Origin of the sequence: Iodobacter sp., assembly GCF_025352645.1 — a bacterium.
Lineage (GTDB): Bacteria > Pseudomonadota > Gammaproteobacteria > Burkholderiales > Chitinibacteraceae > Iodobacter.
The window spans coordinates 1-40,969 of record NZ_JANXSO010000141.1; the positions used below are offsets into that span (position 1 = coordinate 1).

Here is a 40,969-nt window from a genome sequence, read left to right on the forward strand (position 1 = left end):
ACGGTTTCTGGGGAGATTTCAACCAGAGTGTCATCAACGGTTGGCAAGGTGACTGCAAAGCTGGTCACTCCGGCTGGCACGGTGATTTTGCCGGTAGCAGCATCATAGGTCACACCATTGCTAAAGGTGGCTGTGCCGTAATCGGCAGTGCTGGCCGTACCACCACCGAGGCTGAAGGCATAGCTTTCAACCTTAGTCGTAGCGGTGCTGAGGGTAACGTTGAAGACAAGGTTGTTACCTTCCACCACATTGTCATCCGCAATACCTGGATTGCCGACTTCGATCTTGCTAATCACGGGATCATCAACGGGTGTAATAGTCAGTGTCAACGTGCTACTGCCCGTGCCGCCTAGTGGGTCAGTTACGTTGTAAGTGATAACGGGAACCGGCCCGTCGTAGTTGCTTTCTGGGGTAAAGGTGTAATCCCCGTTGGGTGCAATCACCAAAGTGCCTACGCCGGGGATGATGGCTGGCTGGCCTGTGGTAAACGTGCCAGTTAGGCCTGCAATGGTAAAGCCCGTAACCTTTAAAGCGCCATCTGGATCGCTATCGTTGGTTAATACATTGCCTGTTGCTTGGGTGTCTTCCAATAGGGTTGCGGTATCTGCTTGTAACTTTGCCGGATCATCAACAGGTGTAATGGTGATAGTTAAAGTGCTGCTGCCTGTCCCACCCTGTGGATCGACCACATTGTATGTAATTACTGGTACGGAGCCGTTGTAATTACCAAGGGGAGTAAAGGTGTAATCACCATTAGCCGCAATCAACAAGGTACCCACATTCGGAATGCTAGCAGGCTGCCCAGTTGTAAACGTGCCAGTCAGGCCAGCGACAGTAAAGCCTGTTACCGTTAATGCGCCATCCGGATCGCTATCATTGCTTAATACATTACCCGTTGCCGGAGTATCTTCGGCTGCCGTGGCCACATCGGCTTGTAAATTTGCGGGGTCATCAACGGGGGTAACGGTGAGCGTTAAGGTGCTGCTGCCGGTTCCGCCAACAGGATCAATCACGCTATAAGTCACTACCGGCACTGGCCCGTTGTAATTGGCGACAGGTGTAAAGGTGAAATCACCATTGGGCGCAATGACCAAGGTGCCTACATTAGGAATTGTTGCCTGCTGGTTTGGAGCAAAGGTGTCAGGTAAGCCCGCAACCGTAAAGCCTGTAACAGTGAGCGGGCCATCAGCATCACTATCATTACTGAGTACATTGCCAGACGCGGGGGTATCTTCTGCGACGCTCACTGCATCTGCGCCCAAAATGGATGGATTTGGGCTGGGCTGAATAGGTAATGCGCCTACAAGAGGCAGATCTGTTGTGCCTAAATCAGAACCCGCAAAATTAAACGCCAGCGGATTTACACCTTCAGCAATTCGCCCCAACTCAACAAAGGAGTGGCCCTCTCCAGCGCCCCCAGCGCCCCCCAAACCCGCAGCGGTTGCTTCTAATTCAGTGGTCAAATCTTTGCCGCTGGCAATTGCCGCAGCAATTTTATCTGTTGAAGCATTTAGATCGGCAATGGCCGCTGATGCGGTATCAACGGGGGTTGTGCCCAGCATCTGAGCATCTACCTGTACCGTGCGATCCCCACCAATTTCTAGCAGCTCGCCATTGGGCATCAACAGCTGCACTCGCCCATCTGCTGAGGTAACAAAAATTTCATTCTCATTCAACTGCTGGCCTTCTTTTAAAGGCACAGACTTCCCAGTTGCATCTCGCAAAAAAACGCTACCATCAATATGAACAACGGTAACGTTGGGTTTGCTTGTACTAATTTGCTCGGCCATGATAGGTCAACCAGTGAATAAGTTAGGCTTCAGGCTAAGCTTATTCATGCGGCATTCCTACTGTACCTGAGTACAGCAGCAAGGGCCGCTGGTCAGAAAAAAACCCCGTATAAACGGGGCTACTCTGACACACAGCTGCAATGTAAATATTGCTAGCGTATTCCCTTAGCCAGCAGCGTAAGTTGTAAGCGATCATTAACATGCAGCTTTTCAAATATCAAGCTGAGGTGAAATTTAACTGTACGCTCAGTAATACCCAACTCACGGGCAATTTCTTTATTTGCACTGCCACTAGCAGCTAAGGTGGCCACTTCACGCTCCCGCTCTGTCAGTGGCCCCATCCAAGCCTGAGTATCTTTGGGTACAAATAATTTATGCATCGAGCGAATCAGCGCCTGCAAAATAGCCGGCCCTGCCCAAACCCCACCTGCAGCCACCACATTAAGAATAGCCTGCAAAGACTCACTGGCAGCATAGGCATGGCAATAGCCCCGCGCGCCCGCCGTTAATGCGGCTAGGTGCTCTGCATCGCTGGGTGTTGAGCTTAAAAAAAGCACCTGATTAGACGCTGTATATGTAAGCCAACTGGCATCGCTCAATGCTGGCAAGGTAGGCAAGGCTAAATCGATCAGCACCACACTACCGCTAAGCTGGCTTAATGCAGGCAAAGAATCCAGCCTTAGGAACTCTTGCTGAGTACCCTGCTGGATGTGTGCAAACAAAGAGATATCGGCAGTTAAAATGGAGAAGTTCATCGCTCAGTCAACGCATTAGATTTTGCACGGAGTACCGGTTTTAACAGATAGGAAAGCACTGTTTTTTTACCAGTTAAGATATCAACCTCAGCGACCATGCCAGGGATAATAGGTAGTTTTTTCTCTCCTGCTTTCAAGAAGCTGGCATTAGTCCTTACTTTAACAATATAAAAAGCGTTACCTTTTTCATCCACAACGGTATCTGCGCTGATGTGCTCTAGCTTGGCATCCAAGCCACCGTAGATAGAAAAATCATAGGCTGTAAATTTCACAATTGCTGTGGCGCCAGGGCGTAAAAAGGCAATATCTTTCGGCAAGATCCTAGCTTCTAATAGCAGCGCGTCATCCCCAGGTACCACTTCAATAATATCTTTACCAGGCTGCACCACGCCACCCACGGTATTAACTTGCAATTGCTTTACAGTACCATTCACTGGCGAGCGTATTTCTGATTGCTTTACTCGATCCGCGAGGGCAACGCTGCCTTCCGTTAAGCTATTGAGCTTGCCCACTGTTTCGCCCAGCTCCGAACGCGCGACGTTTCTGAAACTAAGCTCAACCTCACGAATCTTACTGCCAGCCTCAGACATGGCCGATTGAATACGTGGAATTTGCGAGCCTGCAGAATCACGCTCGCCCAAATAACGCGAAACATCACGCTCTAGACGTAAAATTTCTACATCAGAAACGGCACCACTCTTCAGCAAAGGCTTAGTGGCTTCCAGCTCACGCAAAGTCAGCGCATAGCCTTGGCCTGCTTGTTCGCGGCGAGTACGTGCTTCGTTTAGCTCCTGCCCACGTTGCACCAGTTGCTGCTGTGCGCCACTAATCAAAGCATTCATTTCAGCACGGCGCGATTCATACAAGCCACGCTCTTGAATCACGATTTCTGGCGCTTCGGCCTGTACTTCGGCAGGCACTACAAAATCTTTACCCGAAGCCAGAGCTTCCAGCCGCGCCGCTTTGGCTTTCAACGACAAATACTGCGCCCGATTTTCTTTTAATGACGACACAAAGCGAGTTGGGTCAATCGTAATCAGTAATTGTCCTACCTTAACCTGCTGACCTTCTCTAACTAAGATAGCCTTTACAATCCCGCCATCTAAGCTTTGTATCACCTGAATCTGCCGTGAAGGAATCACCTTGCCTTCACCGCGTGTGACTTCATCAATTTTTGCCAAACTAGCCCAAAGCAGCACCACCAGCACGGTTAAAGCGGATACCCAGACCAAGATCCTTGCACCACGCGAGCTTTGCTCAACAATCACCCAATCGGCATCGGCAATAAAATCGTTATGATCAACGACATCCGCAGCTTCGCCTCTGAATAAATAGCGATCAAACCAGTGCGAACTTTTGCTCACTACGGTCTGCCATTTTTTGCGCCAAAATGTAGGCTTAACGGTTTGCATCTCCATCATCAGCTCGTCCTACCTATTCTGCCCTGCTGCAAGGCTTCAATCACCTGCGCTTTCGCGCCGTCCGCAACCACTTGCCCTTGATCCAACACAATCAAACGATCGACCAAATCCAGCAAAGACGTGCGGTGCGTCACCAGCAATAAGGTTTTTTGCGTGACATAAGCCTTCAGGCGCGCTTTTAGTTTTTCTTCAGAAAGGTGATCCATGGCACTGGTTGGCTCATCCAGCAACAGCATTGGTGGGTCATTCAATAAAGCGCGAGCGATCGAAACCGCTTGCCGCTGGCCGCCGGATAAGGACTCACCCCGCTCCGCAATTAGCATATCAAAACCACGTGGGTGCAGATCTGAGAACTCCTTCACCCCTGCTAAATCCGCCGCAGCCAAGATACTGCTGTCGTCTGCAAATGGCGCGCCCATCGCTATGTTCTGGCGCAAGGTGCCATAAAACAAGATGGGTTCTTGTGGCACATGACCAATTGCACGGCGCAATTCGGCAGGATCGATTTGCCGAGTATCTACGCCATCAATTAATACAGCCCCTTCGGTTGGGTAGTAGAGGCCAAGGATCAGTTTTTCGATCGTGGTTTTGCCTGAGCCAATCCGGCCAATAATGGCCATTTTTTCACCGGATTTAAGCTTAAATGAAACATTATTAAGTACTTTTTCATCACTACCGGCATAGGCAAAACTAACGTTTTTAAATTCAATATCACCCCTGAACGATTCGCGATGTAAGAAATTACTATCTTGCGGGCGCTCAACCGGCAACTTCATATGAGATTCAATTCCCGCCAACGAGGTGCGCGCATTTTGGTATTGCATCAACAAGCCAGCCACCTGCCCAAGCGGGGCTAAAGCACGGCCAGATAACATAGAGGCGGCAATAATCCCCCCCATGGTGACCATGTTTTCGGTAAGTAAATACACCCCCACAATAATCACAACCACACTCACCAATTGGCTAATAAACGACGCAAAATTCACCGTTGTTGATGAAAGTAATTTAAGTTTTGAGCCCACTTGGGCCAAGAAGTGCGTTGACCGCTCCCAGCGACGTTGAAACTCGCTCTCTGCGCCCATCACCTTGATGGTTTCTATCCCAACCAAGCCCTCAACCAAAGTGGCATTGCGCTGTGCGGATGCCCGCTGAGTTAACTCAACCATTTCGCGCATTTTATCTTGGGCCAGCAAGGTAAACCCCACCACCAGCACAATGCCAACCATGGCAGGCACCGCCAACCACGGTGAAATCCACATCATCACCAGCAAGAAAATCAGCACAAAGGGCAAATCAACCAAGGTGGTAATCGATGCGGAGGCGATGAAATCTCGTACCGATTCAAAAGCGCGCAAATTAGCCACAAAAGAGCCCACCGAAGCGGGTCGCGCCTCCATGCGGATTCCGAGCACTCGTTCCATAATCAATGCAGATAAGGTCACATCAATACGCTTAGACGCCACATCAATAATATGGCCACGGATCGTTCGCAATAAGAAATCAAACGTTAACACGGCCAAAGCGCCAATCGCCAACACCCACAGTGTTTCTAAAGCATGGTTGGGCACGACCCTATCGTAAACATTCATCGAAAACAGCGGCATGGCCAGCGCCAGCGTATTAATCAGTAGCGCAGCCAATAGAGCGTCGCGGTATAAACGCCAATTATCTTTAACTACGCTCCAAAACCAATGGCGGCCTCGCACCGAGCCATGCTCTGGTGCGCGGGCTTCAAATCTAAATTTAGGGCGAACAAAAATAACGATGCCGGTGTGAACAGCCTGTAATGCCTCAGCACTGATCAGCTCGGAGGATTCACCCGTTTCAGGAAAGCATACCCGTGCCATGCCGTCATCCAGCCACTCCAGCAGTAAGCAAGCGCCTCGATCTTTAAGCAGTAAAATAACGGGGAATAAGCTGGTGGGTAATTCATTCAAGGCACGGCGCACCACTCGAGCAGATAAGCCTGCTCTAGCTGCAGCCCGTGGCACGAGGGATGGCGATAAGAGGTTATCGCTCAGGGGTAAGCCAGCAGATAAAGCCTCACACGTCCAAGGGGAGCCATGAATGCGTGTAAGCTCGGCCAAACAATCTAAAAGGGGATCAAAGCGGCTTTGATGCTCACCCACACGCCAATCAGGGCGGTCAGAAGCTTTCGAATGGCTGGGATTGGACTCGCTCATACCTGAATTTCGTTTTAGTAGTTATGAAAATATATTCTACGCAGATTGTAAGCTAAAACATATACATTACTTAATTAACACTAATATATAAGTAAATGATTACATTTGCTTTAATCAAGTAATACTTTTCCAGGATTCATAATTCCTGCCGAATCAAACGATTGTTTAATGCTTTTCATTAATGCCAATTCCAACGGATTTCTGTATTTAGCCAAATGCTGGCGCTTTAATTGGCCAATCCCGTGTTCTGCACTGATACTACCGTTATGCTTTGCAACGCAAGCGTAAACAATATCATTCACCATAGGCTCATCTGAGTAAATCGCTGCAGTTTTATCCGATCTAAATACGTTGTAATGCAAATTACCATCACCCAAATGACCAAAAGCAATAATAGCTGCATCACTTAAAACCGCCACCAACTCTTGGCCACATTCTGTTAAGAAGTCAGGAATACTGCCTACTGGTACGCTAATGTCATGCTTAATACTTACGCCTTCTCTACGTTGAGCCTCAGGGATATGCTCTCTTAACTGCCAAAAATCTCTGGCTTGCTTACTGTTTTGTGCCAATAAAGCATTTTCACAGCCCAAAGAGACCAGTACCCCCGCTAATTGATCACTCAACACCTCGCTGCTACCCCCATCAGATAGCTCTAACAACACCGCCCATTCAGGCAAAGGTTTAAAAGGGTGAGGCAAGCTAGGACATTGCTTAGCCAGCAGCTCAAAACAAGGTTTGGAAATCAGCTCAAACGAAGTCACTCGGTCCCCCACCGCGGCCTGTATACCACGGAGTAACTCCACCGCTGCGGCAGGATGATCCAAGCCCACCAAGGCCGTTGCATGCGCCGTGGGCAAAGGATAAAGCCGCAGTACCGCACGGGTAATTACGCCTAAAGTGCCTTCAGAGCCAATAAACAGCTGCTTTAAATCATAACCAGTATTGTCTTTTCTGAGCCCGCGTAAACCATCCAACACTTCACCATTGGGCAGCACCACTTCCAAGCCCAAGGTCAGCTCACGCATATTGCCGTAACGCAGCACATTCACCCCACCCGCATTGGTCGCCAAAGCGCCGCCCATGCGGCAAGAACCAGCTGCGGCCCAATCAGCAGGAAACAAGCGATTTGCCGCACGCGCAGCCGCCTGCACATCGGCCAAGATGGCCCCTGCTTCCACAATAATGGTGTTGTTATCACTATCTACCTTGAGCACTCGGTTCATGCGCTCTGTGGATAAAACCAGCGCCTTCCCTGATGCATCAGGCGTAGCAGCACCACAAAGGCTGGTGTTTCCCCCTTGCGGAACAATTGCCACGCCGTGCTGAGCGCAAAGCTTAATCACGGCCGCCACTTCTGCTGTGTTGCGTGGCCTCGCCACCGCCAACGCTGCGCCTTGATAACGACGGCGCTGATCTAGGCAATAAGCCGCCGTATCCTTGCCACTTAACACGCCTGCCGTATCAAGCAATAGGCGTAATTCATCTAAAAAAATATTCACAAACAAAAATCCTGCCGTTTTGCATGCGCACTGATCACCCGCTGAAAATGCCCAGGATCTTTGGCATAGGTCATTTCACCGGCCGCAGGCTTATAAAAATCATATAAACGCGATACCCAAAAACGCAGCGCTGCAGCGCGCAATACCAAGGGCCACGCGGCAATTTCATCTAAGCTTAAGGGCCGAATCGCCTGATAACCTTGCAGCAATGACCTTGCCCGCGCCTGATCGATATCGCCTGATTCCGTTACGCACCAATCATTCAGCGTAATGGCTAAGTCATAGACCAAGGCATCATTACAGGCATAGTAGAAATCAATAAAACCGCCCACACGATCGCCATTAAGTAAGACGTTATCGCGGAATAAATCTGCGTGAATCACGCCTTGGGGCAAGTGATCGAAACGATGCTCGACCTGTAAAGCCAACTCGGCGCGCAATTGCTCAGCCTCATCCGCCTGCATCAAGTCAAATAACTGTGGTGCGGTGGCATTCCACCACATTGGCCCACGTGGATTGGGCATCTGCTGCTTATAACTACGCGCAGCCAAATGCATTTGCGCCAACATTTCACCCACTTCAGCGCATTGGTTTGCGCTAGGCTCATCCACCACCGTGCCAGGTACGCACTGCACCAGCAGCGTTGGCCTGCCATTTAACTCATCAACGTATTGATCTTCCAGATTAGCAATCGGTGCAGCAACCGCAATGCCATGATGGGCCAGATGCGCCATCAAATTGACATAAAACGGCAATTCATCCGCCGCCAAGGTTTCAAACAAAGTCAGTACATAGCGGCCATGCGTGGTGGTCACAAAGTAATTGGTGTTTGTGATCCCAGCGGCAATGCCTTTAAGCTCAAGCAAGCTGCCAATGGAGTAACGCTTTAGGAAGGGACCGAGGTCTTCCATTGTCACGGTGGTAAAAACTGACATAGATTTGGCTCAAATGGGCATTCTTAAACTAGTTTTTCATCCACGAAAAATCAAACAATAGGCAGACCACTCAATGCACAAACAATGGCTTGATTTAATAAGCCGCACCGCAAATCAAACTTGGGTGCAGCCCGTGGATCAGCTCATTTAGCTCAAGAATTTGCATTAATATTTTTCGTGGATTTTATGTTGTTCGTGGACTCAAAATGAAATGACTTACACCATCAAAATTCAAAAATAACCCAGCGGGGTACAGATAAATTGCTGCCACCCAAATCGTCACTGCGATCAAAACGCCCTTGCCCTTCTTTATCGATCAAGAAATAAGGCTTACCCACTTTAGGCGTTACTTTCATCATGTAAAGTTTACCTTTTAAGCGATACTCAGCAATGGTTGCGTCAGATTTTTCGATCACCTTGATTTCTGGCTCATCGAGCACTTTTGCCTCGCTTCCCTTGGCGGGCAAAGGCGGTGGCGCATCACTTGGTGACGCAGCAAAAGCATAACTACTCAGTAATAGACTAAGCAAAATCAGGCGCATGGTGGTTTCCTTGTTAAAGTCGATACTGGAGTCTGAATTATTCTTTACACAGGCAAGCGCTAATTAGACGTCTTTTATCATGGGATACATCGTACAAAGCTGACATATAAACACAGCGGCTTAAGCCTTATAATACGCTGGATTCAAAGCATTCTAATATCAACCCGAACACTGGAAAGGGGTAAGCCCCCCAGTGTTTTCGTTTTTCTTACACTTAGTATAGAGAGTTTCATCGCATGGCGACCCTGCTTTTAATTGACGGCTCTTCCTACCTCTACCGAGCCTTCCATGCGATCCGCGATTTGGCGGCTCCCGATGGCACACCCACTAATGCCCTCTATGGCTTTGTGAATATGCTGAAAAAGCTACGTCAGCAAACTCCTGCCGATTATATAGCCTGCGTGTTTGATGCCAAGGGTAAAACCTTTCGCGACGATTTATACGCCGAATACAAGGCGCAACGCCCATCTATGCCTGATGAATTGCGGGTGCAAATCGAGCCGATTCATGCAGCAGTGAAAGCCTTTGGCATTAAGATTCTGATGGTTGATGGCGTAGAAGCTGACGATGTGATTGGCACGCTAGCAAGCTGGGGTACAGAGCACGGTATTACTACCATCATGTCTACCGGCGATAAAGATATGGCGCAGTTGGTTAATCAATACGTGCGAATTGAAAACTCGATGACCGAAGAAGTGTTAGATATCGAAGGCGTGATTAATAAATTTGGCGTGCGCCCTGAGCAAATTGTCGATTATCTGGCACTGATTGGCGACACCGTGGATAACGTACCCGGCGTGCCCAAATGCGGCCCCAAAACCGCACAAAAATGGCTAAGTGAATACCAAACGCTGGATGCCATCGTTGCCAATGCCGACGCCATCAAAGGCGTAGTCGGTGACAACCTGCGTAATACGCTGGAATGGCTGCCGATGGCTAAACAGCTGGTCACCATCAAATGTGATCTGGATTTAAGCAGCGAGCTACCGCAGCAATTTACCGATCTAACACCACAGGCAGAAGACTGGGACACGCTGCTGGGCATTTTTCGCAAAGCCAACTTCAAAACTTGGATCCGCGAGGCAGAAAGCAAGCTCAGCGCCGCAGCGGCCCCTTCCAGCGCTGATTTATTCAGCGCTCCAGCCAAGCCTGCCGCAGCAGCGGAAAACATGAGCGAGCCAGCCCCTGTTGAGCGCCACTACCAAACCATCCTCAGCCAAGAGCAGTTAGATGAATGGCTGGTACAACTGATGGCCGCCGAGGTGGTTTCGCTAGATACCGAAACCACCGGCCTTGACGCGCTAAATTCACAAATTGTTGGTATGTCTTTTTGCATTAAAGCGGGCCTTGCCGCGTATTTGCCCCTTGCTCACCGTGGGCCAGATGCAGTTGAGCAACTGCCGCTAGATGCCACGCTGGCTAAGCTAAAACCTTGGTTAGAATCCGCAGATCACAAAAAGCTTGGCCAGAATTTAAAATTCGATCAGCATATTTTTGCCAACCACGGCATTGCACTGGCTGGCGTTTCTGACGACACCATGCTGATGTCTTATGTACTGGCCAGCTTTGAGAAACACAATATGGATGCGCTAGCCGAGCGCGAGCTGGGCGTTGCCACCATTAAATATGAAGAACTCTGCGGCAAAGGGGCTAAGCAAATTGGCTTTGATGAAGTAGCCGTAGAGATTGCCAGCACTTACGCCGCCGAAGACGCCGACATCACCTTGCAACTGGCCCACGCCATGCTGCCACGGCTGACTGGTGGGCTGGCCACGGTTTACCGCGATATCGAAATGCCATCGCGTGCGGTGCTGTTTGAAATGGAGCGCACCGGCGTGCTGCTCGATAGCCAGAAGCTCAATCAGCAAAGCCACGAAATTGGCCTGCGCTTACTGGCACTTGAGCAAAGCGCTTACGATTTGGCAGGGCAACCCTTTAATCTATCCAGCCCTAAGCAAATTGGCGAGATTTTCTTTGAACAGCTCAAGCTGCCCGTCATTAAAAAAACCCCTAAGGGCGCGCCCTCTACCGACGAAGAAGTCTTGCAGGAGCTGGCTAAGGATTTTCCGCTGCCCAAGGTATTGCTTGAACATCGCTCGCTTTCCAAACTTAAATCCACTTACACCGACAAACTGCCGCTGATGGTGAACCCGCGCACTGGCCGCGTTCACACTAGCTACAACCAAACCGTCGCCGTAACTGGGCGCTTAAGCTCTACCGAACCTAATCTGCAGAACATTCCGGTTAAAAGCCTAGAAGGCCGCAAGATTCGTGAAGCCTTTATTGCGCCTAAAGGCTGGCAAATAATGTCTGCCGATTACTCGCAAATTGAGCTACGCATCATGGCGCATTTATCCAGCGATGAGGCGATGATTGCTGCGTTTACCTCTGGGGAAGATATTCACCGCACCACCGCCGCCGAAGTGTTTGGCGTAGCGCTCGATCAAGTCAGCAGCGAGCAACGCCGCTACGCCAAAAGTATTAACTTTGGTCTGATTTATGGCATGGGCGTATTTGGCCTAGCCGCGCAACTCGAAATCCCGCGTGACGCCGCAAAAAACTTTATCGATCGCTACTTTGCCCGTTTCCAAGGCGTGGCCATGTATATGGAAAACATTCGCGCCAGCGCCAAAGAGCACGGCTATGTAGAAACCGTGTTTGGCCGCCGCCTATGGCTACCAGAAATCAAATCATCCAATGCGGCCCGCCGCGCCGGAGCAGAACGCGCCGCAATTAACGCCCCAATGCAGGGCACGGCGGCCGATTTAATCAAGCTGGCGATGATTAATGTAGCGGACTGGATTAAGGCCGAAGGCCTGCAAAGCAGATTAATCATGCAGGTACACGATGAGCTGGTACTGGAAGTGCCCGACGCTGAAGTGGCAATGATGCGTGAGCAATTGCCGATTAGAATGGCGCAAGCGGCAGAACTGACCGTGCCCTTGCTGGCCGAAGTAGGCGTAGGCATGAATTGGGAAGAAGCTCACTAAATCTATTTGCCCTCTTTTCCTCAATCGGACGAGTATGCCTCTTGCTCAATAGACTCTGTGTAGATGGATTTCTTGAGTATTGGGTTTGGTTTTTGAATGGGTAGGGCGAGTGAAACCCACGAGCCATGCTGAATAAATGCGCGGGTTTCACCCGCCCTACGCTATTTATAATGAGATTGAGCAAGAGGCCATAATTAGGTAATCGGAAGAGAGGGGGATGACAAAAGCAGCTAAATTGCTATCAATAACAACGCTCACTTTGTCAGCCCATAGTAAATAGTCTAAAGTCCAGCTAAAGCATCAAATTACACGGTACTAAACGGCACATATAAATCAATGACAATAATCCATTCCCATTTCAAGCAAAATATAAGCTGGCAATTGCTATGCGCGGCGCTATTGCTAATTATTGAGCAACCTGCGGCGGCCCTTACGCTTGGGGAATTGACGATTCAATCATCGGTTGGCCAGCGTTTTAAAGGCTTTGTCACCTACCAACTTTCCCCTGAAGATGGCTTGGCAGAAGACTGCAGCAAGCTAAGTGTTATTGCTGCAAATAATGATTTACCAGGGCTAGGCCCAGCCTCGCTACGCCTGCAAAGTAGTGGGCGCAGCGGACGAATTTTAATTCAAGCGGCCGAATCTCTATTTGAGCCAGTAGCCAGCTTTAGCCTCAAGATGGAATGCAAAGGACAACAACTACAGCGTAGTTACACCGTCTTTTTAGACCCTGCGCCAATCAATCTCCCGAGCATTGCAGAAGAAACGCATCCAAACAAAGCGATAGCCACAGTCGCACCAAAGCACCCACGCACAGCTAGAGCCAAACCCGCTCCAAAGCTCAATACCGAGCCAAGCACAACGGCCACCAAAGCGCCTAAATCGCTAGATGCTACCCACGCATTACCCCCTCTACCCTCTACGGGTGGCCAGTTACGGATTGAGAGCGAGCTAAACAGCAAAAACGTAGCGCCCGCCGTACTTAGCCCTGAAGATTTACAAACTAAAATTGCGATGATGCAGAGCCTGCAAGAGCAGCTGCAATCAGAAATGATACGCCTACAAAAATCGATGCTCACCCTACAAACACTGGCTGGGGGCCAAAGAGCGGCCAGCAGTATTATTAGCGCGCCTGAAGCTAGCTTAAATATTGATCATGCAGAAGAAGCTGCCACACCTAAACCCAGCACCAACAGTACCCCGCTTCCTGCCCCAACCGCCATTCAAAGGCACCCCGTCGAAGCAGCTAGCAGCAACTGGTGGATGACCTTAGCACTCGCCCTCTTAGCAGCCGTTGCAGGCGGCTGGATCTGGCTGCGCCGTAAGCAAAAACAAAATGCTTGGGAGGCCGATTCCGATAGCAGCATTTCTAGCCTACACCGTAGCAATATCAAACCCAGCCCAACTGATCCAAAAGAGGAACACTCTATCTTCAGGCATAGCCAACTGTTTCATGGCGGGATTGAAGTTCAAGAGGAAGATGGCAGCGCCACGCTAGAACGCGCACAATTATTGGTTGCCCAAGGTGAAACAGACCAAGCTATTGAGCTTCTGTATATCACCATTGATGAAAACGAAGCTGAAACAGAGCCTTGGCTACTGCTATTCCGTGTTTTGCGCCAACAAGGCATGAAAACCGAATACGCACAACTTGCCAGACGCTTCCATGATCTCAGTAATGATGCGGAAGACTGGGCCTTGGTTCGTAATATTGGCTACCGACTCGATCCTGAAAACCCGCTATATAGCGTGCCTGAAGACGTCGTGCCACATGCTGAAGAAGAGCCATCGACTGCTCCTCTGCCGCTAATTCCAGCGCCTATAGAAATTGAGCAGCCCTTAGATATCACGCTGCCTGCCAAACTGGCTGAGCCAGAAGAAATCCCTGTAGAAATTGAGTCGCAGCGGCCACAAGACGCCATGTTGATGGAGTTTTTAACCGCCCCAGCAGAAAACAACGAGCACAACACATCCAGCTCAGAAAATTCACCCTTGCAAATTATCTCGCTAGATTTGCCACCACTTGAGTTTGCACCGCCAGCAATAGAGGAAAACAGCCCGCTTGATCTTTCTTTAATTGTTGCCGAAGAAGAAATCATCGAAGCTTCTACAGCAGCTAACGATGCTGAGGAGGTTTTTGAAGAGATTGATTTAGTGGAGCTCGATATTGAGCTGCAACCCCCACTGTCTTTTTTTGAGCCGCATAAAAAATAAGCGTCAAACTCCAGCAGACAGCCCACAGGCGGCTAATGATAGAATGCGCCCTTGTATGAAAAACTCAAGGAATCGCAAGTGATACTGCCTACTCGCCTCGTTATCGCAACTCGTGAAAGCCCGCTTGCACTCTGGCAGGCTAACCATATCAAGGCGAAGCTTGAGGCGCTCTATCCAGAGCTAATCGTTGAGTTGCTAGGAATGACTACCCAAGGCGACCGGATTTTAGACGTCACTTTAAATAAAATCGGTGGCAAAGGTTTATTTGTTAAAGAGCTAGAAACCGCGATTGAAGAAGGCCGTGCCGATCTGGCCGTGCACTCCATGAAAGACGTGCCTATGCTCTTGCCCACAGGTTTTGCACTGGCCGCTATTGGCGAGCGTGAAGATCCCCGCGATGCCTTTGTCTCAAACCAATATCAATCCTTAGATCAACTGCCTGCTGCTGCCATCGTTGGCACGTCTAGCCTGCGCCGTGAATCACAACTGCGCGCTCGTTTTCCGCACCTAACCATCAAGCCCTTACGTGGCAATGTAGGCACACGCTTAGGCAAATTAGATGCGGGTGAATACGACGCCATTATTCTGGCTGCATCCGGCTTAATTCGGCTGGGATTAGGCGATCGAATCAAAAGCGCAATTGCCCCAGCAGATAGCCTGCCATCCCCAGGACAAGGCGCACTCGGTATTGAGATTCGTAGTGATAGGGAAGACTTAAAAGCGCTGCTTGCACCACTAAACCATGCCATCACAGCAGCCTGTGTCACGGCAGAGCGCGCCTTATCGCGCCGCTTGGGTGGGTCTTGCCAGATTCCACTGGGTGCTTTTGCAGAAGAAGATGATGGCTTTTTGCGCCTGCGCGCCTTTATTGCCAACCCAGATGGCAGCGATATTGTGTACGCCGAAGCCAATGGCTCACTCGCCGCCGCCAATGGTCTTGGTTTACAAGTTGCTGAATTACTCTGCACCGAAGGCGCAACTGAGATCTTAAAAAACCTAGCCGCTGCGGCTTAGCACTAGCAAGGCTTTGCTGGGTTGGGTTGGGTGCTTACCCGCCTCAGGCGATTTATCTTGCATGGCATTGACTAACTTGATGCATATAGGGCTGGCTATTTGTCCACGCTACATTTCTAGGGCATCACGATGAGCCAAACTCTTCAAGGTCTGCGCCTGTGGGTAACGCGCCCCAGCCAGCAAGCTGCCGGCTTAATCAACCTACTCATTGAGGCTGGTGCAGAGGCGGTAGCAATGCCACTACTGGAAATTGCCCCCGCCGCCGATCCAGCCCCGCTAGCGGCGGCATTAGCCAACTTAGCGCAATTTGATCTAGCAATCTTTGTTAGCCCGTCGGCGCTGGATGCGGTAGTTTCGCAATTACCGCAGTGGCCAAAAAATTTACCCGTTGCCGTAGTTGGCCCAGGTAGCGAACGCCGAGCTAAAGAACTAGGCATGGAACAAATTATCTGCCCAAGCAGTCAATTTGATAGTGAGGGCTTATTACTTGAGCCCGCCATGCAAAGCTTACAAAATAAAAAAGTAGTTATATTTCGCGGCAATGGTGGGCGTGAATTATTACCCAATGCCTTACAAGAGCGGGGAGCACTGCTCACTGTGATCAGCGCCTACCAAAGACAACCGCCCCGCTTTGATCTAGCACGCTTAAATGCCGAATTAGCCACAGGCTGCGATGGCATCGTCATTTCTAGCTCAGAAGCGGCGCAACACTTATTTCAGCTCGCTGGAGATGGTGCGCTGCAAGCGTTACAATCACGCATATATTTCGTGCCTCATCCGCGCATTGCAGAGTCACTGATCGCTTTAGGTGCCAAACAAATAGAACTAACAGATGCGGGGGATAGCGGTATTTTGCGTGGCCTACATCAGCACTTCACCCTTCCCCGCTAGGAAACAAGACTAAGATGACTCAGGATACTTCTCAAGAATCACTCTCTGCGGCGCTGCAAACTCCCAGTCGTCGTTTTATTCCTCAAACGGCCATTGTGCTCAGTGCTGCCGCCTTAATTGCCGCTGGCAGCGTATGGCTGTACCAACAGCAGGCAATGGAGCAGCTCAAGCTCGATGTAAGCCGCCAGCTGGCCGGCAATAAAACCAGTACCAGCCAACTGACGCAGCAACTCACCGAAAATACTAAATTACAGCAGCAGTTTGTCGGCAAACTGGCTCTACTTGAAGCCAAGCAAGCTGAATCGCTGAATCAGCAGCAAGCCCTCAATAATATGTATGAGGCGCTGACGCATAACGAAACACACCGTGCCCTCTCCGAAATAGAACAAATCTTAGGCTTTGCCAGCCAACAACTGCAATTGGGCGGCAATATCAATGGTGCCCTGCTGGCTCTGGCCAATATCGATCAAAAACTCACTCAGCTCAATCGCCCAGAGCTGATCAGCCTACGCCAAAGTATTACCCGCGACATTGATACGCTGAAAGCACTCCCTTATGTGGATACGATTGGTATTAGCGCCAAGCTCGATAGCCTGATCTCAGGCCTAGATGACTTACCTTTAGCTATTGATAGCTATCGCCAGGCCCCACCCCAAGCCAAGGAATCTGTTAGCAGCAGCGCATTTGGGCGTTTTTCTGATGATCTTTGGCACCAGCTTAAGCAGCTGATTCAAATTCGCCGGATGGATAAACCAGAAGCCATGTTGCTATCCCCAGAGCAAGGTTTTTTCCTGCGCGAAAACATTAAGCTCAGATTATTAGACGCCCGCACCACGCTGATGCTAAAAGACGAAACCAGCTACCGCAGCGATATTGCTGCCGCGCTACGTTATTTAGAGCAATACTTCGATCAAAAATCACCCCAAACCGCTACCTCTATTGCCACGCTCAAGCAACTGGGATCGCAAGATTTAGTGATTACCTTGCCTGAGCTTGGTACTAGTTTGGCCGCCGTTCGCAGCGCGCGCACGATTGCAGAAAGGGCTAAGCAATGACCACGCTTTGCCGCATCAGCTTTACGCACACCTTTACGGCTACACCAAAGGCTACCCGATGAGAATCCTATTTTGGATCATCGCCCTATTTGCGCTGGCAGTTGGCCTGACCCTATTTGCCCAGCTCAATACCGGCTATGTACTGCTGTTTTTACCGCCTTGGCGTATTGAAATATCGCTAAATGTATTCGCCATGCTGACCTTGGCAACCATTACCTTGCTGTATTTATTACTAAAGCTAGTGGCTGAATTTGGCGGCTTGCCACAACGAGTTAAGCAATACCGTGAACGTCAGCAAAGAGACGCCTCCATTCAACTAGAGCGTGAAGCGCGCTTAGCCTTTTTTGAAGGCCGCTACCAACGCGCTGAACGGCTGGCTGGAGAGGCGCTCAATAATAGCGAGAACAACGATGCCTTCGCCGTGAATGCACTGTTGGCCACGCGGGCTGCGCATCAAATGCGTGATTTTGCCCGCCGCGATCAATACCTAGAAAAACTTCAGCAGCGTTTTGGCAATCAACACTTATCTGCAGCCATGATGGCAGCGGAGCTTTATCTGGATGAGCGCCGCTATAGCGACGCGGGTAATGCCCTAGCTGCGGCAAGGCAAATCTCACCCAAGCTCACCGCCGCTTTGCAATTAGAGCTGCGTTTACGCTTGCGTGAAGAAAATCCTGACGCTATTTTACGCTTGGTAGAGCAGCTGGCTAAAAGCGAAGCCGTGGATGCAGAGCAAGCAAGACGCATCCGTAATCAAGCTTATTTGCTAAAACTTAAGCAGCAGCCTTTATCCAGCCAGCAATTGCAAGACTGGTGGCATAAGCTGCCAAGTGGCGATAAAACCCTACCACAGCTGTTAGAAGCCGTAGTCGACAGCCATAAGCAGCAAGGCGAGCCTGCTTTTGCCCGTACCTTGATCGAAGAAACGCTACGTAATGAGTGGTCGAGTACTTTAGCGGGGCGCTATGGCTCACTTGGCTTAACGGGGGAGGCTTTGATCTCTCAGCTACAACAAGCTGAATTATGGCTGAAGCAGCACCCTAAAGATCATTTGCTACTACTGACTCTGGGTAGGCTGTGCCGTGCAAGCGCACTATGGGGCAAGGCGCAAACCTATCTAGAAGCCAGCATTGCTGTACATCCTACGGCGGTTGCCCATGCAGAATTGGCGGAATTATTAGATTCGCTGGATAAAAATGATGCGGCTAGCAAACATTACCGTGCCAGCTTGGCCTTGGCCCTACCGCAGGCTAGCTTACTGTAGCTAAGACTCGCCCCAACAAAAAACGGCTGCATCTTGCAGCCGTTTTGCTTATTTCACCGTTTGTTTTTTCGGTGGAGCAGACCGTTTAGCTTCATCAGATAAAGTAATCCACGCAAAGGGCGAGGCACTCTTATTGCGCTCAAAGAAATTAGGTAGAGCTGAAGCATCACGAACAGGAACAACGGGTTTACGGACTTGCGTATGAATTAGCATTTTAATGCCCCCGAGTAAGTTGCAATAGCATATTACTGGATGTTAACACAATACATTGGAATAACTACCCATTAATTGACTTAAAACAAGCTATTAGCTGTCCATGACAGTAACACAAAATACATATAGATAAACAATTTCTTACTTAGTCCAATTTACACAGTAAGAAATAACCTAAACTGCCATAAAATCAAGCAAAAGCCCTTAGTCTGCCCTTAGCCAAATCAAAATCACTAGAAAATACTTACAACAAATCAGGTGACATCACCGCCCGCAATAAGTAGCTTATTTGCCCAACTCTCACCCGCCTTTGTAGCCACCAACAGCCGCCACGACGCACATTCCAATCTAATTCTTTGCCAGCCATAAGCACCGCCGCCACATGTCCAAGCTCATTTTGGTGGCCAACCAAAACCAAAACCTTACCCGTTTCACGCGGCCAATTACTCACTTCTAAATAAGCAGCGGCGCGTGCGCCAGGATTAAGCCTTGCATCAATATTAAATTGCTTACTTAATGCCCTAGCGGTTTCCTGACTCCGCAACGCTTCACTAGCGATCACCGTGAGCGCAGCACCATCTAAACGTTTATTCAACCAAGCCGCCATTTTTTCGGCTTGCTTGCGCCCTTTAGCCGTTAGCGGACGAAGTAAATCGTTTTCGCCCTCCTCCGCTTCGGCATGCCGCCACAAAATTAAATCCACAAACTACGCCTTTATACGATGGAATAAACAGGACTGGCCCGCCCCACAAACATCACTGGCCTAGACTCACACCCCTGAAACAAAATGTAGAGGCGCTGCTTGCTGCGCCCTGTAAGACGGGTACAACCCACGTTTTTTTCAACATCGATCAAAGATTGCACCCGCCCTACTCGCTTGGCTTAAGTTAATAGGACTGGGGTTCCCCTCTAAAAAAACACAGCACTTTGCCATATCCCAACCACTTAATTACGTGGCTTAGCCGCTAATTCTGCCAATAGGGTTGCTTGTGAAGAGCGCAACTTACCCCCACGCGCCGTCTTGCGACGATAGCGGCCATCCGACAGCATTTCCCAAGCTTGGGTGTTATCCACTAAGCAAGGGCGCAGGCTTTCACGAATCACACGGCGTTTTACTTTTGGATTTAAGATTGGGAAGGCAATCTCAATACGGCGGAATAAATTGCGCCCCATCCAATCGGCAGAGGATAAGTACACATCCTCAGCACCATCGTTATAAAAATAAAACACGCGGTGATGCTCTAATAAACGCCCAATAATCGATCGAACCCGAATATTGTCCGACACCCCAGGAATACCTGGGCGCAGCGCACACACCCCACGCACGATCAGGTGAATTGTTACCCCCGCTTGCGATGCCTGATACAGCTTATCAATCACTGTTGGTTCTAATAGCGCATTCATTTTGGCGATAATCACCGCCTTACGCCCTTCCTTGGCGTGGGCAATTTCTTTATCGATATACTTTAAAATATTCGGCTGCAAAGTAAACGGCGCTTGCCATAACTGATGATGATCGCCAGCCAAGCCAAGGCCGGTAAGCTGCATAAACACGTCATTCACATCGCTAACGATTTCTTCATTCGTCGTCATCAAGCCAAAATCGGTGTAAAGCTTAGTGGTGCGCGGGTGGTAATTACCCGTACCAACGTGGGCATAGCGGTTTAAGCGCCCTTCCTCGCGACGCACAATTAACAACATCTTGGCGTGGGTTTTATAGCCATATACGCCATACACCACGTGCACACCCGCCAGCTCTAGCTTGGCAGCCCAGTTAATATTGGCTTCTTCATCAAAGCGCGCCATCAGCTCAACCACTGCCGTCACCTCTTTACCGCGCCCTGCCGCCTCGCTTAAGGCCTCCATCAAGGATGATTCAGTGCCGGTACGGTAAACCGTCATCTTGATCGCCACCACCTGTGGATCCCTTGCTGCCTGCTGCAGCAAATCAATCACGGGGGTAAAGCTTTGGTAAGGATGATGCAATAAAATATCGCCTTGGCGAATCGCGGCAAACATATCTGGCTGTTTGCGTAGCTCAATAGGAATACCTGGCATAAATGGTTCAAACTTCAGATCGGGTCGATCAACCTGATCCGGCACTTGCATCAAGCGCACTAAATTTACAGGCCCGTTTACGCGGTATAAATCAGCATCTTTTAAACCAAACTGATCACGCAAGAAAGCTTGTAAATGCTTAGGGCAATTATCCGCCAGCTCTAAACGCACGGCATCGCCATAAGAGCGTTGCGACAACTCGCCTTTTAGCGCCGCCCGTAAGTCTTTTAGATCATCATCATCCACCGATACATCAGAATCGCGCGTCACGCGGAATTGATAACAACCTAGCACCTGCATACCAGAAAACAGCTCATCCACGTGCGCATGCAAAATGGACGATAAGAAAACAAAGCCATTTTCTACACCAGAAATCTCGTCCGGCATTTTTACAAAGCGCGGCAAAATACGTGGTGCTTGCACAATGGCAATCCCCGAGCTGCGACCAAACGCATCGTTGCCTTCTAGCTCAACAATAAAATTAAGGGATTTATTGAGTACTCGTGGGAAAGGATGCGAAGGATCAAGCCCAATCGGCGTCAGAATTGGCATCAGCTCACGGAAAAAGAAATCACGCACCCACTCCCGCTGCTCGTCTGTCCACACACTGCGACGGAAAAAATGAATCCCTTCTTTAGCCATAGCAGGGAATAATACCTCTAGCAGCAAGCTATATTGGCGATCCACTAAATCATGTGCTTCCCGCGTCACCAGCTCAAACGCCTGCAGCGGTGTCATCCCTTCGGGTAGTAAACGCGTTGGGTTATGGCAGATGTTTTCTTTAAGCCACGCTACCCGCACTTCAAAAAACTCATCCAAATTAGATGAAACAATGCACAAAAACTTCAGACGTTCCAACAAAGGATTGCTAGCGTCCTCCGCCTGAGCCAATACTCGGCGATTGAACTCCAACAACCCCATTTCACGATTGAGCATTAACTGATTGTCTGTAGGTTTGTAACTCATCTTTCTTCGCTTTGGTATAGCGTTACACGCTGTCAGGAATAAATAAAACCCTAGAATGGATAAGGTTTCGAACCAATTTTAAGCTAAAAATTCAATTGCAAATTTCACGCCAATTCTGCCAATTTAAGCATTTATAAGGTAAGCACGTTTTTTGCCCACGCCATGCAATCGCGCAGGCCAACCAAACCGCCTTTCCCATCCATATATTAACGAGATTGCGTTTCACCCGCCCTACACACGCTACCTAACTGATATTACATAGCAAAATCAAAAAACATGAACAGATACCAATTAACCAGCAACATTTGAATTCTTTATAATAAATTTTATTTAAAATCAAATAGTTATATATATACAAAGATCTATACGTCGTGATAATAAAACAAAGTAAGATCATCCCCGTTTGATCGGTTTATTTCGTGTATTTAGTGCTTTTCGTGGACTAATAATCGTTATGCGTAAGATCAGTAGCAAAATACTCTGCCGCCTACAGCAGAAACAACACAGGCCACTATAAGTGGCCTGTGCTTAAGAATTATTGCGGCACAAAGCCTGCGGGCATTTCTGCACCATCGCCAAAGAAATAATTCTCTAACTGCTGCTGCAAATACTGCCGCGCACGCGGATCAGCCAAGCTCAAACGATTTTCATTAATCAACATGGTTTGATGCTTAATCCAGGCCTGCCATGCTTCTTTAGAAACATTCTCAAATACCTTCTTACCCAAAGCACCTGGCAATGGCGGGAATTCCATCCCCTCAGCTTCACGGCCCAGCTTTACACAGTTCACAGTGCGGCTCATTAGTATCACCTCAATAATATTACATTTATGTTTCTAGAAAATGACAAAAACTGCTTATACCGGCTTTGCGAGCAATGGCATACAGAGGCACACAAGCAGATTTTGCATCCGGCAATTCATTCAAGAAGCTTTTGCTGATTATACCAGAGCAGCGTGATACCACAGGAAGAGGGAGGGATTACACAAGCATAAGAGTAAAAGATCTTTATAAGTAAGTATTTACTAAAAATATCAAGCAACTTTGCTGTCGAGCCACGGCAACACTCAAACATAAACTTACTCAGCACAAAAATAAATTACCAAAACCAAATTATTAGTAATTTTATTGAAAGCAAACAAATAATCACAAGATGACATACTAAAAATGCTTACAAAAATGAATAAACGTATCGAGCAAATACAAACTATGCCTCTTTATGCTCTGAACTCAGCCCATAAAAATGTGAAAAGCATATAACTAACCGACAAAATCTTACCAATAGCAAAAGATATATTGAAAGTAAAAAGCTATAAATCCTGCCCCAGATCGAACTAAATCAAATAAAAAAACTGTAAATATTTACAAAAATCACCACGACATAATCATATTCGAAAAATAAAACACATTAAAACAACATCATAAACAAGTGTTTTAATATAGATAGAGCTAGCACGGATGATAACGACTCCTATTATTGACACGATAATTCAAAGTGTTTACATTCAGCGTCAATGTAATAAAAGATTAACGCAAATGTCATATAAAATGACGTCTAGATCACTTACACGCTTTAATACCTCTTTCTCACTTGCATCAAAAATCTAGTTGATCATTTAGTGGGGCTAAACAACTCATTAATTTGGCTAACTTAGATGTATCAATCAATCAAAAAAATAAAAACGTCTTATCAAATAGGGCTGCTTGAACATAAAAAATTGGCCATACCAGACTTTTATGCCGATAAGCAACGCCCCCTCAACTCAGCCCCCCCTACCACCGCTCTAAACCAGAGTGCCAAATAAAATGGCCCGCAGCGCCACAGCCATCACCTTGGCTGTTTGGAAAGCCTTATTCCTGCGCGAAGCCGTCGGCCGCTTATTCTCTGGGCGCGCCACTTGGTTTTGGCTGCTGGCCGAGCCGATATTTCATGTGGCCTATCTGGTTTTTATTTTTACCGGCATCCGCGTACGCAATATTGGCGGCATCGATTCCACCATCTGGATTATGGTTGGCATGCTGGCCTACTTTATGTTTAACCGTACCGGTACGCAGGTCAAAAATGCAATTAGTGCCAACCAAGCACTATTTGCTTACCGACAAGTAAAGCCCGTCGATACCGTACTGGTGCGTGGCGCACTAGAAGGCTTTTTGATGATTATCATCAGCAGCATTTTGCTGATGTGTGCCGCGCTATTTAATCACCCCGTTGCCCCCAGTAACCCTCTAGGGGTACTCGAAGCATTTTTCGGGCTGTGGCTAGTTGGCTTGGGCTTTGGCTTGGTGACTTCTATTTTCAGCGAACTCATCCCAGAGCTTGGCAAGGTCATTGGCTTAATCATGATGCCGCTGTATATGATTTCCGGCGTTATTTTACCAATATCTACTGTGCCGCAGCCTTACCGCGACTGGCTGTTATTCAACCCTGTAGCCCATGGTTTAGAGGCCGCTCGGCTTGGTTTTGCAGGCAATTACCATGCCGTACCCGAGCTGAGCATTGCTTATATCTATAACTTTGCCCTTGTCAGCATCTTTTTAGGCTTGGCTTTACACCGCCGTTTCGCCCAAAGGCTGACCACAAAATGATTATTGCTAGAGATGTGCATAAACGTTACCTCACCGATCACGGCCCCGGCAGATGGGTATTACAAGGCGTTAATTTTACGATTCCACCCAAGCTGAATGTTGGGCTGATCGGTGCCAATGGCGCGGGTAAATCCACCCTATTGCAGATTGTGGCGGGAGTCGATCACCCCAATAAAGGCAGCGTAGAGCGCCAGTGCAAAGTGTCTTGGCCGATGGGCTTTGGCGGAGGCTTGCAAGGATCCTTAACTGGCCGACAAAACGCCAAATTTGTTTGCCGCATTCATGGCCACGAAGACGATATTCCTGATCGGCTGGCCTTTATTCAAGATTTTGCCGAAATTGGCGACGCCTTTGATCACCCCGTCAAAAGCTATTCATCGGGCATGAAAGCAAGGCTGCAATTTGCCATGTCTTTAGCTTTTGATTTTGACGTCTATATCTCCGACGAAGTGACCTCGGTAGGTGATGCCGCATTCCGCAATAAAGCCGCCGCTGCCTTTAAAAATCTAGCCGATAAAGCCGGGCTGATTATGGTGGCGCATGGCGAGGCCACGCTAAAGCAATTTTGCTCTGCAGGCATTTGGATTCACGACGGCAAAGCGCACTGGTTCGACCAGATTGACGACGCGCTCAAAGCATATAAAGACACATTAAAGAAATGATTAAAAAATTTAGAAATGGTCGCGTAGCCAAAACATGGGCCAGAAACCGCAAAAAATGGTCGCCACCACTCAAGCGCAATCTGATTTTTAGCATCGCCTTAGTTGCCTTTGCGCTATCGGCCTTTTACTGGCTGGCGCTTGCATCAGACCGCTATGTATCTACCGCCCATGTGATTATTCAACGCACTGACGTGGCCGGTGGCCAAGGGATGGATTTCTCTAGCCTACTGGGCGGCTCTAACGGCAACCGGGCCGATCAGCTGCTACTACGCGATCATTTGCTGTCTATCGACATGCTTAAAAAGCTCGATGCCCGCTTAAATCTGCGCGCCCATTACAGCGACACCCATCACGACCTGCTATCCCGCATGTGGTCTGCGGATAATGCTATTGAGCACTTTTATAGTTATTACCTATCCCGTGTGAGCGTGGAATTTGACGACTACACCGGCGTGCTGATTATCAAAGCTCAAGGCTACGACGCAAAAATGGCCCAAGCCATCACCACCTTACTGGTGCAAGAAGGTGAGCTATTTATGAATGAAATAGCCCATAGCCTAGGTAAAACGCAGGTTGAATTCCTAGAAAAACAAGTGATCACCATGAACGAGCGCTCCATCAAAGCGCGCCAAGCGGTATTAAGCTACCAAAACAAACAGGGCCTTGTTTCCCCACAAGCCACAGCAGAAAACATCGTCGGTATTGTGGCCAAGCTAGAAGCACAACGCACCGAGTTAGAAACCCAGCGCAGCGCCCTGCAATCTTATTTAGTTCAGGATCACAGCAGCATTATTCAGCTGAATCAGCAAATTGAAGCCATCAACAAGCAGCTCGCTCAAGAGCAGGCCAAGCTAACCTCGCCCACAGGTAAGCCACTCAACCGCACCGTAGAAGAATTTCAGCGCCTAGAAATGCAGGCTGCCTTTGCCCAAGACGTTTACAAAGTAGCACTGGTGGCGCTAGAAAAAGGCCATATCGAAGCCACCCGCATGATCAAAAAAGTATCGGTTATCCAAGCCCCAAGCCAAGCCGAATACCCACTAGAACCACGCCGCTATTACAACACGCTGGTATTTATGCTCGTCATCATGCTTATGGCCGGTGTGGCCCAGCTGCTGGCCGCCATTATTCGCGACCATAAGGACTGATCCCATGAAAATCGCCTCCGCCCTCATTAGCGGCATGCTAGCCCTGCTTTGCGCCGCCCCTGCCGCCGCCTTTAGCCCTTTTGAAAGCAATACCGCTCAAAAACCAGTAATACAAGAACAACCCCTCGCCAAACCAGCCCTCCCCGCCGCCAACGAGCAGCCCTTAGCCGAGCCACCACAAAGCTATGACTACAGCGCCAATTTAAAAAGTGATGTATTTGGTGCCAACCTATTTACCGGCGCATTTGCCCGCGCAGGCGCCACCCAATTCAACCCCGATTACGCCGTGGCCGTGGGCGACAAAATCCAGATTCGCCTATGGGGCGCGTTTGATTTTGATACAAAACTCACCGTAGACCCCAAGGGAAATATTTTTCTGCCTCATGTTGGCCCCGTCACCGTGCTAGGCGTGCGTAATCAAGATTTACAACGGATTGTTGAAGCCGCCGTCGCCCAAACTTTTCGCAGCAATGTAAATAGCTACGCCAGCCTGGCCGCCGCCCAACCCGTGCGCGTATTTGTCAGCGGTTTTGTAAACCGCCCTGGCCTCTATAGCGGCACCAGCATGGATAGCCTGCTGCATTACCTAGACCAAGCAGGTGGGATTGACGCCGAGCGCGGCTCCTTCCTCAACGTGCAAGTAAAACGCGGCCAAACTATCCGCGCCAGCGCCAATCTTTACGAATTCTTACTAAATGGCACCATGCCGCTGATTCAACTGAGCGATGGCGACGTTATTTTTGTAGCGCCACGTCAGTACAGCGTAAAAGTAAGCGGGCTAGCTGCCAATGCCAAACGCTTTGAATTTAGCGACAAAACCCGCACCGTGGCCGACCTGATCAACATCACCAAGCCCAACGCTGCCGCCACCCATGTGCGCGTGATTCGCAACACTGGCAGCATCAAAAATATCGAATATTACCCACTAGGCGACGCCGCCAGCGTAGCGCTACAAAATGGCGACGAGCTGGAATTCACCGCCGACAAAAAACCCGGCAGCATCACCGTGCGGGTAGAAGGCGAGCACAACAGCGCCCAAGAATACGTACTGCCCTACGGCGCACGTATGAGCCAGCTGCTAGCGCAAATCCAATACACCGATCATTCAGATCAAGCCAGCCTGCAGCTATTTCGCCAAAGCGTAAAAGTACGGCAAAAGCAAATGCTCGACACCTCACTCCGCTCCCTCGAATCCGCAGCCCTCACCGCCCGATCAGGCACGAGCGACGAAGCCGTACTACGCAAACAAGAATCAGAGCTGATCTTGCAATGGGTAGAGCGCGCCAAAAAAATCGAACCCAGCGGCCAAGTCGTCATCGCCCAAGCCAGCAGCCGCGATCAGCTACTGCTAGAAAACGGCGACGTCTTACGTGTGCCCGTCAAAGACGGCCTGGTACTCGTCAGCGGCGAAGTGCTCTTCCCCAACGCCGTGGCCTTCGATCAAACACTACAGCTAGACGATTACATTAACCGCGCCGGCGGCTACACCCAAAACACCGACGTAGCCCGCATCATCGTCGCCCGCCGGGATGGCAGCTTTAACGAAGCCAGCAGCGAAACCGGCATCTTTGGCTCCGCCAAAAACAAAATCGCCATTCAATCTGGCGACGAAATTTTGGTCCTACCAAAAATAGACGTGAAATCAAGGCAAATTTGGAAAGATATGACGCAGATTATTTATCAGATTGCGGTGAGTGCGAAGGTGGTGTTGGGGTTGTAAATATATACGAACAAAAACCATTTAAGAGTACTTATCAAAATTCAAGATAATTACAAAATCAATATTAACCATTGTGAATACACCCATGAATATCTTATTTTATTTAGAACCGGCTATTGAATTTGGAAATCCACTTTTTCGTTACGCAACTTTACGAAATTCACTATTACCACAAATAAAAGCATTGGATAACACAGGTGAAAATATCGTTCTTCTGTTAAGTGCTCCTGTAGCAGAAAAAGCAATAGAAGATGGGCATACACGTGTAATTCCTCAAATGGCTGTCATTGACCCCATCAACTGGATGGATGGCGAAAATAACCATGACCGCTCTATGCGCCACCATGCTGGGAACTTCCGCACAGGTGAAATTACCCGCTTGGAAGGTCTTATTAGAAACTCATTGCCAAATGATTTTGAGCCAGATTTAATAATTGTATGGGAAAGCCCTGTTAATTATTTACAAACTATCTTTCCAAGCTCACGAATTATTTATCAAATGCCTGGTTTTTTCTCTCGCCCACCATTTGCATCGCTAGTATCAATGGATACAGGCCTTCTCGAGCACCATCAAGTAGTAAAACATATAGATAAAGAATTAACGGAAGAGCTGGAAGCCCTTAGCCGTCTCCGAAAACATGAGCAACACTTTCTAAGTACCATTTCACCAGTACGGGAAATGATTAACAATATTAAGTGTAAATTTGACAGCATCATTTTATTGCCACTTCAAATTGATGGCTATTTTATGATTAACAGTGTGCTAAAAGAAGGCCGCTCCCAATTTAGTGAGCTAATTGATCTTCTTACTCAAATCCCTGAAAATCAAGCTCTTTGGGTTACAAATTACAAGTCACGCGACGCACAGAGTGCGGTACTAACGGAAAATAATATTAGTTTTTTAGAAAAACGCTTCCCAAATTTCATATATAGAAAAGAAACGGACAGTATCCCTTGTGTATCCCAATTTCTAGTTTCTGAGGTTGATGCAATCATTACAATCTCATCCTCGATTGGGTATCAAGCAGCTTTTTGGCAGAAGCCATTATTAACACTTGGGGATAGCCATATAACCCCTTTTTCGACAGCAGAATCACTTGAAGATTTATTAATACAAGCTAAATTAAAGTCTAATCAAAATCGTGATCCTTTGATAATCTCTGCTCTTTGCACTCGCCATCTATCCATGCAATTTGTTTCAGGTGATGCGTTTGCATCATGGCTCAATAAATTTCATGAGACAGGTGAATTTTCGAGCTGGACAAAGGGTGCAGTAGCAGAACAGCTTATTTTAGAGCGCCGTGAATCTGATGTATTGCAGCAACTTCGATATTTTGAAAAAGTTCGAAACGATTCATCTATTGACCACTGCAATGAACTATCTCATCAAATTATTAAACACGATATTATTTCATTTGATATTTTTGATACTTTACTTTATCGGCCATTTAAATCTCCAGCAGATATGTTTGATCTTATGGCTGAAGAGGTGGAAGAAATCACAGGAATTGCTTCCCTTGATTTTCGTGCGGCAAGACGAAGCGCGGAGAATGAAGCGTTTAAGGCTGCAATCCAATGTGGCGAAGGTGAAACTACATTTAAAGATATTTACAAAGCTCTCGCTTTACAACTAGATTTAAGCGAAGAAACTTGCGATCGTCTCATGAATCTAGAAATGAGCCTTGAGCATGAATTACTTTACCCTCGAGTATCTGGGTACAAAGCATTCCAAGAAGCAAAAAGTCTAGGCAAAAAGATTATTTTAATATCAGACATGTACCTATCAAAAGACTTTCTATGTGAAGTATTAAAAAAGAATGGTTATAACGGCTATGAACAAATTTTCGTTTCATCCGACTATAAAGCAAAAAAACATAATGGGGTTTTATTTGATCGAGTGCTTGAACAACTAGATATAGAGCCAAACCAAATTCTTCACATCGGAGATAATGTCGATGCCGATGTCAAACGCGCCAAAGAACGTGGAATTAAACCATTTCACCTAACACGCGCCTCAGAAGTCTTCACTAAAAACGATAATTACCAAATACCTTGGGCACGTGATGAAAATCGACACTCCTTAGATTGGCGCATGATCCTTGCAATCATAGGTAATCGTATTCATGATAATCCATACATTCCCCACCGCAAGGGAACCTTATTTGGCGGAGACCCATGGAAGCTGGGCTACTCCGGCTTTGGGCCGCTCTTACTAGGCTATGCCAAATGGCTAATCGAACGATCACATCATGATGGAGTAGAGCACCTTTATTTTCTATCCCGAGATGGAAAGATCATGAAAGATGCTTATGACCGGCTTCGCCCGTTATATGGAAAAGCCCCTGAATCACACTACATGCTCTGCTCTCGACGAGCTGTTAACCTTGCAAAAATTGAAGATGAAACAGGCATTATGGATCTGTTGCACGTTGACTTTGCTCATCGCACATCTCTTGGACATCTACTCACTCACCGCTTTGGTGTAACACAAAATGATATTCCACAAGAAACGATGGAAAAGCATGGCTACGCTTGGGAATCTAGCCTCACAGCAAATGATTTGCCAAGGTTACGAGCATTATTTGTAGATATCAAAGAGCCTTTACTTACAATCGCTGCCGAAGAACGCACAAACTACCTCGACTACATTAATCAAGGTGGTTTGTTTGCAAACAATAATGCCTCGATAGTTGATATTGGCTACGCAGGTACTATGCAAGAATCACTATTTCTTTTATCAAAAAAGAATAAACCAATTGGTGGCTATTACCTAATGACATTCCGCGCTGCACTCAAGCGGATTAAACAACGCGGATTACCAATTACTGGCTACCTTGCAAATTTTGTTGATCGTCATGACACATATCACCCTTTCTGCCGAAATGTCCCTCTCTACGAAACATTATTTAGTAGCACTGATACTTCGTTCGTACGAATGGGTAGAAATTGGAATCGCGAACTGTATCCAATCTTTATGCAACGCTCTCCAATTGAAGAAACACGAGAAAAACTTGTTCGCGAAGTCCATCGTGGAGCGCTAGATTTCATTGAAGATGTTGTACGTATTTTAGGACCACGCCTTAAAACCATCGATATTGAGCCAAGTAAATCATTACGTATGCTTGATAAACTCTTTAATGATCCACATCCCCGAGATGCGCGTATTTTCGCAGGAGTAATGTTTGAAGATGCTTATGGTGGTCGCAGCCACAAAACTATTCTGCCAACAGAAGATAAACTTCAAAATGAATGCGTTTGGCAAAAAGGTCTCGAAGCACTCGTTCGTGACCAACAAATAAAACAACAACAAAATGCAAAACAAACACAACGAAAACCCGTTGCTATCGCAAATGGAAATTTACAACAAAAAACAATACAAAATAAATCTAATATTGAAATTACCCTTGACTGGAAAGCTACAACAATCCATTGGGTACTAGTAAATACACTAACTAATCAAAAAAAACAAAAATTCTTACGAAACCCATACATATTTTTCCATGATGCCAAAAATCCACTTGTAAAAAAATTTGGTAAATACTACTTAAATAGTTGCAAGAACTAATGACTACTCCGATTTTTATGAAAATAAACTCCATTACACAATCCAACTCAGCCCCCTTTACTCTCTTTGGCGGTATCAACGTCTTAGAATCCAAAGACTTCGCACTTAAAACCTGCGCTGAATATGTAAGGGTTACGCAAAAACTAGGGATTCCTTACGTCTTTAAAGCTAGCTTTGATAAGGCAAATCGCTCTTCAATTCACTCCTATCGCGGGCCGGGTTTGGAGGAAGGTTTGCGTATTTTTGAGGCGGTGAAGGCTGAGTTTGGCGTGCCTATGCTTACAGATGTGCACGAGCCTTGGCAGGCTCAGGCAGTGGCAGAGGTGGTGGATATTCTGCAATTACCAGCATTTTTGGCTCGGCAAACCGATCTGGTAGTGGCCTTGGCGAAGACGGGTCGCATCATCAACATCAAGAAACCGCAGTTTTTAAGTCCATCTCAAGTACTTAATATTGTTGAGAAATTCAAAGAAGCAGGCAATGAGCAGCTGATTCTTTGCGACCGTGGCACTTGCTTTGGTTACGATAATTTAGTGGTAGATATGCTGGGCTTTGGGGTGATGAAAAAGGTTTGCAATGATTTGCCGATCATCTTTGATGTCACTCATTCCTTACAACAACGCGATGCGATGGGGGCGGCTTCCGGTGGGCGCAGGGCACAAGTTTTAGAGTTGGCCCGTGCAGGTATGGCAGTGGGTTTGGCGGGGCTTTTCCTTGAGGCTCATCCCAACCCAGATCAAGCCAAATGCGATGGCCCAAGTGCCTTGCCATTAGATCAGCTAGAGCCTTTCCTTACGCAAATTAAGGCTGTGGACGATTTGGTGAAATCTTTTGCTCCCCTGCATATTGCTTAATTAAGAGAGCCCTGCTTTGAATGATTTAACTGCAAAACGTCTAGTTATTGTGATTCCTGCCCGCTATGGCTCTAGCCGCTTACCTGGTAAACCATTAGCCGATATTCTGGGTAAACCAATGGTGCAGCATGTGTATGAGCAGGCACTCCAAGTGCCGCATATCCACAAAGTACTGATTGCTACTGATGATGTACGCGTCGCCGATGCGGTAAAGCTGTTTGGTGGGGAATATTTAATGACCTCGCCCGATCATCCATCAGGTACAGATCGCCTTACTGAAGTCATGCGCCAGATCGATGCAGATATTTATATCAACTTACAGGGCGATGAGCCATTAGTACGCTCCGCTGATATTGCTAAGCTGGCGGCGGGAATGTGCGCCGATGAAACGGTGCAAGTCGGCACACTCTGCCACCCTATTCCTAGTAAAGAAGCAAGTAATCCCAACACGGTAAAAGTGGTGCTCGCCAGCAATGGTGATGCGCTTTACTTTAGCCGCGCCGCTATTCCTTATCCCCGAGATGACGAGAGCAGCGCCTGCTATCTGAAGCATGTAGGTGTGTATGCCTACCGCCGTGAAGTGCTAGAGGCTTACGCCCAATTGCCACAAACCATGCTTGAGCAAGCAGAAAAACTAGAACAATTGCGTCTGTTGGCTGCGGGTTTACGCATCCGTGCTTTTGAAATAGAGCCAACTGGCCCGGGTGTTGATACGCCGGAATGCTTGGCGCATGTAAGGGCGATCATGGCTGGCTTGCCAGCGCAGCGTCAGCCATCGCTAGCAGAAACCAAGCTAGTGATTACCGATGTGGATGGCGTGCTTACAGATGGTGGCTTGTATTACGACGCAACTGGCGAATGCTTGAAACGTTTTCATGTGCGTGACGGCCTAGGCATTCGCTTACTAGAAGAAAGCGGCATTCGGGTGGCGGTGTTATCAGGCCGAGACTCGGCCACCTTGCGTAAACGTGTCGCAGATTTAGGCGTGACCTTGCATCAGTTTGGCGTAAAGGACAAAGCACGGGCCTGCTTTGAGCTCATGGCACAAGCCAATGCCCAAGCGCACGAAACCGTTTGCGTCGGTGACGACAGTATTGATCTGCCTGCCTTCGAGGTATGTGGCCTCTCCTTCGCGGTGGCAGATGCGCCATCTTATGTAAAAGCCAAAGCTAGCCACGAATTAAAGACGCAAGGTGGAGCCGGTGCATTCAGAGAATTGGCCGATATGATTTTGCTGGCCCAAGGCAAAGAAGATGTATTTGGCACAGCCAAAGGCTTTTCTACCGTTATGAATGGCATTACGCAGTAAGTAATTAGACATTTTTAAATGCAAACGCATGTGAACTCGTAGGGTGTGCCAAGCACTTTTCTTGCGCACCGGCCCTCGGTGCGCAACGACTTCGTCGTTTCACACCCTACTAAAATTCAATAATTTAGAAATACCGGATGTTATACGGAAGTACTTAATACACCATAGAGAATCAAAATGACTGCAGTTATTTCACAAGCTAAAAATATCGTGGCAATTGAGATTCAGGCCCTTAGCGCAATGGCGGATCGAATTGACGAAAGCTTTCAAAAAGCCATTGATATTATTTTGAATGCCAAGGGCCGCGTCGTGGTGGTGGGCATGGGTAAATCGGGCTTGATCGGTAAAAAAATTGCGGCGAGCATGGCGTCTACCGGAACTGCAGCATTTTTTGTTCACCCCGGCGAGGCTTTTCATGGCGATTTAGGAATGATTCATTCCTCTGACACGGTGCTGATGATCTCTAATAGTGGAGAAACTGAAGAGCTGATTCGATTACTGCCCTTTTTGCTTCATCAAGAAAACCGCGTGATTGCCATGACCGGCAAAATGGAATCCACACTCGCCAAACACGCCGATGTAGTACTAGATATTTCTGTAGAGCGGGAAGCATGCAATAACAACTTAGCCCCTACTTGCTCTACCACCGCGACTTTGGTGATGGGTGATGCGCTGGCTATTGTTTTATCCACAAAATACGATTTCCAGATTGAAGATTTTGCTCGTTTCCATCCAGGTGGCAGCTTAGGCCGCCGCCTGCTGACCCGTGTTGCCGATGTGATGTGTAAAGATAATCTACCCATTTGCCATCAAGAAGACTCCTTTAGGGATGTGGTTCATGTCATTAACAGCGGACGCTTAGGCTTGGCCTTAGTGATGGAAAATGACGAGCTGCAAGGCATCATTACCGATGGCGATGTAAGACGCGCCTTTGATTCTGATCGTGACTACAAGCAAATCAAAGCAGCACACATTATGAGTAAAAATCCAAAATGCGCCTCACCTGACGAACGTTTTGTAGATGCAGAAGAGCGTATTCGCATCGCAAAAATTAATGCATTAGTGGTTAAAAATGAAATGAATAAGGTCGTTGGAATCTTGCAGATTTTCGATATAGATAATTAATGCCCGTAAAAAATATAAATAAAATTGGAATTTACTCCAGCGGCATTCTTCGTATTCCTTGTTTAAGTGCTTTAGTTGGCGCAGAAATCTGCCCTGCCATTAATCTTCAACAAGTAGATGCATTTGCAGGCTGGGGCAAACGCCCAAGTAGCAAAAAACCAAGAGCAAAAGCAGCTCAACTTGGTCTTCCCTTTCTTGCACTAGAAGACGGTTTCTTACGCTCGTTTAATACTGGCGAGCATAGCCCGCCTTTGTCTCTTGTGCTTGATTCTGAGGGCATTTACTACGATTGCACCGGCCCTTCGGCTTTAGAAAGTTTACTGAATTCTAAGGCTGATTTGCTGGCGGATATTGCGCTGGATGTGGCGCGGGCTAAGGCTTTGCTGCTGCAGCATCAGCTGAGTAAATACAATCATGCGCCGATGTTGGATCTGGCTTTGCTGCGCAGCTGGGATCGCCAGCGGGTGCTGGTGATTGATCAAACGGCTGGCGATATGAGCGTGGCTTTAGGTGGGGCGAGTGCGGCTAGTTTTAGCCAGATGCTGGCGGCGGCTTACGCTGAAAATCCTGATGCTACGGTTTATGTAAAAACGCATCCAGAGGTTACGTCAGGGCGCAAGCAGGGTTATTTAAGCCATGTGCAAGATGATGCGTGCACGGTGGTTTTGCGCCAAGCGATTAACCCGCTGAGCCTTATTGAGCAGATGGATAAAGTGTATGTAGTGACGTCCACCATGGGTTTTGAGGCTTTACTAGCGGCGAAATCGGTCAGTGTATTTGGCCTACCTTGGTATGCGGGCTGGGGGGTGACGGATGATCGGCAGTGCTGTGCCCGCCGTACTCAGCATCGCTCTGTGGATGAATTATTTGCAGCGGCTTATTTCCATTACAGCCGTTATTTAAACCCAGTAACCCATCAGCGAGGCACTATTTTTGATGTGATGGATTGGCTAGTTTTGCAGCGCAAAATGGCCAACCGTTATTCTGGCCGAATGATCGCTGTGGGCTTTAGGCGCTGGAAAGCGGCGAATATCAAGCCGCTATTATCACTGCATGCTGGGCAGGTTTTATTTGTAAAAGACGCGGCTCAGGCGGCGGCTTTAGCGCTGCAAACAGCGGATTGCTTGGTGTTTTGGGGGCGGCAGGCGCCTAAAGGCGTAGCAGAGCTGGCGGCTGAATCTGGCTCGCGGCTGTTGCGTATGGAGGATGGCTTTGTGCGCTCGGTGGGCTTGGGCTCAGATTTAATCCGCCCCTTGTCGCTAGTGCTGGATGAGCAGGGGATTTATTTTGACCCTAGCCAGCCTTCTGCTTTGGAACACATCCTAAATACCACCGCGTTTTCAGCGGCAGAATGCGCGCGCAGCCAGCATTTACGCCGGTTCATCATTCAGCATGGCATCAGTAAATATAATTTAGAACCGCGTGATATCGCCCAATGGCCCAGCACTGGCAAAGAAGTCGTGCTGGTGCCAGGCCAGGTCGAAGACGATGCTTCGATTCGCTATGGTTGCAGCGATGTTAAAACCAATCTTGGCCTACTGCAGGCAGCCAGAGCAGCGCACCCCAGCGCATTTATTGTCTACAAACCACACCCCGATGTGATGTCTGGCAACCGAGCAGGCAAGCTGGTGCTGGCTCAGGCGCTGCAATTTGCCGATTTTGTGGAGGCTAGGCTATCGGTGGTCAGCTGCATCGATGCCTGCGATGTGGTGCATACCATGACATCCCTCACCGGCTTTGATGCGCTGCTGCGTGATAAGCGGGTGGTGGTGTATGGCCAGCCGTTCTACGCGGGCTGGGGGCTAACTAAAGATGTACTAAGCGAAGGGGCAGCCTTTGCCCGCCGCACACGGCCATTATCGCTGGATGAATTAGTGGCGGGCACTTTATTGTATTACCCGCTGTATTGGGATTGGTCTTTAAAAGGCTATACCCATTGCGAGGCGGTATTGCAGCAGATTATTCAAACCCGCAATACGCTTGAAACCCAAAATGGGCTGGAAAAACTGCGCGTTGGCTTGGTACGCCGCCAATTGCGCAAGCTTAATATATTGGCGAAAGCTTGGATTTTTAAATCATGATTAATGAAGGTATTCAGGCATTTGCTGGCAAACGCGTGCTGTTATTACAAGGGCCGGTTTCCACATTCTTTGCTCGCTTGGCAAAAGATTTACGCAATACTGGGGCAGAAGTTTTTAAAGTTAATTTTAATGCCGGTGATTGGCTTTTTTATCCACGGAATGCCATTAATTATCAAGGCAAGATGGAAGATTGGCCTACTTATTTTGAGGCGCTAATTAAAGATCTGAATATTGACGCTATTTTATTATTTGGCGATTGCCGCCGTATTCATCAAGATGCGCACGCTATTGCTGATAAGCATGGCTTAGAAATCGGTGTATTTGAAGAGGGCTATGTACGGCCTGATTACATTACCCTTGAGCGATTTGGCGTAAATGCTTACTCACAATTATCCCGCGAGCCAGCACATTATCAGGAAAAAACAGCTGTTCCCAAAAAACAGCCTGTGGGTAATGCATATTGGGCAATGATTTGGTTTGGATTTTGGTATGGCAGCATTGCGGCCTTAGGCAAAATCTTCTTTAGGCATTATCAGCATCACCGCCCCTTGTCGCTGCTGGAGTTTTTCCCGTGGATGCGCTCGGCACGGCGCAAACAATGGTATCGCTGGGCAGAGCGCGGCACACAAGAAGAGCTGATCTCCCAATGGGACAGACAATTCTTTTTAGCGCCCTTGCAGGTGTTTAATGATTCGCAAATCACCGTACATGCTGATTTTGATGGTGTGGAGCAGTTTATTGAAAGCACGCTGCTGTCCTTTGCTCGGCATGCACCTAAAGACACACTACTGGTTTTTAAGCACCATCCTATGGATAGGGGCTATCGGGATTACACCAAGCTGATCACCAAACTTGCCCATCAGGCCAATGTGGCTGCACGGGTGCTGTATATCCATGATCAGCACTTGCCCACGCTGCTTAATCATGTACGTGGGGTGGTGGTGGTGAACAGTACCGTGGGTTTATCCGCCCTACACCACGGTGCGCCGACCATTACCTGCGGCAATGCCATGTACGATATTGCTGGCCTTACCTATCAAGGCGGGCTGGATCAATTCTGGCAGGCGGCCCCCAATGCCAAGCCTAATAACGCCTTGTATCTGCGCTTTAGAGATTATTTGGTGGCCAAAACTCAGCTCAATGGCAGCTTTTATAAGCCGCTAAAAATGCTTGAATCACATAGTGGGCTAGTTTGGAATGCGTCTAAAAACACCTCGCCGCTACAAGCAGTGGCGACCAAACCTATTACCCCTGCAACCCATATCCAGCCAAAATCCAAAGTGATTGTCTTCGCCAAACCAGAGCCATTAATCAGCAAAAAACCCGAGCGTACCCCTATCACCCATGGCGAAAACGCCTGTAGATATACCTCAATCACATCCATTCTTACCATTGCGCATAGCATCATGCTGTTGGCGACATAGTGGGCCGCTGACGCCATCTGCCGCTCATCGTAGGGCGTAATGCAGCCAAGTGTTTTGGCTTGGCTGCATTACGCCGTATGGGGATTACCAACACAAAGTGCCGCGTACTTTTCAGCATTGCTCGCGGGTTACACCCGCCCTACGAAATACATCATGGCTTCTGCTTAAGTTAATAGAGCTGGCTTGCCCCCCAATCCTATCAACTTAGCCATATCTCATGCCGTTGCCGCACAACTAACGAGCATTGAATCATCGTAGGGCGGGTGCAACCCGCGTATTTTTCAGCAAGGCTCGGCGGGTTTCACCCGCCCTACAAAAGATGTGCTGCATAAGCTTGGCTTACGCTAGTTTTTACTAGCTTGCGAAGGCTGGCTCACCCAAGCCCACACCAACAACGTGTAACCTGCTTTTAACATAAAACCCTTACTCTCCCGATATTAGCTTACAAATTATGGAAAGTCCTAGCTGCCACCTCTTTTGTCTGAGATCTTGCCTGTAATTCTAGTCCATTCACTTTTTTAAAATAAATTGAGATTAAATTCGATTAAAATCCCGCGCCCGCTATTTTTTGACCTAGTATATAAAAACGAGTAAAGCCAAAAAAATATAAAACACACATTTTTCTAAAATAATATGTGGCTTACTTGATATCTCATAGAACATCGACTAATTACTTTGCTAAGGCAAATTTCGGCTGAGTAACAAATACGCAGGGGAATATATGCGTCACTTTTCTTTACTAGCAGTACTGCTCTGCCTATTCAATCAAGCCGCCTTTGCTGATGTTGCAATGACTGTAAATGGCCTATCCAAACATTTTGGCTGTGAAAAGAAAAAAGGCAATACTTGTGATTACAATGAATTTAACCCCGGTTTAGGCATCGAGTTTTATACCAAGACACAGGATTGGGGAAAGCCATTTGTGCGGGCAGGGGTTTATCGAGATTCTTATTCTGATACGGCAGCCTATGCCACGGTAGGTATACGGCAAGATTGGCCTATTAATGATTCCCTTAGGGGCGGTTTGGGCATCATGGGTGGCTATTTAAATAGCCCTCATCAAAATGGCGCAGTTGTTTTGCCATTTATTTATGCTTCTTATAAAAATATAGCAATCGAGCTTGGCTATGTACCCGATGCCCAAGCCTTTAACAGTAAAAACAAATCCAAAAGCATCGCTACCTTGCAATTACGCTGGGATTTTTAATCCACAAATAAAAAACCCAGCATTATCTGCTGGGCTTTTTATATTCAGGCAATTAATTTATTAACTGCCGATCAGGCTTTAAACATTGAATAAGAAATTCAATACATCGCCGTCTTTCACTACGTATTCTTTCCCTTCTGCACGCATCTTGCCCGCTTCTTTTGCGCCTTGTTCACCCTTGTATTGGATGAAATCATCAAAAGCGATGGTTTGGGCGCGGATAAAGCCGCGTTCGAAGTCGGTGTGGATCACGCCAGCGGCTTGTGGGCCGGTGTCGCCTTTGTGGATGGTCCATGCACGCACTTCTTTTACCCCAGCGGTAAAGTAAGTTTGCAGGCCAAGTAAATCGTAGCCCACGCGAATCAGGCGGTTTAGGCCAGGCTCTTCTAGGCCCAATTCGGCGAGGAATTCTTGCTTGTCGGCGTCATCCAGCTCGGCTATTTCGGCTTCGATTGCAGCGCAAACGGCGACTACTGGTGCGCCTTCTAAAGCGGCATGGGCCACTAAGCGGTCCAGCAGTGGGTTATTCTTGAAGCCATCTTCGGCCACATTGGCCACATACATGGCTGGCTTGATGGTCATCAGGCAGAGCGATTTAATCGCCAGCACTTCGTCATCACTTAGGCCAGCCGAGCGAGCAGGCTTACCGTCGTTCAGTAATGGGATGAGCTTTTCTAGCACGGCCACCATTTGGATGGCTTCTTTATCACCAGCGCGGGCTTTTTTGCTATCGCGGGTGAATACTTTTTCTGCCGTGGCCAAATCGGCCAATGCCAGCTCGATACCGATGGTTTCAATATCGGCGATTGGGTCTACACGGCCATTAACGTGGATGACGTTATCGTCTTCAAAGCAGCGCACCACGTTCACAATCGCGTCGGTTTCGCGGATATTGGCGAGGAACTTGTTGCCTAGGCCTTCGCCTTTAGATGCACCCGCTACAAGGCCAGCAATATCTACGAACTCTACAATCGCGGATTGGATTTTCTGCGGTTTAACGATGTCGGATAACTGAGCAAGGCGCACATCCGGCACTTCAACGATGCCGACGTTAGGCTCAATGGTGCAAAAAGGATAGTTTTCAGCCGCAATACCGGCCTTGGTCAGTGCATTAAACAGGGTCGATTTACCGACATTAGGCAGGCCAACGATGCCGCATTTGAGACTCATATCATCCTTTCGCCGCAAATCGCGGCCAACATATACTTTAAAAACGGGATTTTACCCGATTGTGAACGCCGCCGCTCCCACCCTGCACAAATCCCATTGGCAAATGGCGGTAAATTGCGCGTGTACTGCAAAAAAATCTAAATTTCGAAGCATGGAGGGCGCGGAGAAATCCACACCCTATAAGCTGTAGTGGTCAAGTATTTTCAGACACCACGATCGGTGTTTTTACTGCCATTTCTCGTTCATAAATCATTGGCGGTAAATTGCCCCTGGCCGAGTACAAACGCACACAGTTGTAAAAGCCAGCGATGTACTCGGTGATGTCT

The 40,969-nt window shown here is 48.0% G+C and carries 29 protein-coding genes; 17 read left to right on the forward strand and 12 right to left on the reverse strand.

Annotated elements, in window-relative coordinates; all coding sequences use genetic code 11:
- The 7 genes from Q0R17_RS16170 to Q0R17_RS16200 all read right to left on the reverse strand — a co-directional run.
- Positions 1-1,790: retention module-containing protein (locus Q0R17_RS16170; RefSeq protein ID WP_293936742.1), on the reverse strand; the 1,790-nt coding region annotated here is incomplete at its 3' end.
- Between the two features lie 152 nt (positions 1,791-1,942).
- Complete coding sequence (locus Q0R17_RS16175) at positions 1,943-2,545, reverse strand: response regulator transcription factor (protein ID WP_293936745.1); 603 nt, start codon at positions 2,543-2,545, stop codon at positions 1,943-1,945.
- On the reverse strand, positions 2,542-3,966 hold the full coding sequence (locus Q0R17_RS16180) for an HlyD family type I secretion periplasmic adaptor subunit (protein ID WP_308446364.1): 1,425 nt from the start codon (positions 3,964-3,966) through the stop codon (positions 2,542-2,544). Before Q0R17_RS16180 ends, Q0R17_RS16175 begins: the two co-directional genes overlap by 4 nt.
- Positions 3,966-6,149, reverse strand: a complete 2,184-nt coding sequence (locus tag Q0R17_RS16185) for a type I secretion system permease/ATPase (RefSeq protein ID WP_293936748.1) — start codon at positions 6,147-6,149, stop codon at positions 3,966-3,968. Before Q0R17_RS16185 ends, Q0R17_RS16180 begins: the two co-directional genes overlap by 1 nt.
- Before the next feature lie 110 nt (positions 6,150-6,259).
- Positions 6,260-7,651 carry an FAD-binding oxidoreductase gene (locus Q0R17_RS16190; RefSeq protein WP_293936751.1) on the reverse strand — a complete coding sequence of 464 codons (1,392 nt, stop codon included), beginning with the start codon at positions 7,649-7,651 and terminating at the stop codon, positions 6,260-6,262.
- Entirely contained in the window at positions 7,648-8,586 is a 939-nt protein-coding gene (locus Q0R17_RS16195; RefSeq protein ID WP_293936753.1) for a homoserine kinase, read from the reverse strand. Before Q0R17_RS16195 ends, Q0R17_RS16190 begins: the two co-directional genes overlap by 4 nt.
- Positions 8,587-8,810: 224 nt before the next feature.
- Positions 8,811-9,128: a DUF2782 domain-containing protein gene (locus tag Q0R17_RS16200; protein ID WP_293936755.1), complete on the reverse strand. Its 318-nt coding sequence runs from the start codon at positions 9,126-9,128 to the stop codon at positions 8,811-8,813.
- A gap of 236 nt (positions 9,129-9,364) precedes the next feature.
- Here Q0R17_RS16200 and polA point away from each other — a divergent pair, with 236 nt between their 5' ends.
- From polA to Q0R17_RS16230, 6 genes are all read left to right on the forward strand, one after another.
- Positions 9,365-12,118 carry a DNA polymerase I gene (gene polA / locus Q0R17_RS16205; protein WP_293936757.1) on the forward strand — a complete coding sequence of 918 codons (2,754 nt, stop codon included), beginning with the start codon at positions 9,365-9,367 and terminating at the stop codon, positions 12,116-12,118.
- A 336-nt stretch (positions 12,119-12,454) separates the two neighbouring features.
- Complete coding sequence (locus Q0R17_RS16210) at positions 12,455-14,332, forward strand: FimV family protein (protein WP_293936759.1); 1,878 nt, start codon at positions 12,455-12,457, stop codon at positions 14,330-14,332.
- Positions 14,333-14,410: 78 nt separating this feature from the next.
- Positions 14,411-15,346 (forward strand): hydroxymethylbilane synthase, encoded by a 936-nt coding sequence (gene hemC, locus Q0R17_RS16215; RefSeq protein ID WP_293936762.1) that lies wholly within the window; start codon positions 14,411-14,413, stop codon positions 15,344-15,346.
- Positions 15,347-15,475: 129 nt separating this feature from the next.
- Entirely contained in the window at positions 15,476-16,237 is a 762-nt protein-coding gene (locus Q0R17_RS16220) for a uroporphyrinogen-III synthase (RefSeq protein WP_293936764.1), read from the forward strand.
- A gap of 14 nt (positions 16,238-16,251) precedes the next feature.
- On the forward strand, positions 16,252-17,292 hold the full coding sequence (locus tag Q0R17_RS16225) for a uroporphyrinogen-III C-methyltransferase (RefSeq protein ID WP_293936767.1): 1,041 nt from the start codon (positions 16,252-16,254) through the stop codon (positions 17,290-17,292).
- 58 nt (positions 17,293-17,350) lie between these two features.
- Positions 17,351-18,556 carry a heme biosynthesis HemY N-terminal domain-containing protein gene (locus Q0R17_RS16230; RefSeq protein ID WP_293936769.1) on the forward strand — a complete coding sequence of 402 codons (1,206 nt, stop codon included), beginning with the start codon at positions 17,351-17,353 and terminating at the stop codon, positions 18,554-18,556.
- A gap of 48 nt (positions 18,557-18,604) precedes the next feature.
- Here Q0R17_RS16230 and Q0R17_RS16235 read toward each other — a convergent pair whose 3' ends face one another.
- The 4 genes from Q0R17_RS16235 to Q0R17_RS16250 form a co-directional block, all read right to left on the reverse strand.
- Positions 18,605-18,769: a hypothetical protein gene (locus tag Q0R17_RS16235; protein WP_293936771.1), complete on the reverse strand. Its 165-nt coding sequence runs from the start codon at positions 18,767-18,769 to the stop codon at positions 18,605-18,607.
- A 244-nt stretch (positions 18,770-19,013) separates the two neighbouring features.
- Positions 19,014-19,472: a histidine phosphatase family protein gene (locus Q0R17_RS16240; protein WP_293936773.1), complete on the reverse strand. Its 459-nt coding sequence runs from the start codon at positions 19,470-19,472 to the stop codon at positions 19,014-19,016.
- A gap of 242 nt (positions 19,473-19,714) precedes the next feature.
- On the reverse strand, positions 19,715-21,793 hold the full coding sequence (gene ppk1 / locus Q0R17_RS16245) for a polyphosphate kinase 1 (protein ID WP_374759881.1): 2,079 nt from the start codon (positions 21,791-21,793) through the stop codon (positions 19,715-19,717).
- A gap of 535 nt (positions 21,794-22,328) precedes the next feature.
- On the reverse strand, positions 22,329-22,595 hold the full coding sequence (locus Q0R17_RS16250; protein WP_293936775.1) for an oxidative damage protection protein: 267 nt from the start codon (positions 22,593-22,595) through the stop codon (positions 22,329-22,331).
- Positions 22,596-23,598: 1,003 nt separating this feature from the next.
- Here Q0R17_RS16250 and Q0R17_RS16255 point away from each other — a divergent pair.
- The 11 genes from Q0R17_RS16255 (at position 23,599) to Q0R17_RS16305 (ending at position 39,473) form a co-directional block, all read left to right on the forward strand.
- Positions 23,599-24,378, forward strand: coding sequence for an ABC transporter permease (locus Q0R17_RS16255; RefSeq protein WP_293936777.1), 780 nt, complete (start codon positions 23,599-23,601; stop codon positions 24,376-24,378).
- A complete protein-coding gene (locus Q0R17_RS16260) occupies positions 24,375-25,040 on the forward strand; it encodes an ABC transporter ATP-binding protein (RefSeq protein ID WP_293936779.1) in 666 nt (221 codons plus the stop codon). The genes Q0R17_RS16255 and Q0R17_RS16260 overlap by 4 nt, the downstream gene beginning before the upstream one ends.
- Positions 25,037-26,188 carry a chain-length determining protein gene (locus Q0R17_RS16265; RefSeq protein WP_293936781.1) on the forward strand — a complete coding sequence of 384 codons (1,152 nt, stop codon included), beginning with the start codon at positions 25,037-25,039 and terminating at the stop codon, positions 26,186-26,188. The genes Q0R17_RS16260 and Q0R17_RS16265 overlap by 4 nt, the downstream gene beginning before the upstream one ends.
- 4 nt (positions 26,189-26,192) lie before the next feature.
- Entirely contained in the window at positions 26,193-27,908 is a 1,716-nt protein-coding gene (locus Q0R17_RS16270; protein WP_293936783.1) for a polysaccharide biosynthesis/export family protein, read from the forward strand.
- Between the two features lie 85 nt (positions 27,909-27,993).
- Positions 27,994-31,473, forward strand: coding sequence for an HAD-IA family hydrolase (locus Q0R17_RS16275; RefSeq protein WP_293936785.1), 3,480 nt, complete (start codon positions 27,994-27,996; stop codon positions 31,471-31,473).
- 17 nt (positions 31,474-31,490) lie between these two features.
- Positions 31,491-32,327 (forward strand): 3-deoxy-8-phosphooctulonate synthase, encoded by an 837-nt coding sequence (kdsA, locus tag Q0R17_RS16280; protein WP_374759882.1) that lies wholly within the window; start codon positions 31,491-31,493, stop codon positions 32,325-32,327.
- A gap of 16 nt (positions 32,328-32,343) precedes the next feature.
- Positions 32,344-33,636, forward strand: a complete 1,293-nt coding sequence (gene kdsB / locus Q0R17_RS16285) for a 3-deoxy-manno-octulosonate cytidylyltransferase (protein WP_293936789.1) — start codon at positions 32,344-32,346, stop codon at positions 33,634-33,636.
- A 177-nt stretch (positions 33,637-33,813) separates the two neighbouring features.
- Positions 33,814-34,761 (forward strand): SIS domain-containing protein, encoded by a 948-nt coding sequence (locus Q0R17_RS16290; RefSeq protein ID WP_293936791.1) that lies wholly within the window; start codon positions 33,814-33,816, stop codon positions 34,759-34,761.
- The gene (locus tag Q0R17_RS16295) at positions 34,761-36,842 is read left to right on the forward strand and encodes a capsular polysaccharide biosynthesis protein (RefSeq protein ID WP_293936793.1); all 2,082 of its coding nucleotides are present in this window, start codon (positions 34,761-34,763) and stop codon (positions 36,840-36,842) included. The genes Q0R17_RS16290 and Q0R17_RS16295 overlap by 1 nt, the downstream gene beginning before the upstream one ends.
- The gene (locus tag Q0R17_RS16300) at positions 36,839-38,266 is read left to right on the forward strand and encodes a capsule biosynthesis protein (protein WP_293936794.1); all 1,428 of its coding nucleotides are present in this window, start codon (positions 36,839-36,841) and stop codon (positions 38,264-38,266) included. The genes Q0R17_RS16295 and Q0R17_RS16300 overlap by 4 nt, the downstream gene beginning before the upstream one ends.
- Positions 38,267-38,987: 721 nt before the next feature.
- Entirely contained in the window at positions 38,988-39,473 is a 486-nt protein-coding gene (locus Q0R17_RS16305) for a hypothetical protein (RefSeq protein ID WP_293936795.1), read from the forward strand.
- A gap of 78 nt (positions 39,474-39,551) precedes the next feature.
- Here Q0R17_RS16305 and ychF read toward each other — a convergent pair whose 3' ends face one another.
- Positions 39,552-40,643 carry a redox-regulated ATPase YchF gene (ychF, locus tag Q0R17_RS16310; protein ID WP_293936796.1) on the reverse strand — a complete coding sequence of 364 codons (1,092 nt, stop codon included), beginning with the start codon at positions 40,641-40,643 and terminating at the stop codon, positions 39,552-39,554.
- Positions 40,644-40,969 lie beyond the last annotated feature (326 nt).

Bases quoted from the DNA above. Each gene is read 5' to 3' on its own strand.
- Q0R17_RS16175 (WP_293936745.1), bottom strand. From the start codon at position 2,545: ATGAACTTCTCCATTTTAACTGCCGATATCTCTTTGTTTGCACACATC.
- Q0R17_RS16180 (WP_308446364.1), bottom strand. From the start codon at position 3,966: ATGATGGAGATGCAAACCGTTAAGCCTACATTTTGGCGCAAAAAATGG.
- Q0R17_RS16185 (WP_293936748.1), bottom strand. From the start codon at position 6,149: ATGAGCGAGTCCAATCCCAGCCATTCGAAAGCTTCTGACCGCCCTGAT.
- Q0R17_RS16195 (WP_293936753.1), bottom strand. From the start codon at position 8,586: ATGTCAGTTTTTACCACCGTGACAATGGAAGACCTCGGTCCCTTCCTA.
- Q0R17_RS16200 (WP_293936755.1), bottom strand. From the start codon at position 9,128: ATGCGCCTGATTTTGCTTAGTCTATTACTGAGTAGTTATGCTTTTGCT.
- polA (WP_293936757.1), top strand. From the start codon at position 9,365: ATGGCGACCCTGCTTTTAATTGACGGCTCTTCCTACCTCTACCGAGCC.
- Q0R17_RS16210 (WP_293936759.1), top strand. From the start codon at position 12,455: ATGACAATAATCCATTCCCATTTCAAGCAAAATATAAGCTGGCAATTG.
- Q0R17_RS16220 (WP_293936764.1), top strand. From the start codon at position 15,476: ATGAGCCAAACTCTTCAAGGTCTGCGCCTGTGGGTAACGCGCCCCAGC.
- Q0R17_RS16225 (WP_293936767.1), top strand. From the start codon at position 16,252: ATGACTCAGGATACTTCTCAAGAATCACTCTCTGCGGCGCTGCAAACT.
- Q0R17_RS16230 (WP_293936769.1), top strand. From the start codon at position 17,351: ATGAGAATCCTATTTTGGATCATCGCCCTATTTGCGCTGGCAGTTGGC.
- Q0R17_RS16235 (WP_293936771.1), bottom strand. From the start codon at position 18,769: ATGCTAATTCATACGCAAGTCCGTAAACCCGTTGTTCCTGTTCGTGAT.
- ppk1 (WP_374759881.1), bottom strand. From the start codon at position 21,793: ATGAGTTACAAACCTACAGACAATCAGTTAATGCTCAATCGTGAAATG.
- Q0R17_RS16250 (WP_293936775.1), bottom strand. From the start codon at position 22,595: ATGAGCCGCACTGTGAACTGTGTAAAGCTGGGCCGTGAAGCTGAGGGG.
- Q0R17_RS16255 (WP_293936777.1), top strand. From the start codon at position 23,599: ATGGCCCGCAGCGCCACAGCCATCACCTTGGCTGTTTGGAAAGCCTTA.
- Q0R17_RS16260 (WP_293936779.1), top strand. From the start codon at position 24,375: ATGATTATTGCTAGAGATGTGCATAAACGTTACCTCACCGATCACGGC.
- Q0R17_RS16265 (WP_293936781.1), top strand. From the start codon at position 25,037: ATGATTAAAAAATTTAGAAATGGTCGCGTAGCCAAAACATGGGCCAGA.
- Q0R17_RS16270 (WP_293936783.1), top strand. From the start codon at position 26,193: ATGAAAATCGCCTCCGCCCTCATTAGCGGCATGCTAGCCCTGCTTTGC.
- Q0R17_RS16275 (WP_293936785.1), top strand. From the start codon at position 27,994: ATGAATATCTTATTTTATTTAGAACCGGCTATTGAATTTGGAAATCCA.
- kdsA (WP_374759882.1), top strand. From the start codon at position 31,491: ATGAAAATAAACTCCATTACACAATCCAACTCAGCCCCCTTTACTCTC.
- Q0R17_RS16290 (WP_293936791.1), top strand. From the start codon at position 33,814: ATGACTGCAGTTATTTCACAAGCTAAAAATATCGTGGCAATTGAGATT.
- Q0R17_RS16295 (WP_293936793.1), top strand. From the start codon at position 34,761: ATGCCCGTAAAAAATATAAATAAAATTGGAATTTACTCCAGCGGCATT.
- Q0R17_RS16300 (WP_293936794.1), top strand. From the start codon at position 36,839: ATGATTAATGAAGGTATTCAGGCATTTGCTGGCAAACGCGTGCTGTTA.
- Q0R17_RS16305 (WP_293936795.1), top strand. From the start codon at position 38,988: ATGCGTCACTTTTCTTTACTAGCAGTACTGCTCTGCCTATTCAATCAA.
- ychF (WP_293936796.1), bottom strand. From the start codon at position 40,643: ATGAGTCTCAAATGCGGCATCGTTGGCCTGCCTAATGTCGGTAAATCG.